A 55,412-nucleotide genomic window follows, 5' to 3' on the forward strand; every position below is an offset into this window, starting at 1 on the left:
GAGCACCCTGTTCACCAAGGTGGTGCTGGCCCTGCTCACCGGTCGCAACGCGGCCGACCTGCTGGACACCCAGCGCAGCGAACACCTCAAGCAGATGCGGGAGCTGACCACCCGCAAACTCCACGGCGATCTCGCCGACCAGTTGATCTGCGATCACGCCCTGTTCCACCTGGAAGCCGATCTGCGCTGGCTGGAGCTGACCGCGGCCCGGCTGGACCAACTCAGCGAGCGCGTGAGGAGCGACGCCGGATGATCGAGCCAAGTCCGGACACACCACTGCTGACCGCCGAGAACGTCACGAAACGCTTCGGCGCCACGCCCGCCTTGGACGGGGCCTCACTGCGGGTGCACGCGGGAGAGGTGCTGGCCCTGATGGGGCCCTCCGGCTCCGGCAAGTCCACCCTGCTGCACTGCCTGGCCGGCATCGTCACCCCGGACTCCGGCCGGGTGACCTACACCGGCACCGATCTCGCGACCATGTCCGACGCCCGGCGCAGCGCGCTGCGCCGTACCGACTTCGGCTTCGTCTTCCAGTTCGGTCAGCTGGTGCCGGAACTGACCTGCCTGGAGAACGTGGTCCTGCCGCTCCGGCTCGGCGGTGTCCGCCCGCGTGAGGCCAACCGGCGGGCCGCGACCCTGCTGGAACGCCTCGAGGTGGCCGAGGTGGCGAGCAAGCGGCCCGGTGAGGCCTCCGGCGGTCAGGCGCAGCGGGTGGCCGTCGCCCGCGCCCTGATCACCCGTCCGCGGGTCATCTTCGCCGACGAGCCCACCGGCGCGCTGGACTCCCTCAACGGCGAACGCGTCATGCAGCTGTTCATCACCGCTGCCCGGGAGAGCGGCGCCGCTGTCGTGCTGGTCACCCACGACGTCCGGGTCGCGTCCTACTCCGACCGCGAGGCAGTGGTCCGCGACGGCCGGGTCCGTGCGCCGGAGTACATCGCGTGACCCCGCCGGACACCATGCCACGCGGGCCCGCGCTCTGGATACGAGACCTGCTGCTCGGCGTCCGGCTGAGCGTCGCGGCGGGCCGGACCGGCTGGACCCGCCTGACGATGATCTCCGTCGGGATCGGGCTGGGGGTGGCGATGCTGCTCGCCGCCGCGGCACTGCCCAGCATCGGTGCGGCCCGCTCCGAGCGCGCTGTGGCGCAACAGCCGGGCCCCGAGGTCGCCGCTCCCGGCCCCGACACACTTCTGATCGCCGACGCCCGAACCGAGTTCCGGGACCGGACCATCGCCGGGCACCTGGTGCGGCCCGAGGGAGAGCGGGCCCCCGTGCCGCCCGGCGTGGGACGCCTTCCGGCGTCCGGAGAGATGGTCGTGTCGCCGGCCCTGGCGGAGCTGCTCGAGTCCCCCGAGGGCGAACTGCTCCGTGACCGATGGAACGCCCGTGTGGTCGGCACCATCGGGCCGGCCGGACTCACCGGCCCTCGCGATCACGTGTTCTACCTCGGCGACGACCAGCTCGCCGCCGGGGACGACGGGTACGCCCAGCGGGTCCGGTCCTTCGGCGACGACGAACGGGAGGCCGACTCGCTGGCGCCCCTGCTGGTGATCCTCGCCGTGGTCGGCCTCGTCGTCCTGCTGGTACCGGTCATGGTGTTCGTCACCACCGCGGTGCGCTTCGGCGGCGAAGCACGTGACCGGCAGCTGGCGGCCATCCGGCTGGTCGGCGCCGACACCGGCATGACCCGGCGCATCGCCGCCGGGGAGACGCTGACCGGCGCCGTGCTCGGGCTGCTGCTGGGCGGACTGGTCTTCGCCGTCGGAGGCCGGCTGGTGCTCGATCTCGTACCGCCGGAGTTCAGCTTCTTCGCCTCCGACCTGCGCCCGGTACCGGCCCTGGTGGCCGCGCTGATCGTGCTGGTTCCCGCGGCTGCCGTGCTGGTCACGCTCTCCGCCCTGCGCCGGGTCGTGATCGAGCCGCTCGGCGTGGTCCGGCACACCGCGGAACGCCGGCGCCGGCTGTGGTGGCGGCTCATTCCCACCGCGCTCGGCGCCGCCCTGCTGTCACTGCTGTTCGGCGGCGAGGGCGAGCCCGACACGATGACGCAGGTCCTCGTCGCCGCCGGTGTGACCCTGCTGCTGATCGGCGTCGTGCTTCTGCTGCCGTGGGTGGTCCAGGCGACAGTGCGCCGGCTCGGTGGCAGCCAGGTGTCGTGGCAGCTCGCCATCCGCCGGCTGCAACTGGACAGCGGCACCGCGGTACGCGCGGTCTCCGGCATCGCCGTCTCGGTCGCGGGCGTCATCGCGATGCAGGGGCTGGTCGCCGCGTTCGAGGCGGAGTTCACCAGTGGCGAGGCGCCCGGCGACCGGTTCCAGGCGACCGTCTACACCTCCGGCCCCGCCGATGGTGACGAGCGGCCGTGGGTGCCGCTCCTGACGGCCGTTCCCGGGGTCACCGGTGTCAGCGGTGTCACGACGCTGGAGACCAGGGCCACGCCCGGCACTGCCGACGAGATCACCGTACGGGTGGCGGACTGTGCCGCCCTCCAGCAGTACGCGAAACTCGACGCCTGCGCCGACGGGGACAGCTTCTACATCGGCGAGCGCCTGCCGGAGGGGGCGGCTCCCGGCGCGACCTTGAGCCTGCCCGGGGAGACCAGCCCGGCGACCCGCTGGACGGTGCCCGGCGATGTCCGCACCGCCGCGCCGGCATCCGACACCTATGGCCGGAGCGTCTTCCTGTCCACCCCGGCGGCGTTCGGTACCGCCGTACCCGCGCCCGACACCCTGCTGGTGGCGTTGGACCGCGCCGACCCGGACGCGATCGAACGGCTGCGCAACGCGAGTTCCCGGGCTGACCCGTTCGCCGCCGTCCAGGAACTGTCGGCACGCCAGATCAGTGGCACCCTGGCCCAGGTCCAGCAGGGCCTGCTCGTCGGCGCCACCGCCCTGCTGCTCATCATCGGGGCGAGCATGCTGGTCAACGTTTTGGAACAGCTGCGCGAACGGCGGCGCCTGCTGGCCGTGCTCGTGGCGTTCGGAGTCCGGCGTACGACGCTGTCGGGTTCGGTGCTGTACCAGGTCGCGATTCCGGTGGTGCTCGGCCTGCTGCTGGCCATGGCCACCGGCACCGGACTGTCGGCCCTGCTCGCGGCCGCCACCGACATCCCGGTCCGCTTCGACTGGGCCGCCATCAGCGGCGTGTCCGGTGCGGCCGCCGCCACGGTGCTCGCCGTCGCCGTCGCCAGCCTGCCCCTGCTGTGGAGACTGACCAAACCCGAGGGTTTGCGCAGCGAGTGAGCGCCCGGCATCGGGCCGGCGGCCATCCGATCTCCCCATCGGTGGCGCCGGCCCGCAGGTCCGCGGCGAACCAGGCGAACAACGGGAACACCCGATGCGGCGCTCGTCACTCGCCGACGCCGGCGACCTGCTTTTCGGGTTCACAGCAACAGCCGAAACCGGTCGGTTCGACCATATATCGGCTCCGGATGCCGCCTGGTCGCTCACTGTCCGCCCGGGTCCGGTGAACCCGCGGGGATCGCCCCGAACCGGCTTCCGGCGAGCCCCGTCAGAGAGATCGTGAAAGACATGCTCGGACTCGACGACGCGGCCCTGTTACGCCGTGCCGCACGAGGCGACGAAGCCGCGTTCGGCGTGCTGTACGACCGGCTCGCGCCGATGGTGCTGATCCGGCTCCGCCGCCGATGCGCCGACGCCGAGATGGTCGCCGACGTGCTACAGGACACCTTCACCGCGGCCTGGCAGGCGGCTCGCCAGTGGGACGGACGCGGTGAGGTCGCCGGCTGGATCTGGACGATCGCGGCCCGGCGGCTGGTCGACGCCTACCGGCACCGGACGGTGCGGACGTCGGCGACCACCCGCCACGCGGCCATGACCACGGAACAGGCCACCCCGTCGGCCGAGGCCGTGGTACTCGACGAGCTCCTCAGCGGCGGTCTGGAGGCCGCGCTCGACCGGCTCTCACCCGAGCTGCGCGCGGTGCTCCAGGCCACGGTGCTCGACGGGCTCAGCACCAGGGAGACCGCCGTTCTGCTCGGCGTACCCGAAGGAACGGTCAAAGCGCGGGCCTTCCGAGCCCGCACGACGCTGAGGCAGGCACTCGCATGAACGCAGCACACCCCACCGGAGCCGAATCCGCGCGCTGGCACGCGTCACCGGCACTGCTCACGGCGTACGCCGAAGGCCGCGCCCCGGAAGCCGACGCCTGGTCGGTGGAGGCACACCTGGTCGCCTGCGCGGCCTGCCGGGCCGAGCTGGCCGCCGTGATGGCTCCCCCGGACCTGCGGCTGCTCCACGACGTCCGCGACGCCGTGCTGTCCCGGCCACCGCAGCCGTTGCCCGCACCGGCACGCCAGCGGGTGCGCTGGCTGCGGTGGGCCACCCAGCCCGGGGCGCTTCTGACGGTCGTGCTGGCCGTCGCCGCCACCACCCTGCTCGACCTGCTGGCGGGCAACACCGGCGAGTCGGCGGGCAGCCTCCTGTGGCTGCTGGCGCCGGCGATACCGGTCGCCGGAGTCGCGCTGGCCGCCGTCGGCGAGGACGACCCGTGCTGGGAGGCGGTGCTCGCCGCCCCCTCGGCGATGCTGCGACTGACCCTGTGGCGCACGCTTGTCGTGCTGGCGGTCGCCATCCCCCTCACCGTGGTGGCCGGACTCGTGCGGGGTGCCGCCGGCGGCGATGCCGGATGGACCGTGGCCTGGTTGCTGCCCTGTGCGGCGCTGACCACCGCCACCCTCGCCGTGGGCTCCGTGCTCGGCGTCGAGCGCGCCGCCCGTGCCGCGGTGGTGCTGTGGTGCGCCGGCACCCTCGGGCTGCCGCTCCTGCGCAGCGGCGGCGATCTGCTCGCCGCTGCCCGGCTGACCGCGCAACCCCTCGCCGAGAGCATCGCCTTCAACACCACCGCGCAACCGCTGTGGGCGGCGGCCACCGGCCTCGCCGCTCTAGCCCTCTACCTCAACCGCGAGCGCTTCCAGCTCGTCACCGCGAACAATTGGAGCAACCGATGACCTCGCTCAACATGCTGCCCCCGGTGCATGTCAGCGGACTCGGCGTCCGATACGGCCGGCGCCACAAAGCACGTACCGCCCTCGACGGTCTGGATCTGAGCCTGGACACCGGCGTCCACGGCCTGCTCGGGCCCAACGGGGCCGGCAAGACCACGCTGATGCGGGTGCTGTCCACAGTGCTCCCCGCCACTTCCGGGGCAGTGATGCTGCTCGGCCGCGATGTCCGCCAGGAGCGCGACCGCCGGGAGATCCGCCGCCGGCTGGGTTACCTCCCGCAGGCCTTCGGTTCCTATCCCCGTTTCACGGTACGGGAGTTCGTCTCCTACTTCGCCTGGCTCAAGGAGATGCCGGCGTCGCGTTCGGCGGCGGCCGTCGAGCAGGCGATCGCCCGCGTCGGGCTCGCCGATCGCGCCGACACCCGGATGAAGGAACTCTCCGGCGGCATGCTGCGCCGGGCCGGGCTGGCCCAGGCCCTGGTCAACGAACCCGAGCTGCTCCTGCTCGACGAGCCGACGGCGGGACTGGACCCGGAGCAGCGGGTGACCTTCCGCCAGCTGGTTCGCGAGATCGGCCTGGACACCACTGTGCTGATCAGCACCCACATCGTCGAGGACGTCGCGTCGGTCTGCGACCAGATCGTGCTGATGGGCGACGGCCGCATCGTGCTGCGCGGGACGCCGGCCGATCTGGAGAGGCTGGGCGCGACCGTGGCCTCACCGGAACCAGGGACGTCGGCGCTGGAACGCGGTTACACCGCGGCACTGCGCGGCGCCGGCGCGATCGCCGAGGTGCGCTGATGAGTGCGCGGATCATGACGCTGGAATTCCGGCGGGGCACCGGTGCGCTGCTGGCCGCGGTCGTCGCCGTGGGAGGCATCCTGCTGTCCCTGATCACCTGGGCGAATCCGGACTCGACGGGACCCTGGTCGGCTTCCGGACCCGGAATCCTGTCCGGACTCATGACCGCCGGCATCCTGCTGGGGCCGCTGGTCGCCGCGGCCGGCGCCTGGGTGGGCAGCCGGGAACGGCGGTTGCGGGTCGACGAGCTGCTGACCGTCGTGTCCCGGCCCCGCTGGCAGCGTGATCTCACTGCCGTCGCCGCCCTGGTCGTCGCGGTCACGGCCGGCCTGATCCCGGTGCTGGCCGTGATCGCCGCTCCGGTCTTCCCGGCGCTGTCCTACGGTGGTGGCCGCTGGCCCCTTCTCGGGCTGCTGGCCCTGCTCGAGTTCCTCACCTGCCTGTCGATCGGATTCGCGGCGGGCCGCCTGCTGCCCTACCGCTGGACCGCGCCGATCGTCGCCCTGGTCGTCTACGTGGCCGCCGTCGTGCCCGTCTACACCAAGAGCAGCATCGGGCAGCTCGTGCCGATGACCCTGCCCGGCGGAGACGGCCAGCGGCTGCGCCTCACCGTCGGTGTGCAGGCCGCCGTGTGGTTCCTCGCCTGCATCGTGGCGCTCCTGACCCTGGCAGGCGCGCGGCGCCGGGCGTGGGCACTGCTGCCCGCCGTGCTGGCCGTGGCAATGGCGGTCCCGCTGTCCACCCTCCCGTACCGGTTCAACGGCAACAGCTACACCGCGGCGTGGACCGAGCCGGATCCGGTGGCGCTGACCCTGGTGTGCACCGACGACGCGCCGAAGGTGTGCGTCCAGCGGGTCCACGAGGCGCTGCTGCCGGCCGTCACGCAGGTGGTCAGGCCGGTTCTCGCCGAGCTACCCGCCGGAAGCTTCGTCGCCGAGGAATTCATCGTGGACCCCGACGCCGGCCGGCCGCCCTACGTGCCCGGCCGGGCCACGATTCCCTTCCTGGAAGGCCGGACGGCCTCCTTCAGCGCCGACCTCCGCGATCGGGAATGGCTGCGCACCCAGATGGTCGAATACCTCTTCACGGCCTGGTGCACCGCGCAGACGCCGTCGATGGAGCGGGCCTGGAACATCGGCACCACCATCGTGCCGGGCACCGGCCCGGCCACGGATCCGATCGCCACGCGCCTTGCCGCCGACACGCAGGCCCGGCGGGCCTGGATCGCCGCCTACCTGGACGCGGCACGCGACTGCGACCGTCCCGCCTTCGACGAGCTGGTCCGGCAATGAGCGTCGGTCTGCGCCGCCACCTCGAGGCACGTGGCGCGGCGGCGACCCTCCTCGCGGTCTCGGTGGCAGCCCTCGCCATGGCGTACTCCGCCGGGTGGTTCAAGGACGGCGACTTCGCACCCGGCTGGTGGTGGCCCATCGTCACGGCCGGTCCGCTGCTGGCCGTGACGTTCGTGGCCCGCACGCTGGCCGGCGCCGACGTGGCGCTGGAACGGTCGACGGCACGACAGCGGCCGGCGCTCCGGGCGGCGCATGTCGTGGCGGGCCTGCTCGTCGCGGTGGTTCCGCCCGCACTGGCGGGCCTGGCGGCGCTCGGCACCGACGCCACCGTGGTCGTGGTGCGGAACTCGATCGGCCTGCTGGGGCTGGTGCTGCTGGCGTCCGGTGTGATGCGCGCCGGAACGAGCTGGATGCCGGCTCTCGGATACACCGTCTTCGTCCTGGCTTCCCCGCCCCGTCAGGAGCACGGCGCCGCGCTGTGGTGGGGGTGGCCGATGCAACCCGGTGACATCGCCGTCCCGTGGACGATCGCCGTGGTGCTGCTGGTCGCGGGCGCGGCGGCCTACCTACGGCGCGGGCCCGCGCTCTGACCTCGGGCCGGTCAGCCCTTTCCCAGCCCTGGCCACGACGTCATCGCCGCCGACAGCCGTGTCACGGCCCGGCGCACCAGAGTGGACATAGCCGGATAACGATTGGCGTGTTTATTGCCAGTGATGTCTTCCTACGCTCACCCGGCCGGCCTCGGAGGTCGGGATCCCCATGCGTGGAGGTTGATTCATGGTGTTGTCGTCGAGGTCCACACGAGTCGGTGGTGCGCTGATCGCTACGGCAGCGGTTGTCGCGTTCGGTGTCGAAGCCGCTCATGCCGCACCGGTGGTGAGTCCCGAGACGGCGGTAGCGATCGGCGAGCGTCTCGGTGAGCGGTCCGCGGGCGTCTACCAGAACGAATCCGGCGCCATGGTGGTGACCGTCGACAGCGAGGCCTCGGCCCGGCAGGTCCGCGCCTGGGGTGCGGCGCCGAAGGTCGTGGCGCACACCGCCGACGAGTTGGCCGAGGTGAAGAACGCGGTGCGAGCCGCGGCGGTGTCCGGCATGTTGTGGGCTGTCGACGTGCCGAACAACCAGGTCCTGGTCAGCTTGGACAGCACGGTGACCCCAGCCGCCGAGGCCCGGCTGCGGGAGCGGATCAAGGCCTACGGAGATGCCGTGCGAGTGGAACGGTCGAGCAATGAGTTGCGCCTGGCGGCGGCAGGTGGCGACGCCATCTTCACCGTCCGCAACAGCCGCTGTTCGCTGGGGTTCAACGTGCGGCTGTCGGACGGGCAGGCGGCGTTCCTGACCGCGGGTCACTGCACTGGGTCCGGGAAGGCACTCTGGGGGGACGCCAATGGCACCCTTCTCGGCGTACGCCTCAACTCGGTATACGGTCCGGACGACTGGGCGGTGGTCCAGTACGCCAACAACAACGTCGCCCGGCCCGGGTCGGTCAACATGAAGGACGGAACCCTCCGCGACATCGCGAACGCCGGCGACGCCTGGGTCGGCCAAGTGGTCACCCGGGTGGGATCCACCACCGGCAAGCGACAGGGCACGGTGGCGGTCGTGGATGCTGAGATGAAGGTGGGCGGAGTCCTCGTCGACAACCTTGTCGTCACCAACGCCTGCGCGGAACCAGGAGACAGCGGAGGACCGCTGTTCGCCGGCAACACGGCCCTCGGACTGCTGTCCGGCCTGAAGGGTACGTGCTCCGATCCGATCGGACCCGGCCGGTACACGGTCTACCAACCGGTCAAGGAGGCCCTCGCCAAGACCGGCACCACCATCTACTGAACACGGCTCATCGAGCTCGACACGGTCCATCGGCGTTCCGGCGCCGGTGGACCGTTTCGTTGTGGAGCACAGGCTCATCCGGCCGCGTCGGCCGGGTAAGGCCCCGGCTGCGGGTGGACACCGCCGGACAACGCGTCGTCTGGTGGAGGTCATGGCTGCTTTCTAGATTTCTCTCGCCGTCCCCGTACGTCCTGCGGGGACCGAATGGACGCGAGCACAGGAGGCAGCACCTTGCGCAAGATTCTCGTCGTGGGCGCCGGCCAGGCCGGCCTTCAACTCGCCCTGAGCCTGCGGGCCGAGGGCTACCAGGTCACAGTGATGTCGGCGCGCACCTCCGATGAGATCCGCGACGGCTGGGTCACCTCGACCCAGGCGATGTTCGACATGTCGCTCGGGACGGAGCGGGCGTACGGCCTGAATCACTGGGAGGACGAGACACCGGCGCTCCACGGCCTGCGCGTCGCGCTCTCCGCCCCGCCCGGCCGGCTCGCCCTCGCCGTCACCGCGCCGCTGGACAGACCGGCCCGATCGACCGACCAGCGGATCAAGATGGCCCGCTGGTTGCAGGACGCGGAGGAACGAGGCGTCCGGGTCGTCCACCAGGCGGTCACACCCGAGGATCTGGACACGATCACCCGGCTGGGCCACTACGACCTGACCGTGGTCGCGGCCGGCAGAGGTGACCTGGTCTCGCTCTTCGAGCGGGACCGGAGCCGCTCGCCGTACACCGAGGCGCAGCGCGGACTGGCCGTCGCGTACGTGCACGGGCTCGAGCCGGATCCGCAGTGGCCGGTCCCGCACATCGGCTTCCACGCCGTACCCGGCCTCGGTGAATTGTTCGTGATCCCCGGCCTGACCCACACCGGCCCGTGCGACATGCTGTTCTGGGAGGCGGTCCCGGGTGGCCCGCTGGATCGCTGGGCCGGGCACCCCGGCCGGATGTCGCCGGACCAGCACCTCGCACTCACCCTGGAGCTGATCCGCGAGTACGTGCCCTGGGTGCACGAGCGCGCCGGTGACGTGCGGCTCACCGACGCCAGGGCCACCCTGCACGGGCGGTACACCCCGACCGTCCGGCGTCCGGTCGCACACCTGCCCGGCGGAGGCAAGGTTCTCGGGCTCGCCGACGTGGTCGTCACCAACGACCCGATCACCGGTCAGGGCAGCAACACCGCCGCCAAGGCCGCGCACCACTACCTGCGGGCCATCCTGAACCGCGGCGACCAGCCGTTCGACGAGCACTGGATGACCGACACCTTCGAAGGATTCTGGGCCGCGCACGGCCACGCCGTCACCGGCTGGACCAACGCCATGCTCCAGCCGCTGCCACCGCACGTGCAGCAGCTGCTCGGCGCCGCCTCGAGCAACGAGCGGATCGCCCGCCGGTTCGCGGCCGGCTTCAACGACCCCAACGACTTCCTCCACTGGTTCGTCGATGAGGAAAAGGCCGCCGGTTACCTCGCGGAGGTCGGTGCCGCCGGCTAGAGCTAGATCTCCTTCGGTACGGCACAGCGCCCGGCCACCGCGGCCGGGCCGGCCGGAGCCGCCCACGGGATCGGCGGCAACGGGCGCGCCACGACGGCACGGGCGTCCTGCTCCGGCATCCCGAACATGCGCAGCGCATTGACGGCGAGACCGTCGGCGGCCCTCTCGATGTCGAACTCACGCCCATCGGTGAGCCCGAGGTGCAGGACACCGAGCAGCATGCCGGCGACACAGGCGATGTCCAGCTCGGCCTCGCCGACGGCGAGACGTCCGGCCTGCTCGGCGGCCCGCAGGTGACGCAGCAGCACCAGGACCGGTCCGGACGCCGGGGTCAGGTAACGCACACCAGCCCGGTCGATCACGCGCGCGGTCTCCGGCCGCCACCGAAGGAGACGAGCCGTCACCCGGACGACGACCGCGACGGCCTCGGCCGGATCGGCCATCTCGGCGGTGACCTTCTCCAGCATCGCCGCATGCTCCTCGGCCACCTGGTCCAGTGCCGCCGCGAACAGTTGCTGTTTCGATGAGAAGTGGTTGTAGAAGGTACCGAACCCCACGTCGGCCGCGTCGGTGATCTCCTGAACGCTGACCTCCTCCGCGTCGCGGACCACGAGCAGAGTTCGAGCCGCTCCGATCAGCGCCGCCCGGGTCCGGGCCCTCCGCTGGTCGAGGCGAGTGCCGGAGCCACGCCCGGTCATCCGCGGTGGACGGTCATACAGCACGAGGATCTCCCATCTTCCGGCGCCACTATGTGCGGACACGGATGTCCGGGGCCAGATCAGCAGCAGTTCACTGCCGTCCGGACACGGCTGAACAGCGGCAGAACAGCTGGTGGGAGGGCTTCGACACTACCTTCTGTATCACCCCGGCCGGACTTGGAGGACACCGTGGACGCCGCCCGCACGACCGACTTCCATGAGCAGATGTTGCAGGACTACCGGGTCGAGCCGGACCCGGACGGACTCGTCCGGATACCGGGCGGTCTGCTCGGTGCCCTGCTACGCCGGTGGACCCGCCTCGTGCCACGCTCGGAAGCCGCGCTGCTTCACCGGCTGAACCCGATCCGTGCCATGCGCGTCGCCGTGATCTCGCGAGACGCGGCCCGTGAGTGCACCCGCAGGTTCGGCGGCGACGGTTTCTACGACGGCTATCCCGACGCCTTCCGGCACACGTACTGGAACGCCCGCCTGACCCAGCGGTTCGGCGAGGCCTGGACCGAGCAGTTCACCACCGCACACGAGCGAGTGCCGGCCGCCGACCCGGTGACCGTGGCGATGGATCTGCACAACAACAAAGTGGGCCGCCAGATCGGCGCCACACATCGCACCGCCGCCCGTAGCGCCCTGGCATCCGCCGTGGAGGCCGCCGTGCGAGGTGGTCAAACCGTCCACATCGCGGCGGACGGCCGGCTGCGGCGTACCGGGACATGACGACGGAGTGCCCGGCCAGGCACGTCCCCTGGCCGGGCCGGGCGGCTCACCGCCGGCCCGGATCCCGTCTCAAGCAGCCGGCACGACGGTACGAGGCGCCGAGGTGACGTGCCGGGCCGAGTCGAAGGTGCGGCGGCACAGGCTCCGCAGCGAAACGTCCTTCAGCTCGGTGGAGAGCACTTCGACACCCCAGGGCCCGGCATAGCCCATGTCGCTCACCACCTGGGCGTACCCGGCCACGTCGTAGGAGCCGGCGCCGGGGAAGCGCCGGCGCGTGACCGCCTCCAGCAGCAGACCGATCGGGTTCATCGGATCGGGTTCCACGCCGTCGCTGAGCTCCACGTGAGCGATGTACCGCAGCGGCACCCGGCGCAGGTCGTCGGGGGAGACGCCGAGGTGCGTCAGGTCCCAGGTGTCCAGTGCCAGGCCGGCGTTGGGCGTGCCGGCAGCCGCGACGATGCCCACCGCCTCGTCGAGCGTGACGGGTTTGACACCGAACGGCATGGGCTCGTAGGCGAGCACGGCATCGTGGCGCTGGGCTGCCTCGGCGCACAGGGCCGCGTAGCTGTCGGCGAGATGTGCGGCCGAGTAGGGGCGGCCGTACCTGTTGCCGACCTTGATGTGGTGGGCTCCCAGCACGGCGGCGGCCTCGAACAAGAGCTCCTTGCGCTGCTGAGCGGCAGCGTTGCCGGGGATGAACCAGTCGGTGAGGAACTCCAGTTCGAGGAACCGCAGGCCGTGATCGTCGAAGATCTGCTTGATCTCGGTCAGGCTCCGGGTCTCGAGCAGATGCTCGAGGTCACCGTGCTGTATCCCGAGGCCGCTCAGTCCGGCCCGCGAAGCCTCGGCGCAGCGGTCGGCCCACTCGAAGGTGCTCCACTCCCGGTGTCCCAGCCGCACCGGTCCAGCCAGTGTTCCGTAGGTGCCGATGACGTCCATGCTCTCCCCCAATGGTCGAAGACGGCTGATGTTCGCCGCCCGGCTCATGAGGCGAGACTGTCTCTGCGAGGCTGCCATCTGCCAGCTCAAGGGATGTCCATCAGCGTCCGGCCCGGGACAGGGCGTCAGCGGTCACACCACCGCGGCCGGCCGGTCCGGCATCCGGGGACGGCGCCGTAGCTCGGCGCCGATCCACCGGCACAACCCGTCGACAGCGGCGAAGGCCAGTCCCACCGTCACTGCGGTCACCGTGTAGAGCATGTCGGAGTCCGCCGGACTGACCGCCGGATCTCCGGCGAGGGCGGTGACGGGCCGGCCGGCGTCCAGGGTCGCCAGCGTCATCACGAAGGACAGGGCCGGGTAGCCCACCAGGGTCCACAGCATCGGGGCGACGGCCGCTCGCAGCCCGAGTCTCGGGCGGCTGAGAATCGTGACCGCGCCGACGGCGAGCAACGCTCCCGCGAGCAGCGCCACGAAGTGATCGACCACGGCGAGCAGGACGAACGACGACGCGGCGAGCCCCGCGACGACCGGCACCCGCCGGATCCTTGCGGGCGCCACGGCGGCCACCCCTGCGAAGCCGGCGACGAGAAGCAGTCCGACGGCGGCCGTCCGCGTTGCCGCCGGTGCCCAGCCGGTGTCACCGGGCCCTTCCAGCGCCGCGACCGCCGCCGCGCATGTCATGCACACCGTCGCCGCCGCCGTCATCGGCCACCGGCGCGACGCCGACGGCCGCCGGCCCATCACGACGACGACCAGCAGACCGGCGACCGCCACGACGGCGCCCCAGCGCACATCGCGCAACCAGTAGGCGTCGGCATCGGCCATGCCCGTGCCGATATCGGCGCGGCAGCAGACCGCCTCCAACCGCACGGTGTACGCCCAGACAACCGCGGCCGCCACGACGAAGGCGACTGCCGCGGCAGCCCGTGTCGCAGGTCTCATGCCGGGAAGATAAGCCACGCCGGCAAAGCCCGACGAGCTGAGCGCCCGCTGGACAGTGCTGGACTGGTTTTTGACCCTTCGGAGAGCGCAGGGTCGAAACGAGGAGAGGGTTCACGAGGAGGGGACACATGCGCGAGTCTCGGAGTGGCCGGCGGGTTGCGGTGACCGGCGTCGGCGTGCTGGCGTCGTGCGGTGTTGGCGCCGCGGCGTTCTGGCGAGGACTGAGCGAACCGGCGCGGCAGGCCACCGAGCGCCGCGTCGAAGGATTCGATCCGGCCGTGATCGGCCTGTCCCGGGTGGAGCTCCGGCGACTCGACCGCTTCGCCCAGCTCGCCCTGGTCGCCGCCGACGAGGCCATCACCGACGCCGGGCTCGGCGACGCCGACCGGGAGGGCACCGGCGTCCTGATCGGCTCCGGGATCGGCGGCGCCTACTCCTGGGAGGAGCAGGTGCGCACGTTGGACGCCAGGGGCGCGCGGCGCGTCTCGCCGCTGACCATCCCGATGGTCATGCCCAACGCGGCCGCTGGGGCCGTCTCACAACGGTGGGGATTCACCGGGCCGTGCGAAACCGTCTCCACCGCCTGCGCCACCGGCACCCAGTCGATTGCCGGCGCGGCGCGCTGGGTCGCGTCCGGCCGGGCCGACGTCGCGCTCGCCGGCGGCACGGAGTCCTGCCTGACCGGGGTCAACCTGGCCGGCTTCGGGAACATGCGGGCGTTGTCCCCGACCGGATCCAGCCGCCCCTTCGACGCCGAGCGTGACGGCTTCTGCGCGGCTGAGGGCGCCGGCGTTCTGGTCCTGGAGGAGATGTCCCGCGCCCGTGCCCGTGGTGCACGTATCTATGCCGAGATCACCGGGACCGGGTCCACCGCCGACGCCTACCACCTCACCGCACCGGCGCCCGGTGGCCGCGGCGCTGCCGCGGCCATGCGCGAGGCTCTCACCGACGCAGGAGTGGAACCGGCGCAGGTGACACACGTCAACGCGCACGGAACCGGCACGCCTCTCAACGACGCGGCCGAGGCCGAGGCCATCGTCGCGGTCTTCGGACCGGACGGACCCGCTGTCACCTCGATCAAGGGCGTGACCGGCCACTCGCTCGGGGCCGCCGGTGCCATCGAGGCAGCCGCTGTCGCGTTGACCTACCTGCACCGGACTCTGCCGCCGACGATGGGCACGACCGCCGTCGACCCCTCCTTCAAGATCGACCTGGTGACCGAGCCCCGGACCTGGGAACCGGCACCCGTGCTGTCGAACTCGTTCGCCTTCGGCGGGCACAATGCCACGCTGCTCTTCGTTCCCGCCTGAGCGGCGGAATCCCCGATCCGTTCATCGGCGGACCGGCAACCCGTGCCGGCGCTCGCCGAGAACGGCTTCGGTGACTCGCCGCTCCATCGCTGCCGAGAACGGCTCCGCGTCGCCGTCCGCGGGCATCGACACCGCGGACCTGCCGCCGTCCGCGGGCGCCGCCGTGGCGCCGGACCGAGGAGCCACCGGGCCCTCGCCCGCCAGTGAACCGTCATCTTCGCTCATGCCGGCCAGCTTCCCGCCACTTCAGGAGAACAGCAAAGTTCTTTGCTGTTTCCGCAAAATCGGTCAGGGTCGACGGCCGACCAGGCGCGCACGCACCTTCTGCAACGGCGGCAGCAGAACGTAGACCACGATCGGCACCGTGGCGGTGGCCAGGAAGAATGTCCGCAGCAGCATGGGCGCATCGCGCAGGAAGCTGCCGAACAGCAGCTGGAGCGCGGCGAGAGTCGGAAAGACCGCCAGCCAGATCATGACGGCCAGGTGATGCCGCGGCGGCGGCTTGGTATGCACGGTTTCCCCTTTCCCGGATCGGTACGGCGGTCAGCGGGCGGCGGCCTGCTGCAGAGCGGCGAGGTGGGTGTGCACGCCCATGCTCATGGTGGGGACGTGCTCACGCATGAGCCGCTGGAAGTGGGGCGCGGCAGGGCTGCGGTGGTCCACGGTGAACTCGCCGGCGAGGGAGTACCAGGTGATCGGCACGGCCCCGGCCTGGGTCATCCGCTCGATGGCGGTGCGGTGCGTCTCGGGGGTGACGCTGGCCGACGCGTCGACGACGACGTGGACGTCGTAGCCCGCGCGCAGGCCACCGAGGACGGTCTGCAGGACGCACCCCTCGGTGGAGACGCCCGCGATGGCCAGCTTGCGCCGGCCGGTCGCGCGGACCGCCTCGGCGAAGCCCTCGTCGAGGAAGCTGTTGAAGTTGCCGGGCCGTTCGATCACCGGGTGGTCACCGAGGACCTCGCGCAGCTGGGGGTAGAGCGGTCCGGACGGCTTGCTGGGCAGGCCGTTCGTGACGACCAGGCCGCTGTCGTACCAGAGGGCGGTCTTGGCCAGACCGACGACGTTGTTGATGTGGGTGGCGAGATCGTGCGAGCGCAGGACGTTGCCGAAGCCGACGGCGTGGTCGACGAGCACGACGGTGGTGTTCTGCGGGGTGAGGGGCTCGAGGTTCATGACACGTCCTCCTAATGAACGGTTGGTCATTAAGGACTGTAGCGCTTAATGACCACTCGTACACTGAGATGGTCCTCACTGCCGTCCGCACGCCTCTATGCCCAGGGGTAGAGAGAGATCTCCGCCTGCGGCCAGATCCGCGAGAACCCGCCGGCCACCAGAATTCAAGGCATGTCGAAGAACGAAACCCGTCGCGAGTGGATCGTCTACCTGCTGGTTCCGCTGGCCATTCATGTCCTGCTCAGCGCATTGGCGCGGACCGAGCAGTTCGAAGACGGACCGCTGGAGCACTTCTACGTTCGAGTCGGCATCGCCGTCGTGGTCACGGCGGTCGTCGCCGCCATCGCCTCGGTACGCCGCTCCGCGTCCTGACCGCCAGGCCGAGGCGTCCTGACCCTCCGGCCCGAGGTGACGCCGCCACGTCACCTCGGGCGGTCCGTCACTGCGACAACGCCTGGCTCGGGGGTACGCGGGCCGCGCGTCCCGCCGGGTACAGACCTGCCGTCACACCGACCAGCATCGTGGCGGCGACGCCACCGGCCAGCGCCCACACCGGCAGGACCAGTGGCCAGGAGCGATATCCGGCATAGCCGGCGGTGACCAGCGCCCCGGCCAGCACGCCCGCGCCGCCGCCCAGGACCGACAGCAGCAGCGACTCGCACAGGAACTGCGACCGGATCTGTCCGCGGGTCGCGCCCAGCGCCCGGCGCAACCCGATCTCGGCCCGCCGTTCCAGCACAGAGATCACCATGGTGTTGGCCACGCCGATCCCGCCCACGATCAACGCCACCACGCCGAGTCCCAGCAACTGCCCGTTGAGCGCCGTGTCGGTGGCTCGCGCGGCGGCGAGCGCCTCCGACGGACGGGAGACCCGCACCTCGTGGGGCGTCTCGGGGTTGACTGTCGCAGCGAGGACGCTCCTCACCTGTTCCACCGACTCCTCCGCGCAGCGGGTGTAGAGCATGGTCGGTGACCCGTCGAAGGAGAGCAGCCGCTCGGCGGCCGACCAGCCCACCAGCGCCGCGGAGTCGAGCTCGGCGGCCAACGGCACCGGTGCCAGCAGCCCCACCACACTGAACCACTGCTCGCCCAGCCAGACCCGCTGGCCCGGCGCGTCGACGCCGAGGCGTCGTGCCGCGGTGGCGCCGAGGACGACGACCGGCCCGTCGGCGCTGTCGGCGAGCCAGCGCCCCTCGGTCAGCCGGGCGCCGACCGTGCCGAGCAGATCCGGCTGCGCCGCGAGCACCGCGATGCTGCCGTTCTCGCCGGCCGGGATGTGCTCGTTGCGGTAGACCTTCGCCTGCACCGAGCCCGTCGCGGTCACCGATCGGAGTGGCCCGATACGCCGTACCATCGCGATCGACCCCGCGGGGAGCTTCGCGTCCTCGCCGGCCAGGGTCTGTCCCGGCGCGGCGGTCAGGAGGTTCGTGCCGAGTGCGTCGAGGGCCCGGTCCAGATCAGCGCGGCTGGACGCCGAGATCCCCACCACGGCGAGCATGGCGGCGATCCCGATCGCGATACCCAGAGCCGACAACGCGATGCGCAGCGGCCGCGTCCGCAGACCCCCTGCCCCGACCCGCAGCACATCGATCGGGGAGAGGCGCGCGGGAGCCAGCCGTACGGGAGACGGCCGGACCGGCTCGGTTCGGGCCGCATCCTGTGACACGGTCATGACTCGGCCAGCCTGCCGTCGCGCATGTGCAGGCAGCGTGGGAGACCCGCGGCGATCTCCCGATCATGCGTGATGATCACTACGGTGCTGCCCGCGGCGTGCAGGCCGTGCAGGATCTCCATCACCGCGGCCCCGGCCACCGAGTCGAGGTTGCCGGTCGGTTCGTCGGCGAGCAGCACCGCCGGTTCACCCACGATCGCCCGGGCGATGGCCACGCGCTGCCGTTCGCCACCGGACATCTCGTGTGGGCGGTGCCGCAGCCGGTGGTGCAGCCCGACACGCTGCAGGGCGTGTTCGGCGCGCTCCCGCCGATCCCGGCGGCGCAGCCCGCGGTAGAGGAGCCCGTCGGCGACGTTGTCGAGCGCCGACATGCCGGGCGCCAGATGGAACTGCTGAAAAACGAAGCCGATGGTACGGCTACGCAGTGCCGCCAACGACCGGTCGGGCAGAGCGCCCACGTCGTGACCGAGGATGTGCACGGCGCCGGTGGACGGCCGGTCGAGCGCGCCGAGCAGGTGCAACATCGTCGACTTGCCCGATCCCGACGGGCCGACGATGCCGACCAGCTCGCCCGCGTCCACCCGCATGGTCACCGACGTGAGAGCGGCGACACCGCCGGGATAGACCTTGCCGACCTCGCTCATCCGGATCATGCCGGCATCCCCACCACGGTGCCGTCGGCCAGGCCTTCGCCACGGACCTCGGCATGCCCGCCGGCGAACATGCCGACGGTCACCCGTACGTATCGCGAGGTGCCGCCCTCCAGCACCTGCACGCCGTACCCGCCTTCGGCGAGGGCGAGCAGCGCGGCCACCGGAACCGTCAGAACGTTCTCGCGTCGCTCGCCGACATAGGTCACCTCCACCGGCGCCTCGCGCAGCCCGCCGGCGGCCCGCGCGTCACGCAGCTTGATGGTGACCGGCACCGTCGGCTCTTCGTCCTCCTCGGCGCTCACTTTGCCGCCGACGTGGGTGACGACCCCCTCCACCTTCTTGCCCCCGGGCAACTCGACGGACACCTCCGCGCGTGGCCGGGCCCAGTCCGCCGCGCCGACCTCGGCATCGACGGTGACGACCGAATGCGCGCCGGTGTAGGTCAGCACCACGCCGGTCGCCGCGTCGCCGACGCGTACCTTGTGCTCGGCGATCCGGACGGCCCCGTTGGCCACGATCACCCAGCTCGAGTCGATCCTCCCGGTCCGGGGCAGACCGAGCTCCTTCTGCCACCGTCGCACCGCCGCGGCGGTCGCGGTGGTGTACTCGTCGTCGACGGTGAACCCGTCCCATCCCAGCGCCCGCAGGTTGCGCTCGGCCTGTCGCACGTCCGGGCCTTTCATGCCCGGCCGCAGCGTCCGATAGATCGGCAGGACCCCGTCGAGGAGCACCACCCGGCGGTTGTCGGCACGCAGGACGGTACGGCCACGTCCGACGACGCTTCCCTCTTTCGGCAGCCAGGTCACGATGCCCGGCGCGGACGACCTCATCGGTACCGGATCGCCGTAGCCGAGTTCGCCGTCGATGGTCACCGACTGAGCCAGCGTCTGCCGCCGCACCATGGTGCTGGCCGCGGCGCCGTCGCTCGCCGGCGCGGCGGGCGGATCCTCGCCGAGGACCACCGCGGTGGCACCCGCCGCACCGGCGGCCAGCACCGCGGCCGCTACGACAAGGCTTCGAAGCCTCACCCCGTGACCTCGACATTCACGGCCACCCCGGCGCCGAGTTGCTGACATTTATCGGTCACCTTGGACAGGTCGCGGATCTCGTCGGCCTTGTCCGGAGTGATCGCGAAACGGCCGGTGTCCGGATCCGGGTCCGGGAAGTCCGGCACGCCGTTCTCCCGGGCGCACTTGGCGTACTCCCGCATCCGGGACAGGTCCTCGGCCGAGATCGTCGTCGGCTCGCCGCCGTCCGGCATGAACTCGCGGCACTTCTGCAGCGCGGCGTCCGTCTTGTTCATCGCCGCCTCGTCGCCGGCCTTGATCCCCGGCATCGCCACCATTCCGTCCGCACCGGGATCGGGCATGTCGACCCCTTCGGCCCGCATGCACTGTGCGAACTTGCGGCCGAGTTCGCCGCCGTCCGCTGCCGTGCCGGCGTCGCTGCTCGGCGCGACCGCGCCCCCGGCCGAGGCGACCTGCGGTTCGGCCGGGGAGTCCCCACAACCGCTGAGCGCGGCCGCCAGAATCAGCATCGGTACGGCGGTGATCAGCATTCGGTGTCCGTGTGTCATCACGGCTCCTCTCGTGTCGCCGATCACGACACCAGAGCGGCCATTAGACGGTCGTTAGCGTTGGCGCTAACAGCTTTCTAACGGCCCGGCCGGGCACGATAGGCGCCATGCGCATATTGGTGGCCGAGGACGAGGCCGTCCTGGCCGACGCGATCGCGGAAGGCTTGAGGTTGCAGTCCTTCGCGGTCGACGTCGCCTATGACGGCGATGCCGCCTTGCAACGTCTCGCCGTGCACGACTACGACGTCCTGGTGCTCGACCGGGATCTGCCCGCGGTGCATGGCGACGACGTCTGCCGGCACGTGGTCGACTCCGGCGGGCCGGTCCGCGTACTCATGCTCACCGCCTCCGGTGAACTCACCGACCGGGTCGCCGGGCTGTCGCTGGGCGCCGACGACTACCTGCCGAAACCGTTCGCCTTCGTGGAGCTGATCGCCCGGATCCGGGCGCTGGGCCGGCGTTCACGCCCGGCGGCGCCGCCGGTGCTGGAACGCGCCGGCCTGCGCCTCGACACGGCCCGCCGCGAGGTGCGGCGCGACGGGAACCACGTCGCTCTGTCCCGTAAGGAGTTCGCGGTCCTCGAGGAACTCCTGCGCGCGGACGGCGCCGTCGTGAGCAGCGAGCAACTCCTGGAGAAGGCGTGGGACGAGCACACCGACCCGTTCACCGGTGTGGTCCGGGTGACGATCCTGACGTTGCGCCGCAAGCTCGGGCCGCCTCAGGTGATCACCACCGTGACCGGGGTGGGTTACCAGATCCCATGACACGCCGACTGACCGTCCGGGCCCGGCTCACCGCCCTCTACGGCGGCCTCTTCCTGCTGGTCGGCACAGCGCTGCTGGGCATCACGTACCTGCTGCTGGCCCAGGCGCTCAACAACCACACGTTCGGCCGCGAGGCAGTTCTGGCCGTACCCGGCAAGGCGGTCCCCACCCCGCAGGTCGCCTGGAAGCAGGACAGCTCGTCGGCATCGCTCGCCGTTCAGGACACGGAGACCCGGCTCCGCATCGCCGAGGACCTGCGGGCCCAGTTCCGCCGGCAGACCCTGCTGTCGCTGCTGCAGCAGGGCAGCGTCGCCTTGGCGGGTGTCACCGTCGCGGGCGTCTGGCTGGGATGGGTGGTGGCGGGCCGCACCCTGCGCCCACTGCAGAAGATCACCGCGACGGCGCGCCGGGTCGCGGACCGCAACCTGCACGAACGCATCGCCCTTTCCGGCCCCAACGACGAGCTACGGGTCCTGGCCGACACCTTCGACGACATGCTCGCCCGTCTCGACGCCGCGTTCGGCTCACAGCGCCGGTTCGTCGCCAACGCCTCCCACGAGCTACGGACCCCGCTGACGATCAACCGAACCCTGATCGAGGTGGCCCTGAGCCGTCCGGACGCCCCGGCCGAGCTACGCCGGCTCGGCGAGACCCTGCTGACGGTCAACACCCGCCACGAGAAGCTGATCGAAGGACTGCTCGAGCTCGCCAACTCGGAGCAGCGGCTCAGCACCCGTGAACCAGTCGACCTGACGGCCGTGGTGACACGCCTCGTGTCCACGGCCCGGGCCGACGCCTCGACAGCGGGCATCACCCTGCGTCTGTCGGCGGAACCGGCACGGACCTCGGGTGACCCGGTGCTGCTGGAGCGCCTGCTGCAGAACCTGTTGCGCAACGCCATCGCCTACAACCGGCCGGACGGCGAGGTGACCGTCACGTGTTCCGGCCATCGCGTCACGATCAGCAATACCGGACCGGTGATCACCGCCGATGAGATTCCCGGCCTGTTCGAGCCGTTCCGCCGGCTGACCGACCGCGTCGGCTCGGCGCACGGGAACGGCCTGGGCCTGTCCATCGTCCGCTCGATCGTGGTCGCCCACGACGGCACCATCACCGCCGAGCCGCGGCCGGCGGGTGGTCTCATCGTCACCGTCGACCTGCCGGCTTCCGAACACCGGATGACCGGCGACCGGCGTGGTGCCGCGCCGGCGGCAGCGTCAGGGTGAAGCCCCGCGCGACCGGCCCGGAGCGTCGCGGGTTCTCTCGGCGTGGACACCGCTGGACAGCTCGCGGTCTGGTGACCGGGCGATGACCGGGCGAAGCTTTCCTCGACCCACGGAGAGGACAGTGATGGGCGCGCTGCGCAGGGCAATTTCCACCATCAAACACTTCGGGTACGAGTCGTGGTCGTTGGCCCAGGCGTTGCTCTTCTTGCTCATCTGCCACCTCACGCCGTCACGGACCGGCCGCGGTACCGATGGGCCGCGCTCATCCGCAACACCGCCGGAGCCTCTCGCATCGAGCAGGGCTCATGCGGAGGAGCGCGTCTGATCAACACGACTCGGAGCCGGCCAGGACACCGGCCAGCCGCCCGCAGACGTCGGCAGATGAACGGTGAACCGGCTGCCCGTGCCGGGGCGGCTCGCCACGGTGATCTCGCCGTGGTGGGCTTGGGCGAGTTGTCGTGCGATCGCCAGGCCGAGGCCGCTACCGCCGGTCCCCCGCGTCCGTGATGCGTCGGCGCGCCAGAAACGTTCGAAGATGCGGGGCAGATCCTCGGCGGCGATTCCGATTCCGGTGTCCGTGACAGTGACGAGCAAGTGGTTTCCGCTCAGTCCGGCCTCAAGGGTCACCGAGCCTCCCGGTGGGGTGTACCGGACGGCGTTGCCGACCAGATTGCCGAGGAGCTGGCGGAGGCGAACCGGATCGGCGAACAGTTCGATGTCGGAGATTCCCGCGCTGTGCAGCACCACTCCGCCTGCTTCGGCGGCACCCCGGTGCACCTCGGTGACCTGGCGGATGATGTCGGTTAGCCATACCGGTTCCGGATGGATGCGCAAGCGTCCGGCGTCTGCGGCGGCGAGGTCGCGGAGGTCGTCGATGACGTGCTGCAACTGCGCGGCCTCGTCGAGCAGCAGGCTGAGCAGCCGTGCGTCGGCCGGCGCGAGGCCGTCCTGGGCCGCTTCCAGCCAACTGCGGATGTTGGTGAGCGGGCTCCGTAATTCGTGGGCGATGTCGGAAACCATCGCTTTGCGCTGACGCTCGAGCTCCTCCCGTCGCGCGGACAGGTCGTTGAGCGCGGTGGCCAGCCGGCCGATCTCGTCCTGGGTGCGGACGGGAACCCGGAACTGCTCCGCAGCGGATTTGCCGACGGCGTCGGTGAGTTCCTGGAGCGGCCGTACCAGCCTGCGCCCCACCAGCACGGTGGCCAGCACTGCCGCTGCCAGGACGGCGGCGGTCACGGCACAGATCCTCAACACGTTGGCGGTCGACAGGTTGAACGCCGTCTGCGCGACGCCGGCTTCCGGGTCGGTGACGAAGAGCAGTGCCGGCGGGGCGACGTAGGGGGCGAGCTGTTGTTGGCGCGCTTCCAGGACGCAGGCTTCAGCCGCCCGGCGACCCTTCTCGTCCGCGGGCACGGGCCGGATGGTGAAGCCGAGCTGAATCTCGACCCGCTGAGGGTCCCGGTTCAGGCAGGTGGCGGTCAGGGTCGCGAGCCGGTCGAGGTGGGTCTGCTCGGTGCGCGTCGGCGTCAGGAGATCGGCCGAGGGGCACAGCGATGCGGTGTTCTTCGGGTCGAGGGTGACCAACCGTACGACGGGCCGGCCACTGGGGGTCACGACGATCTCCGGTATGAGGCCGTAGCCGCGCAGGCACCGGGCATGTTCCCGAGCGAGTATGTCGAGGGATCGGCGTTCGCCGGCTGGTATCCGGTACGGCCCCACCACGCGGGGATCGATGCGATCGGAGCTCCCGGCGAGGCCGGCGTTGATTCGCAGCGGGTCCACCGTGGCCGATGGCCTGGTGCCTTCCAGCGCGGGGCCGTCCGATGAATCGTGGATCAGGGTGCGGTCCTCCGACATCAGAGTGATCCGCCGGCCGAGCCGGTCGGCGAATTGGTCGATCATGGTGCCGGCCGCGGACCACTCCGAGTGGGTGGCGGCGTACTCGAGCAGAGCGTCGTAGACGCTCGTGTCATCGGCCAGCGACCGGCCCTGCTCCTGTTGGATGGCCCGGGTCGTGGACTGCACGGCGAGCCAGGCGGTGGCGCTGATCGCACACACGGCGATCAGCACGGAGGTGGCCAGCAGCCGCATCACCAGGCTCCGCAGCGGCGGCACCCGCGCGGCGGCCATCAGGGGTGACCGCTGGTGAGCCGGTAACCGACACCGTAGACGGTGACCAGATGCCGGGGCCGCCTGCGGTCCTTCTCGATCTTGCGGCGCAGGCTCATCACGTGCATGTCGACGGTACGGCCGGTCGTTTCGCGGTCGAAACCGTTGGTGTGCTCGAGCAACTGGGCCCGGGTGAAGACGCGATCGGGTTGCGTGGTCATCAGGGCGAGCAGGGCGAACTCTCCGGGTGTGCATTCCACCGGTACACCGTCCACGGTGACCTCGTGCCGTTCGGTGTCGACGCGTATCGGGCCGACGCGGCGTACCGCGCCGGAGGTCCTGGTGTGCGCCCGCCGCAGCAGGGTGCGGACCCGTGCCACCAGTTCCCGCGGGCTGTACGGTTTCGTCAGGTAGTCGTCGGCGCCGATCTCGAGCCCGAGCAGCAGGTCGTCCTCGCCCGAGCGGGCGGTGAGCATCAGCACGGGAATGTCGGATTCCCGGCGCAGCGCCCGGCACAGGTCCATGCCGTCGAGTCGCGGCATCATCACGTCCAGGACGAGCAGGTCCGGCTGAGTCCTCCGTACCTGTTCCAGCGCCGCCAGGCCGTCGTGCGCGACGGTGACCCGGTGGCCCTCCGCGCCCAGGTAACGGCGCAGCACCTCCGCCTGTCTCTCGTCGTCCTCGGCGACCAACACGTATGCGCTCATGACGTGGACTATAGGAAGATCGTGCCGCAGATCTCGCCGTCCGATTCGTTGCCGGAGCCTGACAAGTTCCTGATCATCTCCGGTCAGACTCTGCGCCCATGCAGAACCGTCATCGCGGGGTGATCCTCGCCGCCCTGTTCCTCGTGCTTCCGGTCGCCGGCTGCTCTCAGGACCCCGCGCCGCAATCCTCCTCCGGGGAGGTCGCCACCATCACCGGCACCCAGGCGGCCACCAAACCGTCGGCGGCCGCTCAGCGCGGAACGATGCTGCGCATCGACATGACCGAGGACGAGATCCAGCAGGCGCACCAGGCCTACACCGCCTGCCTGAAGGCGAACGGTGTCGCGGTCGGCCCCAAGGGGCTCGACAGGGAGCCGACGGCACAGGACAAGGCATCGGCGCCGTTCCAGGCATGCCAGGACAAGGAGCCCTACCTCGACCCGCTGATGGACAAGACGAAGAACCCCCGGTATGCCGACCAGACCCGTGCCTGGATGAAGTGCATGAACGAGCGTGATATCCCCGTCAGCGGCAATTGGGACGACGAGTTCTTCACCATTGGCGACGCGCCGGCCGGCATGGACAGCAACGAGTACAAAGAGGTCTACCGGCAGTGCCAGGTGGAGTCCTACAAGTGGTGATCAGCCGGCGCCGGCTGCTCTGGGTGCTACCAGGAGCGGCCGTCACGGCGGGAGCCGCCGTCGCCGGTCTGCGCTGGCGTGGCGGCGCGCCGGCCGGCGGAGCGGCGCCGGCGGCTTCCGCCTCGGTGGCGACCGCGGAGGTGGAGCGGCGTGACCTTGCCGTGTCACAGATCCTCCCGGGCGTCCTGGGACACGGCCCGGCACGTCCGGTCCGTGGGGCCCGGCCCGGCACGGTGACCTGGCTGCCCGAGGCCGGCCGCACGATCGGCCGCGGCGGGCAGGTGTACCGGGTCGACGATCAGCCTGTCGCCCTGTTCTACGGATCATTGCCGTTGTTCCGTCCGCTCGCCGTACGTGACCTCGTCGGCCGGGACGTCCGGGTGGTGGCGGACAATCTCAAGGCGCTGGGCTACCGGATCGGCCGGCAGCCCCGTGCGGGGACTCGGGTGGCGCAGGCCCAGCCGCCCGCCGCGGCACCGGTGACGCCGGCAAGCTCTCCGGCGCCGACAAGCGCGAAGGGGCCCGCCGCTGCCACCGCCGCGCCGGTGACGGTACGTGCGGGCGACGGTGTGTTCACTGCCTCGCTGATCAAGGCGCTACGCCGGTGGCAGCGTGACACCGGCCTGCCGGTCACCGGAGCCATCGGCCCGGGCGACGTCGTCGTGCTGGCCGGTGCGATCCGCGTCGACTCGGTCACCGCCCAGCCCGGTGACGACGCCACCACCGCTTTGCTGACGGTGACCCGTACCGCCAAGGTGATCACCGTTACGGCCGAACCGGAGCAGGCCGCGACAATCAAGCAGGGCGCCGCCGCGGTGGTGTCCCTGCCGGACGCGCGACGGGTGCCCGGCCGCGTCACGGAGATCGGCACTGAGCTTCAGATCCAGGCAGGCGACGGCGCTGACCCGAACGCCAGGCCGAAGTTCGCCGTCACCATCGCCGCGACGGACCCGAAGGTTCTCGATCGGCTCGACTCCGCCGATGTCGAGGTGGAGTTCGCCGGGGAGATCCGCACGGGTGTGCTCGCCGTGCCGGTGGCGGCCCTGGTAGCTCTCAGCGAGGGCGGATATGCCGTCCAGATGGACGACGGCCGGCTCGTCGCCGTCGAGGTGGGCATGTTCGCCAAAGGGTTCGTCGAGGTCAGCGGAGACGGCCTGGAGCCCGGCCGGAAGGTGGTGGCGACATCGTGAGCGTGAGCGCCGCGCCGGTGATCGTGTTGCGCAACGCGAGCCGCGTCTATCCCGGAGCGGTGACCGCTCTGCACGACGTCTCGCTGGACATCAGGCAGGGCGAGCTGCTCGCCATCGTCGGACCCTCCGGTTCCGGCAAGTCGACGCTGCTGAACATCATGGGGACGCTCGACAGGCCGACGTCCGGAAGCGTGACCCTGGGCGGGTACGACGTGGCCGCCCTCTCCGATCGCCGGCTGTCCGCGTTGCGCAGCCGCCTGCTCGGCTTCGTCTTCCAGCAATTCCACCTCTCCGACGGCCTCACCGCTGCCGAGAACGTCGCCACCGGCCTGCTCTACGCCGGGGTGCCGAGGAGGCGGCGGCGTGCGATGGCGGTGGAAGCGCTGGCCCGGGTCGGGCTCGCCCGGCGCGTCGGTCACCGGCCGCGGCAGTTGTCCGGTGGCGAGCGGCAGCGCGTGGCCATCGCGCGGGCTCTGGTCAACGAGCCGGCTCTGGTACTGGCGGACGAACCGACCGGCGCGTTGGACAGCCGTACCGGTCAGACGGTGCTGGAACTGCTGCACCGGCTGCACGAGGAGGGCTCCACCATCGCCATCATCACGCACGACCGGGAGATCGCGGGCTCGCTGCCGCGGCGCATCGAGATCCGCGACGGCCGCCTGGTGGCCGACACCGCCACGGCGGTGGCGCCGTGACCCCGGCGCGCGGTGGCGGAGTCCGGCCGACCCGCCTCACCCCGGGCGATGTGCTGCGGCTGGGCGTACTCGGCCTGCGCGTGCGCCCGCTGCGGGCTGCCCTCTCAGCGCTGGGCATATCGATCGGCATCGCCACCATGCTCGCGGTGATCGGCATCCCCGCGTCCAGCCAGGCCGCGCTGATGCGGGAACTGAGCGCACTCGGCACCAACGTCCTCCAAGTCACCGTCCCGCCCAACGAAGACCCACCGGTATTGCTGCCGAAGGAGTCGGTGGGAATGGCGCAGCGCATCGGGCCGGTCACCGTGGCCAGCGCCGTCGCCAACACCCACCTGGTGGCTCGCCGGTCCGACCGGACCGATCCCCGGGACGGCCTGGGCCTGTCCGTGCTGGCAAGCCGGATCGACCTGCTGCCGGCGGTCAACGCCGGTATGGCCCAAGGGAACTGGTTCACCAGCGCCACCGCCCACTTCCCCACGGTGGTGCTGGGATCAGTGGCGGCCACCCGGCTGGGCTTCACGGAGATGCCGCTGGACGGTCGCGGACACCAGGTGATGATCGGGGATCAGTGGTTCACCGTGATCGGCATCCTGGCGACCACACCACTGTCCCCGGAGATCGACCGCGCCGTACTGGTCGGCTGGGAGGCGGCCGAGAAGGTGCTGCGCTTCGACGGCCATCCCACGGTGATCTATCTGCAGGTGCACGAACCCGCGATCGAGGCGGTCCGGGCCGTGCTGCCCGCCACGGTCTATCCGGAACGTCCGGGCGATGTCCTGGTGACCCGTCCGTCCGAGGCGCTGGCCGCCAAACGTGCCACCGCGAACTCCTTCTCCGCCCTCTTCCTGGGGCTGGCCGCTACGGCCCTGCTCGTCGGCGGCATCGGCGTGGCCAACACGATGGTCATCTCCGTGCTGGAAAGACGATCGGAGATCGGTCTGCGTCGTGCTCTGGGCGCCAACCGGGGCCAGATTCGCGTGCAGTTCCTCACCGAGTCGGTGGTGCTGGCCGGCCTGGGCGGAGTCCTGGGCACGGTGCTCGGGCTGGCCGCCACCGCGGCCTGGGCCGTCTGGCACGGGTGGCCGGTGGTGGTGCCGGTCGCGGCGACCGCGACGGGACTGGGCGGAGCCGGGCTGGTCGGCATGCTCGCCGGGCTGTATCCGTCGATGCGGGCGGCCCGGTTGACTCCGGTGGAAGCCCTCGCCACGGTCTGAGCCGTGACGCCGTCTGGCGGCGGGTATGTGCCCCGGCCGAGCGGGGTTCGCTGGCTGCTCGGACGTCGATCATGCCGGGTTGCGCCGACGTCACCTGATGTCCATTGCCCCTGAGGCGCCAGGCGTACTTATGCGCAGCGGCGAGGACGGCCGGGTCATGACGGTGGGCAGTGGCGGTGACTCAGGGGCAGCCGCTGGTCCGGTAGCATGAGCCTCCGCGCCCTCGTAGCTCAGGGGATAGAGCATCGGTTTCCTAAACCGTGTGTCGTAGGTTCGATTCCTACCGGGGGCACTTTCTTCGTCCGGCGTCGCATACGCCGCCAGGACGACCAGGCGGCAGCGGCCGGGCGCGCCGGGGACGTGGCCTGCCAGGTGGGCGGTAACTCGCCAGATGGCACGCCGAACCCGCCCACTCCACCGTCGCGATCACCTCCGTCGCGGGCTACACCAGTTCCGCACTCACCTCCTTTTCTTGATCCGCTCCAAAGAAGGCGACCCGGCAGTGCCGGAGGAAAGCCGCCAAGGCCGGGCTGCTGCGGTTCTGCCAGACGAGCGCGAGCAGCGCCGGGATCTCGATGCCGTCGATCGGAATCGCGGTCAGATCGGCATATGCGGTGGCCATCGATTCGCTCAGCACGGCAACCCCGAGCCCGCGGCGGGCCAGGCCTGCCACGGTGTCCGGCGAGGTCGCCGCGAGAGCGACCGAAGGATCAACACCCTCCGCTGCGCGGGCTTTGTCGAGCACGTCACGGATGCCGGTGCCCACCGGCAGGCAAATTATCGGGTACGTGGACAGCGCGGTGACCGAGAGACGCGCATGACCAGCTAGTTCACTGTCCGGCGGGATCAGCGCGACGAGCCGCTCACTCGCGATCACGTGGCTCGCGAGGTGTTCGGGAGGCTCGCCTGCCAGCCCGGCCAGCGCCAAATCTAGGTCGCCGGATCGGATGCCGGCGACGAGTTGGTCTGAGTTCGCTTCCACCAGTTCGAGTTCGATGTCGGGGTGTTCCCGGTGGAACGCTGCAAAGGCGTCGAAAAGGGGCGTCACCTCGCACCCGATCACCATGCCGATCACGAGCCGACCCCGGACCAGGCCGTGCACGTCGTCGATCGCGTCCCGGAGGTCGGCTGCGGCGTCGAGCGCCGCGCGAGCGTGCCGGAGTGCCGCCTCCCCCGCGTCGGTGAGCCGGGCGACACGTCCCGCACGGTCGAAGAGCCGGGTGCCGAGCTCGTGCTCCAGGGCTTTGATCTGTGCGCTCACACCGGACTGGGTGATGTGCATGCGCTCGGCGGCGCGGGTGAAGTTGGCCGTCTCGGCGACCGTGACGAAGTACTCGAGCTGACGCAGATCCATGACTAATTCTAATGGTTGCCAGAAGAACTATGCGTTGGACTTGTGGGTGGACCTCCGGAAAACTGAAGCCATGACCGAGCAAGCACACCGCCCTGAGGACCTGACCAGGCTGTTCGTCGAGCGCGCCAACGCGAAGGACGCCGACGGGCTCGCCATGTTGTATGAGGAGGATGCCGTGATGGCTTACCCGCCGGGCAGCCAGACGCGTGGCCGCGAGGCGATCCGCAAACTGTGGGCCGACCTGTTGCCGCACATGCCCGAGTTCGAGCCCGAGCCGCCGCTGCCCACACTGATCAGCGGCGACCTGGCGCTGACTTCGACGCCCCCGAGTGACGGCTCGGGCGCCCGAGCCCAGGTCGCTCGCCGCCAGCCGGACGGCACGTGGCTGCGCGTGCTCGACCAGCCGGAGTTCACACGGCCGGAGTGACCACGCTCCGGGCGCCCCGACCGGGACGCCCGGCGTCTCCACGGGCCGGCTCAGAGCTTGATCCGCTGACCGACGAAAAGGCGGTGCGGGCTGCTGAGGACGTCGTCGTTGAAGCGGTAGAGGGCGCGCCAGCCTCCGGCAACGTGGTGCCGGCTGGCAATGCGCGCGAGGGTGTCCCCTCTCCGGACGACATAGGTCCGCGTGCCAGACCGAGGCGTGGCCGTCGCGCTCTGAAGCACAACGCCCCGCCCAGCAGCGCCCCGCCCAGCAGCGAGCCGACCAGCAGCGGACCGATCAGCAGCGGACCGATCAGCAGCAGCCCGATCGACAGTGGGCCGCACCACACGCGCCGGAGACTTGCGGACCGCTTTGCGGCTCACCTTGACGTTCGCTCGCTTGCCGCAGTGTGGCCAAGCGCCGATTCCCTGTCCCCGCAACACACGCTCGGCCACCCGGATCTGCTCCACTTTCGTGGCGCGGTTCGCGGTTCGGGCGTAACGCGTACCGCCGTAGGCACGCCATGTGCCGCGGCTGAACTGGAGGCCGCCGTAATACCCGTTTCCCGTGTTGATGCGCCAGTTGCCGCCGGACTCGCAGCGGGCGATGGCGTCCCAGTTCACCTCGGACGACACAGCCTGTGCGGGCGCGGCCGGGCCCAGCAGGCCAACGGTGCCGACGAGACCAGCGACGGCTACACCGAACGCGAGATGGACCTGCTTTCGGATTTGCACCATTTCAGTTGTCCTCCACGCCTGCGAGGTCAGCTGTCGGGTTCGGGCAGAGTGGCCCGGCCGCGTGGTGCGGCTTCACCCCAAGACGCGTGAGCGCCGAGGAACTTGTGGGTCCCCCGCTCCATGCCTTCGAGTTGTGATCCGTGGTCGGCGGCAGGATTCGGCGTTCCGGCCACGGTGCCCGCTCAGGCGGGCCACCGACGGAAGTCCACGGACGGATCGGGCGCGCTTACGCCTGGATCCGGGTCCGGTGGAGCTGTTACACCAAATTAACCCTTTGATCCGAGCTTGTATGGATAACTCGGCAGATTTTTTCCGACCCGCCTACCAGGAGGATTGTGGTGTGCTGCGCACTCTCCACGGAGGGTGCACAATCGGCAGCCATGAGCGATCAAGCGCGCGACTTCGATGTGATCGTCTATGGCGCCACCGGTTTCGTCGGTGTCCTCGTCGCACGGCATCTCGCCGGATTCGCGCCGGCCGGCACCCGGATCGCCCTCGCCGGACGGTCACAGCAGAAGCTCGAAGCCGTCCGTTCCCGGCTGAACGTCGACTGGCCACTCGTGGTCGCCGACGCCGCTGACACCACCGCCCTCGGTGCGTTGGCTTCCTCCACCCGAGTGGTCATCACGACCGTCGGTCCTTATGCGAAGTACGGCCGGGTGCTCGCTCACGCGTGCGCCGAAGCAGGCACGGACTATGTCGACCTGACCGGCGAAGTGCTGTTCGCGCGGGACAGCATCGACGAGAACCACGAGCTGGCGCGGCAAACCGGGGCGAGGATCGTGCACTCCTGCGGGTTCGACTCGATCCCGTCCGACATCGGGGTCCACGTGCTGCACTCGCTGGTGCAGGCGGACGGCGCCGGCGAGCTGACCGACACCACGCTGGTGGTGACGAGCATCCGGGCCGGCATCAGCGGCGGCACGATCGACTCGATGCGCAACCAGATCGACGTGATGGCCAAGGATCGCCGGCTGCGGCGGATCGGTGCCAGCCCGTACTCGCTGAGTCCCGACCGTGAGGCCGAGCCGGACCTCGGCCGTCAGGAAGACATGATCACGCTCCCGGCTTCCGAAGTGGATCCGTCGTTGCGCGGGCATCTCGCGCCGTTCGTGATGGCGTCCTACAACACACGCGTGGTGCGGCGCAGCAACGCTCTTCGCGGCTGGGCCTACGGACGGCGTTTCCGCTACCGCGAGGTGATGAGCGTCGGCACGTCGCCGCTGTCACCGGTGCTGGCCCTCGGCACGAAGGTGGCGCTCGGCGGCCTGGTCCTCGGTCTGACGGTGCCCCCGATCCGTTTCGTGCTGGACCGGGTGCTCCCGAAACCCGGTGCCGGCCCGAGCGAGCAGAGTCAGCAGTCGGGGCACTTCACGATCGACATCTTCACCACGACGAGCAGCAGGGCGCGATACACGTCGCGGTTCCGGGCCAAAGGCGATCCAGGTTACGCGGCGACCGCGGTGATGCTCGGCGAGGCGGCGCTGGCCCTGGCGCTGGATCGGGACAAGCTACCGGCATCGGAGGGAGGTGTGCTGACCCCGGCGACTGCCATTGGCGACGCGCTGGTCGACCGTCTGCGAACAGCCGGGATGGAGATCGCCGCGCGCAAATTGTGAGACGGATTCGCCTGACTGAAGATCCGGCAAACGCCACATACTTTCTTGAGCGCTGGTCAAGAGCGGTATCGAGAAGCCGACCAAATATCGATCGCGACTAGCACTAACCGGGTCTTTGTGGGCAGGATTCGGAGGGTGACCGCCGACCCTCTGCCCTATCCGCTGAGGTTGACGGGAACCGGCATCATCCTGCGCGAGTGGCGTCCAGACGATCTGGACGATCTGGTCGCGCTGCTGGACGAGCCGGAAATCGCGCGCTGGACGCCGATGCCGTCACCCTTCGACGCCGAAGCCGGCCGCGCGTACCTCAAGCGTGCCCACCAGGGACGCGCCAACGGCAGCCGGATCCAGCTCGCCATCACCGCCGACGGCGGGCTCCCGGTCGGCGAAGTGCTGCTCTTCGCCGTCGATCCCAACCTGCGCGAGGCCGAGCTCGGCTATCTGGTGGGTCACCCCTACCGCCGGCGCGGGCTCGCGTCGGGGGCGCTCTCACTGCTTTCCGGGTACGCGTGCCACACGCTCCGCCTGCGCCGCCTCCTGCTGCGCATCGATCCAGCGAACGTGGCGAGCACGTCGGTGGCCCGTCGGTGCGGTTACTGGCTGACCGGAGAACCTCCGATCCACCAGGAAGGACCTTACGGACCGAGCCGGCTGGACACCTGGGAGCTCGTCGACGGCCGCGCCGCCACCCGCACCGAACGCCTGAAAAATGTCGCATCCCGGCGGTACGGTCGTCGCACCTAGCCGCCACCCGCTCACCATCAGGGCCACGGGGACGCGACTCACACCCGCATCGCAACCAACGCGGATGGTCCGCTCGGCACCGTCCGCACGAGCCGGAAGTCAGAGCACACGCCGCACGGAGGTGCGCATGATCAACGTGGATCGGGCACAGGTGATGGCCTACCGAGTCACCGCGCTGGGGCTGGCCGAGCGGGTCGACGTGCGCGCGGCCGACCTTCCGGTGCTCGACCTCGGCATCCAGCAGTACACGCCGGATTCCGCCCAGGTCGCGCTCACCGCTCGCAGCAGTGCCGAGCCCGCCGACGACCGGCTGGCCCCGGTGTGGGCCGCCCGCGGCGCGCCGCACCTGCACCGGCGATCCGATCTGGCGGCGCTCACCTCGCAATTGTGGCCGCTCACCGACGCGGACGCCGCCACCCGGATCAACAGCGCTCAGATCCCTGACGCCGGAGCGTTGGGGATGCGTGCGTTCACCGTGACGGCCGAGGCGTTCCGTGAGGTGGTGACCGGTCCGATTGCCCGGGGTGCGGCCAGCACCGAGGTGAGCAAGCGGGTGCCGGGCGAGTTGACGTACCAATGCCGGGGTTGCGGCGCCCGCCACATCGCCGGCAACGTCTGGCAGCAGGCCGGGCTGGCCGGTGGGGTGGAGGTTCTGTCCCGCGGCAAGGACGCGCTGCTCGGCCCGCTTCCGGACGCCCCTGCCCTGCCCGGTGCGAATGCCGGGATCGATCGCCTCATCGCGACCTACCTGCGTTTCCTCGGTCCGGCCGGTCCGGGCGAGGTGGCGAAATACCTGGGTAGCTCCCCCGCCCAGATCCGCAAGGTCTGGCCGTCGGCCGGGCTCACCGAGGTCCACATCGACGGCCGCAAAGCCTGGTTGCCGGACACCGAGGTGCCGGCCCTGCAGTCGGCGCGCACCGCACCCGGGGTTCGCTGGCTGCCCGGCATGGACCCGCTGCTCCAGGCCCGCGACCGGGACGTGCTGATTCCGGAGCGCGCCGCGCAGAAAGAGGTGTGGCGATCGCTCGGCAATCCCGGCGTCCTGCTGGTGGACTCCGAGATCGCCGGTGTGTGGCGTGCCCGGCTCGTGGGGCGCAAGCGTGTCGACCTGACGGTGACCGCGTTCAACGGCCTGTCCGCCGCGCGCCGCAAACAGGCCGACCAGGAGGCGGCGCAGGTGGCACGGGCGCGAGGCGTCCCCGAGGCCACGGTGACCTACGAATGACACCGATCAATGACACCCGGGCCGAGCAGTGACGGGAAGGGACGCGAGGGCGCTGGCACGGTGGCCCGTGGATGAAGCTCTGGGAGACTCGGGCGATGCCGACCATCGGATTCCTGCACACGGCGGACGTGCACGTCGAGACGTTCGAGCGGCTCACCGCGGAACTCGCGCCGGGTTGGGTGACACGCCACCTGGTCGACGAGTCGCTGCTCGCCGACGCCCGGGTCGGCGGGGTCACGCCCGAGATCACCGAGCGGGTGCGGAAGCGTCTGGCGGAGCTGGAATCCGCCGGCACCGACGTGATCCTCTGCACTTGCTCAACGATCGGTGAAGCCGCCGAAAAAGCCGGCAACGCCAGAACGGCCGGCACAGCCGGCGGAGAAACCCGCATGACCGCCGAAAAAGCCGGCGAAGACGGTAAAGCCCGGAAAGTCCTGCGCGTCGACCGTCCCATGGCCGAGGCCGCTGTCGCCGCCGGCCCCCGGATCGCCGTCGTCGCCGCCGTAGCATCCACGATGGAACCGACAATGGCCCTGCTCAGGGAGAGCGCCGCCCGCTCCGGCACCGCCATCACCCTCATCCCCGAGCCCTGCCTCTCCGCCTGGCAGCACTTCGAGTCCGGCGATCACGACCGCTACTTCGACGAGATCGCCGACCACGTCCGCGCGATCGCCGGCAAAGCCGATGTCGTCGTGCTGGCCCAGGCGAGCATGAGCCCGGCCGCCGACCGGCTCATCGGCCTACCCGTGCTGACCAGCCCGAGGACAGCCGTCGCCAGGGCCACCGCCGGCTGACGAACACCAAAGCCCGAAGCCGCAGACTCATGGACGCTTGGCGGCCCGCTCCACCACGACCGTCGTCGACTTGATGACCGCGACCGCTACCGAACCCACCTGCAGGTCCAGCTCGTCGACAGCTTCCCGGCTCATCAGCGACACCACCCGGAACGGCCCGGCCTGGATGTCGACCTGCGCCATCACGGTGTCCTTGACCACGGCGGTGACGATCCCGCGCAACCGGTTGCGAGCCGACGACTCCTCGGAACGCTCATCCGGGCCGGCACCCTGACCCCTGACGAAGGCGGCCAGGTCCACCCCTTCGATGACCCGGCGTCCTTGCTGGTCACGGTGTGCGGAGAGCCGGCCCGCGTCGACCCACCGGCGGACCGTGTCGGAGCTGACGCCGAGCAGCTCGGCCGCCTCACCGATCTGAAATGTCGTCACCCGATCACCCTAGGGCCCGTTTCGTAAAGGATGGCTGGGCTGCGGCGTGGCCCAGCCGCCGTCTGGCCGCACGTCGCGAACACCCAGATACAACCCCGGTATCCGGGCGCCCGCGCCGCACACCCAGACGACACCTGGACCTCGCCTCGCTCCTGCCCCCTTTACGAAACGGGCCCTAGTTGCCGACTCGTTAGCGATATATCGTTACGGCGTCGGCGAGCCGGTGACGGCAGGCCCGCGACAGCCAGCGAAGGATCAAGGGAGCACCGATGACCACCCAGCACACCGCCACCGCCTCCGTGGCCACCACCGCCGCGCCGCGCTACGCCAAGCAGCTCGCCTCCCACCTGGGCCGCCGCAGCGAGATCCGCTACCTGGGCCACAGCGAAAACGAGCACGCCAGCCAAACCGGGCACGCCAGCGAAAACGAGCACGCCGGCCAAACCGGGCACGCCAGCGAAAACGAGCACGCCGGCCAAACCGGCAACGAGAACGACAACAGCGACATCGCCATCGTCCTGACAGTCGGCGAGTGCCGCCTGCACAGCACCCCGGAGTCCCTGGAGCTGACCGCCACAGCGAACAGCGAGGACGACCTCCACACGGTCACCCGGGTGATCGGCTCGCACCTGGAGCGGTTCGGCCAGCGCAACGAACTCACCGTCGACTGGAAGCGTTGAGAAACCGAGCAACCTTCCGGCCGCCGAAATCCACAAGAGGGCATGCCCTCCAAGAAACGGAAGATCCTCGCCGGCGGTCTCGCCACTGTCGCGGTCCTGGCCGGCGCCGGCCTGCTGGGTGTCGGCCAGCCCTGGGCGAGCGCCGCCGCGAACGTCAGCTTCGACACCGGCACCGGCCTGTCGTTCATCGTGAACGGCACGAACGGCAACATGACGTCGCTCAAGCACAACGGCACCGAGCTGACCGCTTCCGGTTATGCGACCGGGCAGTTCGAGTCCGGCTGGTCGTCGGCGACAGTGACCAGCAAGACGTTCAACAACGGCAGCTCGATCCTGGTGAGCGCGGCGAACACGTCGATCGGCGTGACGCAGTACTACTTCGCCCGCAAGAACGACAACACGATCTACATGGCGACGAGCATCACGAAGGCGCTGAACCCGGGTGAGGCCCGGTTCATCGCCCGGTTGAAGCCGTCGCTGCTGACGACGTCACCCGCGGCCGCGAAGACAGCGAACGCCCCGACCACCGTCGAGGGGTCGGATGTGTTCGCGTTCGCGAACGGGCAGACCGCGTCGAAGTTCTACAGCTCGCAGCGGCTGATTGCGCAGCAGCCGTTCGGGGCGAGCGGCAACGGTCACGGCGCGTACATCATCCCGGCGTACACCGACATGACGTCCGGCGGCCCGTTCTTCCGGGACATCGAGGTCAACGACACCGGCAGCGCCGTCAACATCACCCACTACATGTTCAGCGGGCACCAGCAGACCGAGGCGCTGCGGCTGGGCCTGCACGGCCCGTATGCGCTCGCGATCACCGACGGCGCCGCGCCGGCCGCCCGGAGCATGGACTTCCTCGCGTCCTTCATCCCCGGGATGCTCTCCAACGCGCAGCGCGGCGGCGTGAGCGGCACCGCGTCCGGCACCTGGAACGGCCTGAAGGCGACGGTTGGGCTGTCCGGCACGAACGGCCAGTACTGGGGCCAGGTCAAGTCCGGCAGATTCGTCATCGGTCACGTCAAGCCGGGCACCTACAAGGCCACCCTCTACGCCGGTGAGCTGGAGCTGAAAACCACCACGATCACCGTGACGGCCGGCGCGACGACCAGTCTCGCGATCACCGGCAGCGTCCCGGCGGCCGGCACGCTCTTCCAGCTCGGCACGTTCGACGGCACCCCGGCCGGCTTCCTGAACGCCGACAAGATCGAGACGATGCACCCGTCGGACGAGCGGATGGCAGCCTGGACCGGCAGCAAGACCGTTTCCAATCAGAAGAGCTTCCCGATGGCCGCGGTCAAGTCGGTGAACTCGCCGATCGCGCTCGGCTTCAACCTCGCCGCCGTCCCGGCGAACGGCGCGAAGCTGCGGATCGCGACCACGTCGAGCTTCGCCGGCGGCCGTCCCGCGGTCTCGATCGGCGGCTGGACCTCGCCCTCGTCGGCATCCCCGACACCGGCGAACCTGAACTCGCGCAACGTCACCCGCGGCACCTGGCGCGGCATCAACACCACCTACACGTTCACGATCCCGGCGAGCGCCCTGCGGACCGGCACCAACACGCTGTCCATCTCGGTACTTAGCGGCAGCAGCGGCGCCACGTTCCTCAGTCCGAATTTCATCTTCGACGGCCTCGCCCTCGACCCCGCCTGACCCCGGATCACAATCAACCCCTCGCTCGGGTACGGGGCTCAACCCGTACCCGGGCAGGGGTTTTTTGTGGCAGTGGATGGGCATGCCCGGCGGCATGGCCGTTCAGCTGGACCCACCGCTTCCCGCCCACCTGCAGGTGGAGGTCACGTCGGCGTGCAATCTGCGCTGCACGATGTGCCTGGTCCGCTACCGCCCGCCGGTCAACAAGCTGGCCGGCGCGATGCCACCGGAGCTGTTCCACCGGCTGGTCGAGGACGTGCCGCTGCGGCAGGTCACGTTGCAGGGGCTGGGTGAGCCGCTGCTCTCGCCCTACCTGCCGGAGATGATCGAGGCAGCGGTCCGGCGGAAGATCCGGGTCGGGTTCAACACCAACGCGACGCTGCTGAACCGCAAGCGCGCCGACGAACTGGTGGCGAGCCGGGTGGACTGGCTGCACGTGTCGCTGGACGGTGCGACAGCGGAGTCCTACGAGGCGATCCGGGACGGCGCGCGGTTCGACACCGTGATCAGCAACCTGGCCGGCCTGGTGCGGGCGAAACGGGAGGCGGGCAGCGACACCCCGTGGATCCGGGTGGTCTTCGTCTCGATGCGTGACAACGTCGCTGAGCTGCCCGAACTCGTCCGGCTGCTGGGCCGGATCGGGGTCGACGAGCTGCGCGTGCAGAACCTCTCGCACAGCTTCGACGACACCGACCCGGCCGGGCGCTACGAGGAGATCCGCACGTTCACCGCCGAGCAGGCACTCTGGACCGGCGCGGACCGCGAGCGGTCCGGCGCCGCTTTCGCCGAGGCCCGGCGGGTGGCGGCCGAGACCGGGGTACGGCTACGGCTGCCCCGATTCGACGAGGCTGCCGGCGGCGGCTGCACCTGGCCGTGGGACGCCGCCTACGTGACGAGCGCCGGCGTGGTCCAGCCGTGCTGCATGGTGATGGGCGACGACCGGGTGTCACTGGGCGACCTGACCGAGGCCGGCTTCCCGGAGATCTGGCACGGCGAGGCGTACCGGGAGTTCCGGCGGCGCCTGGCGAGCGAGGAGCCGCCGGACGTGTGCCGGGGCTGCTCGCTCTACCGGCACACGTTCTGACCAGCGGTTACTTGGTGAACCTGAAGTACTTCCAGGAACCGTACGTGGTGTAGTTCGCGCTGTCTCCGGCCGTGCCGGTCGTGTAGACGGCCCGCACCCGGTACTTCACGCCGGTCTTGTGGGTGCCGGTCAGCGTGTAGGTGTACGTGCCGGCCGACGACAACGTGAAGGTGCCGGACTTCCACGCCTTCCACTTACCGCCGGAGTACTGCTCGAAGACGAGCGTCTGCTTGCGCTTCGGGTACGCGGTCATCGCCGTGGTGAACTTAGGGTTCTTCGCCTTGCGCACGTAGTAGTACGAGCTGGCGACCTTGTAGTGCTTGGTGACCGCGGTGGAGACGGCGACCTTGGTCTTCAGCGCCGAGGTGACGGTCCGCGCGGCGTACCGGGTGTCGCCGGTGAAGACCGCGCTGAACGTGGTGTTGCGGGTCAGCCGGTGGTTCACGCTCAGGGTGCCGGCGCTGGTCACCACGCCCTTCTTGATCAGGCGGCGGGGCTGGTCGGAGCCGTACGGGTCGGCCCAGATCTCCACCGTCCGGTTCTTGTAGGTGGCGCCGAGCTTCGCGGTCATGCTCACGGTCGCGCCGTACGCGTTGACGCTCCCGTTCCGGTTCAGCGTCAGCACCGGCGTGGTCTTCGAGACGGTCACCGAGACCTTCGCGGACGACGGCTTGTGCGTGGCGTCCCCGGCGTAGGTCACCGTGTAGGTGACCGTGCCACCCGCGGGCGGGTAGTCCAGGAACGTGAAGTCACCCTCCCAGGTCGAGTTGACGGAAGGCACCGCGACGCCGGACGGTGACTCCGCGTCGGTGCGGGTGACCTTGAGTTTCGCGTCCATCGGGCCGGTGCCGTTGAGCCTGCCGGAGATGGCGACCGCGGAGCCGCGGGTCGTGCTCACCGGGCCCTTCAGCGTGATCGAGGTCGGGGTGCTGCTCGCCGGCGGAGTCGGCGTCACCGTGGGATTCTCGATCGTCCAAAGGCTCTGCGCGCCGGCCGGATCGGTGGTGATCGCGAAGAGCCGGTCGGCACTCAGGTCCCACTCGATGCCGGTGAGGCTGGGTGTGGCACCGGAGATCGGGAAGTCGAACTCCCGGGCCGTCGCGCTCTCGGCCGGCTTGTACAGGCGCAGGTCGGTGCTGTCCGCGCTGGGCTCCAGACCGGCCGCGATCCACCCGCCCGAGGCGGCCTCCACGTCAACGGCCCGGCTCGCCGGGATGACCCGGCCCTGCGTCGGCGCCAGGTCGTCGGCCCAGGTGTAGTAGACGCCGCCGACACCGGCCACATAGATCATGCTGCCGTCGGCGGTGTACGCGAGGGCACTGTGCCCATAGGTGAGGCCGGTCTGCGACTCGGCGATCAGCTCGGGCTTCGCGCCGCTGACGTCGTAGAGGAACAGGTCTCCGCGGGTGTCCGCGTCGGTCACCGCCAGCCGGTTCGGATCGGTGGGGCTGGCCGCGATCAGCGGCTGCCGGGCCGACCCCGACGTGTTGGTCCCCGCGCCGATGACGCTCCCGGTGATCTCGCCGGTGGCCGGGTCAAGCGAGGCGAAGTAGTTCTTGGAGTAGGTGAACCAGACCTTGTTGGCGGCGAGCGTGAGGTGGCCGAGGTCGGAGGCGGTGACCGGGTAACGCTGGTTCTCCTCGAGCGTGTCCGCGTTCCAGGAGATGATCAGGTGGGCGTCGGGGACGATCGCCCAGAGCGTGAAGGAGTCCGCGGAAAGCCGCAGGTCACTGGCGTTGGCGCCGTCCGGAAGGGCCACCTCGTCCACGACCGTGCCGTCGTAGGAGACCGCGAGGATGCGGTGCGTCACGTCGTCCGCGATGTACAGACGCTGATGGCGGGCACCGTCGGCCACCACGCGGTCGACGTGATAGCCGGTGAGGAGGTGACGTTGCTGCTCGGTCAACACGGTCGGCGCCGTCGCGGCGTAGGCCGGATCGGTGGCGAGATCGACGAAGAAGACCGAGGTCGCGGCGAGAACGCTCGCCGCGAGAACGGTCCGGAAAGTGCGCATGAGCGGCGAGCCTAGCCGGAAGATCGACTTTCCGATACGACGGTACGGTTACGGCCTGACGACGCTGCGGCCAACATCGCTTCGAGTATCTCGGCGGCCCGGATCGCGTCCGCGAGGCCGGGCCCCTGCGGCACCCCGGTGACGATCGAGCGGAGGAAGAGGGATGCCTCGATCACCTTGAGGTCGTCGTAGCTCATCGCGATCGCGGCGCCCGGCTGGAACGCGGCGAACTCACCGTCGCCCGGACCGGCGAAGACCGTCGCGTCGCGGAGGCGGAGCTCGCCCATCCGGCGGAAGTCCCAGGCCAGGAGGCCCCGGGTTCCGTAGATCGTGAAGCCGTAGTGGTTCGGGTCCCCGTACGCGACCCGGCTGGCCTCGCACGTCACACGGGCGCCGGACTCCAGCCGGAGCAGTGCGGCGAACCAGTCCTCGTTCTCCACGGGGCCGGGCTCACCCGTACCCCGCTGATGGCCGGATGTGGCGCCCAGCGCTCGCCGCCGCTGCGGAATGAGGATCGCGGTGTCCGCGGAGACCTCGACGATCTCGCCGAGCAGGTGCCGGATCAGGTCGACGGCGTGCGAGCCCAGGTCGCCGAGCACCCCGCTGCCTCCGCGTTCGCGCTCGAACCGCCAGGTCAGAGCGTCGTCCGGGGAGGCCGCGTAGTCACTGCAGAAGCTGAACCGGGCATGCGTCACAGCGCCGATCTCACCGGTCCGGATCAGCTCCCGCGCCTTCGCGACGGCCGGGGCGTGCCGGTAGTTGAAGCCGACCGTCACCTGGCCGGGACCGGTGATCGCGCGGGCGTCGGCGGCGCTCAGCCCGACCGGCTTCTCGATCCACAGGTGCTTGCCGGCGGCGGCGAACGCGACGCCCATCTCGCGGTGCAGGAAGTTCGGCGCGGTGACGCTGACTGCCTGGATCCGCGGATCGTCGAGCAGCTCGTGCCAGTCCGAGACGGACGCGGCGAACCCGAACTGCTCCGCGGCGGAGGCAGCCCGCCCGGGCACGTCGTCGGCGACCGCGATCAGCTCCGGCGTCGGGAGGTCCGGATAGTGCTGGTGGACCCGCGCGTAGGCCCGGGTGTGCACCCGGCCCATCCAGCCCATGCCGATCACGGCGACACCAAGAGCCATCGCGCACCTCCAGTGCGTACCTGTGAGCTTCCTGGGTAACACGTGGTCAATGTCACTCGATATGGAGGGGCGTCCATGACATCAGAAACTGATCAGGGCACGATACGCAGCCTGATCCCCGCTCGCATCGACCGGCTCAGCTGGTCACCGTTCCACACCCGCATCATTCTCGCGCTCGGCACGGCCTGGGTCCTCGATGGACTTGAGATCACCGTGGCGAGCGCCGTCGGCCCGGTCCTGGCCGAGCAGGAGACTCTCGCGCTCTCCAGCACACAGGTTGGCTTGATCGCGACGGTCTACCTGCTCGGCGAGGTCTTCGGCGCGCTCTTCTTCGGCCGGCTCTCCGATGCGCTCGGCCGCAAGAACCTCTTCATCGTCACCCTCGCCGTCTACCTCGGCGGTAACGCGCTTACCGCATTGACCTGGGGTAACGGCCCTGCCGCACTGGTCTTCCTGTATCTCACGAGATTCATCGCCGGAGCCGGCATCGGCGGCGAGTACGCCGCGATCAACTCCGCGATCGACGAGATGATGCCGGCGAAGTACCGGGGCCGGGTGGACATCGGCGTCAACGGCACGTACTGGGGCGGCGCGATCATCGGCACGCTCGGCACGTACATCCTTCTCAACAATGTGGACCTGAACTGGGCGTGGCGGATCGCGTTCCTGATCGGCCCGGTCATCGGCGTCGCCATCTGGGGCCTGCGGCGGCACCTGCCGGAGAGCCCGCGCTGGCTGGTCATGCACGGCCGCGAGGACGAGGCGGAGGAGAACATCGCCCGGATCGAGCGGGCCGCCGAGGCGTCCGGCCAGACGCTGCCCCCGCTGGACGACTCGAAGGCGATCGACATCCGGCCGACCCGGCCGCACGGCTACCTGTCGCTGCTGCGGGTCCTGTTCAAGCTCTATCCGGCGCGGTCGACGCTCGGCGCCACGCTGATGATCACGCAGTCGTTCCTCTACAACGCGATCTTCTTCACCTACACGCTGGTGCTCACGAAGTTCTACGGTGTCTCGGAGAAGGCCGCGCCGCTCTACCTGGTGGCGTTCGCGCTCGGCAACCTGATCGGCCCGCTCACCATCGGGCGGCTCTTCGACACGATCGGCCGGCGCAAGATGATCTCCGGGACCTACCTGCTGTCCGGGGTGCTGCTGGCGATCACCGCGTTCCTCTTCGACGCCGGCGCGCTCAACGTGGTGACGCAGACGATCGCCTGGAGCGTGATCTTCTTCTTCGCGTCGGCGGGCGCGAGCTCGGCCTACCTGACGGTCAGCGAGATCTTCCCGCTGGAGATCCGGGCACAGGCGATCGCGGTCTTCTTCGCGATCGCCCAGTGCTTCGGGGCGATCGGCCCGGTCTTCTACGGCGCGCTCATCGGCGAGGGCGACGACCCGAGCAAGCTCTTCATCGGGTATCTGATCGGCGCCGCGGTGATGGCGGTGGGCGGCCTGGTCGAGGCGTTCATCGGCATCGACGCCGAGGGCAAGTCGCTGGAGGACGTCGCCACGCCGCTGTCGGCGGTGACGACGCGTCCGCGCGCCACCGGCTGAGCGTCACAGCAGGCCTGCACTGCCGGCCAGCGCCGCCGCCTCGGTCCTGCTGGCGACCTTCAACTTCCGCAGGAGCGAGGCGGTCAGGCGCTTCACGGTACGTTCGGAAACGTGCAGCAGTCCGGCGATCTCGCTGGTCGACGAGCCACCCGCGATCAGCCGCAGCAGGCGGCGGTCATCGGTGTCCAGCTGGGTGATCGCCGGATGCGGCGGCCGCGGGCGGGCCTGCTCGACAAGCGCGGCGAGCAGCCCCGGCGGCACGACCGACCAGCCCTCCAGCGCCGCGATCAGGGGCTGCCGGAGATCGGCGGCCTCCGCGGTGCGGCGCAGCAGCCCGGCCGCACCGGCGTGCAGCGCCTCGACGGCCACGGCCAGGTCGGTGTCGTCGGCGACCGCGACGATCCGCGCCTGCGGCGCCGACTCGTGCACCATCGCCACCGGGTTGCGACCGGCCGGCTGCGGCAGGGTGGGATCGACGAGCACCAGGTCCGGTACGGCGGCACGCATCACGCTCGCCACCTTCCCCGCTTCACCGGTGGTCGCCACCACTGTCGCGCGACCGCTGCTGATCTCGGGGATCAGCGCTTCCAGGACGCGGACGAAGGTGGTGTTGCCGTCCACCACCACTACCCTGATCCCGTTCTGCATGCAGGCGGGATGCCCCGAACGGCCGAAACCATTCCTGCGAAAAGCCCTGGCCTCAGCGCGGGTTCGCCGCCACGAACTTCGCGATGTACTCGTCGAGGCTGCGTTCCGGGTGCCAGCCCAGCGACGCCGCCTTGGTGATGTCCGCCTGGCCGCGGGTGCGCTCGCCGGGCAGGGCCGGGATCAGCTTGTAGTCGACGCCGAACATCTTGGCGACGTCCAGCAGCGGCCACTCGTGACCGGCACCGAGCAGGTAGCCGTCGCCCTCGCCGTCGCGCGCCACCATCAGCAGGCCGCGAACGATATCGTCGATATGCGTGAAGTCACGGGTCTGCGTGCCGGGCGACACCACGGTGAGCGGCTCGCCGGCGAGGTACTGCCGCTCGAAGATGCCGATGACCGTCGCGTACTTGCCCGCGCTGATCTGTCCCGGTCCGTACACGTTGTAGAAGTACGTGATCGCGTAGTCCAGGCCGAACCAGTTCGAGTAGTTCCGGATGTACTCGATGTTCTTCGCCTTGGTCCACGCGTACGGGTTGAGGTTCTCGTCCTGCCCGTCGTTGCCGAACTTCGAGCTGGACCCCGCGTAGATCAGCTTGGCCCGGTGATTGGCGGTGAACTTGACCACCTCACGGGTGCCGAGGAGGTTGAAGTCCCAGGTCAGGTCGTGGTCTTCGAACGACTGCACGATGCGCGAGTACTCGCCCATGTGGAAGACCAGCTCGGGCGAGGAGAACCCGCCCTCGAACCACAGCCGGGCGATGTCGACCGTCGAGCCGTCGATGTAGGTGACCCGGGGGTCGTCGACGTGGCTCTCCCGGGAACCGGTGAAGTAGTTGTCGAGCGACACGATCACCGCGTCCGGGTACTCGGTCAGCAGCGACTTGATCAGTGCCGCGCCGACGAATCCGGCGCCGCCGGTGACCAGCAGTGTTCGACTCAACGTGTTTCCCATCTCCCGGTGCTCGAAGCGCCGACCAGGCTACCAAGACCACAGTCCAATTCTGGATTCCCCGCCGTTTACCTCGCATACATTCATGGGCTTCACTGTTAAGTCATGACGAGTCACGGCCATTCACATCACCCGATGAGCCGGCGCGCCCTGCTGGCGGGCAGCGGCGGACTACTGATGCTCGCCGCCGCCCCGGACAGCGCCTGGGCACGCACCGCCGGCGTCGCCACCAGCGCCGATCCGGTACGCGCGACGGGCGCCACCCGCGCCTCGCGGATCAGCCAGGGCACCACGCTCTTCCACGGCGACCTGCACAACCACACGCTCATGTCGGACGGGGACGGAGACCCGGCCCTGGCCTACGAGTCGATGCGCTCGGCCGGCCTCGACATCGCCGCGCTCACCGACCACACCACCCTGCTCTCCATCGAAGGGCTGAGCCGCTCCGAGTGGAACCGCACCGGGCAGCTCGCCGACGCGGCCAACACACCGGGCGCCTACACCGCGCTGCGCGGGTTCGAGTGGTCGCACCCTCTGCTCGGGCACGTCAACGTCTGGTACACCGGCAACTTCACCGACCTGGGCAGCTCCAGCAGCATGTCCCGGCTCTACAACTGGATCACCGCGTCCGGCGGGATCAGCGGGTTCAACCACCCCGGTCGGGAGCTGCTGCGGTTCAACGACTTCACGTACAACGCGGCGATGCGGGACCAGATGGTCGGGCTGGAGATGTTCAACCGCGGCGACGACTACCTCTTCGACGGCTGGGCGGACGGGCAGAGCTCACCGCTGAACGCCTGCCTCAACGCGGGCTGGCGCACCGGGCTGACCGGGGTGACCGACGAGCACGGAACCGAGTGGGGATATCCGGAGGGCAAGGGCCGGACCGGCATCTGGGCCGTCGAGAACACCCGCAACGGGGTGCTCGCCGCGATGCGGGACAGGCGGTTCTTCGCCACCCGGGTGAGCGGCCTGCGCCTCGACGCCACGGCCGCGGGGGTACGGATGGGCGGCGTCCTCCCGTTCACCAGCGGTGACGTCCGCTTCGTCGTCGACCTCGACCGCGGCCCCGACTGGGCCGGCAAGCCCCTGAGGATCCAGGTGCTGCGACCCGGCAGCCGGGCGCCCGAGGTGGCCGACGTGATCGACACGACGGCCGGGACGGTCACCGAGTTCACCGTGCCGCTGGACCTCGCCGACGGCTCCTGGGTGGTGCTGCGGATCTCCGACCCGGCACAGGCGAACGCCTCCCCCGGCCCGGCCGGGCACCCGTGCAACGACTGGGGCGTGGCGTACTCCAGCCCTTGGTGGCTGTCCACCTGATCGCCCTTCCCCGTCCACGCCGCCGCTGTGTGCGAACAGCGGTCAGAATTCGGCCGGCGGCACGTTGAACGGCGTGATCACCTGCACCGCGGAGGGACGCGAACGGATCGGCCCCGGCAGCGTCCCCTGCGACCGCAGAATCGCGAGGCAGGCGTGCCGCAGGTCGGCCCGCAGGTCCTGGTGCAGCACCGCGGAGATCCGGTGCGCCCGCAGCAGAGCCACGTTCTCCTCGTCCAGGCCGTGCGCCACGAACACGTCGTAGTTGCGCCGCTCCTGGGCGAACGCGGCGATGATGCCGGCGTTCCCGCCGGTGCCGGCGGAGTAGACGGCCCGGATCGACGGGTTGCCGGCGAGGATCTCCCGCAGCGATCCGGCGTCCTCGGCATCGGCGGTGACGAGCCGCCGCGACGGCAGCACGGAACGGAAGCCGGCCTCCCGCTCACCCCGCCCGTTGATCACCAGCATGTCGCCGGCCCGGTCCGCGAGCAGCCGCTCGACCAGGTAACCGGCGGTCGCCCCGGCGTCGAAGTCGTCCACGCCGACATGGGCGATCCGCTTGCCGGCCGGCAGGTCGGCGTTGAGCGTCACCACCGGCACGCCGAGCCGGGCCACCGCGTCGGCGACCTCCGGCGCCGGCGGGGCCAGCACGATCAACCCGTGCGAGCGTGACCGGCCGACCCGGTCGAGGGCCTGCACCGGGTCGTCGGCCTGATGCAGCCGCGGGCGGACCGCCACCGGGATCTCGGCGATCTCGGCGTCCAGGGCGGCACGGACCGCTGCGGCGTATCGGCGGGACGTCCGCAGCACCACGTCGATCACGAAGGTGCGGCCGGTCTGCGCCTGCTGGCGATCCAGCTCGGCGATCGCCTGATGCACCTGGCGGACGGTGCTCTCCCGGACGCCGCCGCGGTTGTGCAGCACGCGATCCACGGTTGCCTGGCTGAGGCCGGATGCCGTGGCTATCTCGCGGATGCGGTACGGGTGCTTCACGCGTACAGAATGATGGGTTTTTGATGTCTTATGGAAGGTCCTTGATGTTTTCTCGCTCCTTCGCGTGACGCTTTGAACTCCTCGCTACGCTCAGGTGGTGCGCATGATCTCCCGCTTGACGGAGCAGGGTGTCAAGATCTTCGACGAGCACCTCGAGCTCGTGGAGACCATCGCGGTGCCGCAGGATCCGCCGCCCGCGACATACACGGTGAGCTCGACCGGTGATCGGCTGGTCTACACCACGGGTGAGGCGGCGATCTGCCTCGGACCCGACCGCCGGGAGGCGTGGCGTTTCGACTTCCCGCCGGGCACCGCTGTCGTGCCGGTGGACTGCGCGTTCTGCCACGACGACACGCTTGTCTGGTTCTACCTGCCCAACGTCGCCCGCGGCAGCTCCGACCCGGACGTGTGGGCCGCTCTCGACGCCGTCACCGGGGAGATCATGGTCTGCCACGACCTGGAGACCGCCGGGCTCGGCGGGCACCAGATCGCGTTTCCCTACGGCACTCAGATGATGCTCGACGTCAGCGAGGGCGAGGCCGGCAGCCGGACGTTCGACGCGGGGGACGAGGGCCGGCTGCGGACGTATCCGTGGAACGACAGGTGTGCGATCGCGATCGCGCCGGACGCCAGCGGCTTCATGACCGTCGCGCACGGCCAGGAGGACGTGGCGTTCCACAGTTTCGCGCTGGAGGACGAACGGAACACCCTCAAGATCTCGGACTTTCCGGTGGACCCGGACCGCACGGTGATCGAGTGGGCCGGCGGCTTCCTCGACGACGAGACCGCGATCGTGGTGCTCTCCGGCGAGGACGACGACGAACAGCCCTGGTGGCGGCATTACCGGGTGGACGCGCACTTCGGCGAGGTGATCGGCGACCTCGGCGTGGAGACCATCGACGAGTACGACTTGGAGCCGCTCGGCGATGGGACATATGTCATCACTGACACCGATGGGACACTGCGCCGGATGTGATCATGCGATTGGTCGGCTAAAGTTGGATCGCCCGCCCGAGAGGCGCTGCAACGGACGTCTCACGTCCGCCACGCTCGGCCGGGTTCCATGACGCAAGGGCGCCTCCTGAGAGGGAGGAGCCCTCTTTCCATGAGCGACAAACTTCAATCTGTGAACGGTCTCGACTTCGCCGTGGCCGACCTGAGCCTGGCCGAGGCCGGCCGTCACCAGCTGCGCCTCGCCGAGCACGAGATGCCCGGCCTGATGTCGCTGCGCACCGAGTTCGGTGACTCGAAGCCGCTGGCCGGCGCTCGCATCGCCGGTTCGCTGCACATGACCGTGCAGACCGCCGTGCTGATCGAGACCCTTGTCGCGCTCGGCGCCGAGGTCCGCTGGGTGTCCTGCAACATCTTCTCCACTCAGGACGAGGCCGCCGCCGCGGTCGTCGTCGGCCCGACCGGCACTGTCGACGCGCCGGCCGGCGTGCCGGTCTTCGCCTGGAAGGGCGAGACCCTGGAGGAGTACTGGTGGGCGACCATGCAGCTCTTCGACTTCGGCAACGGCCAGGGCCCGAACATGATCCTGGACGACGGCGGCGACGCCACCCTGCTCGTGCACAAGGGTGTCGAGTTCGAGGGCGCGGGCGCTGTTCCGGCGACCACGGCGGACGACAACCACGAGTACTCGATCATCCTTGAGACGCTGCGCAACAGCCTCGCGTCCGACGGGCAGCGCTTCACCCGCATCGCCGCGGAGATCAAGGGCGTCACCGAGGAGACCACCACCGGTGTGGCGCGTCTCTACAAGCTCGCCAAGGAGGGCACCCTGCTCTTCCCGGCGATCAACGTCAACGACGCGGTCACCAAGAGCAAGTTCGACAACAAGTACGGCATCCGCCACTCGCTCGTCGACGGCCTGAACCGGGCCACCGACGTGATGCTCGGCGGCAAGCTCGCCGTCGTCTGCGGTTACGGCGACGTCGGCAAGGGTTCCGCCGAGACGCTGCGCGGCCAGGGCGCCCGCGTCGTGGTGACCGAGGTCGACCCGATCTGCGCGCTGCAGGCCGCCATGGACGGCATGCAGGTCGTCCGCCTCGAGGACGTGGTCGGCGAGGCCGACATCTTCATCACCACGACCGGCGGCACCGACATCATCACGGTCGAGCACCTCTCCGCGATGAAGCACAACGCGATCGTCGGCAACGTCGGCCACTTCGACGACGAGATCGACATGGCCGGGCTCGCCAAGGTCCCGGGCATCGAAAAGATCGAGATCAAGCCGCAGGTCCACGAGTGGCGCTTCCCGGACGGCCACTCGGTGATCGTCCTCTCCGAGGGCCGGCTGATGAACCTGGGTAACGCCACCGGCCACCCCAGCTTCGTCATGTCGAACTCGTTCACCAACCAGGTGATGGCCCAGATCGAGCTCTGGACCAAGCCGGGCGAGTACGAGAAGCAGGTCTACGTGCTGCCGAAGCACCTGGACGAGAAGGTGGCCCGGCTGCACCTGGACGCGCTCGGCGTCCGGCTGACCACCCTCACCAAGAAGCAGGCGGAGTACCTGGGCGTCGACGTCGAGGGTCCGTTCAAGCCGGAGCACTACCGGTACTGATCGGTTGCGACACGAACGGGCGGGCCGTAACGGTCCGCCCGTTTCCGTACCGTCAATGCGGTTTAGCCTGGCTTTATGCGCTTATTTGCCGTTTTTAGTGCCGCTGTCATGCTCGCCGTTGCCGCGGTCAGCCCGGCCCAGGCGCGTCCGGTCAGCGCCGACGCCGACTTCCTGATCGCCGCCCACCAGGGGAACCTCGCCGAGATGGCCGCCGGCAAGATCGCCAAACGCCAGGGTGCCACCGAACCGGTCCGCGACCTCGGCCGGGAACTCGCCGCCTATCACCGCAAGCTCGACGTGACGGTACGCAAGACCGCCGCCCGCCTCGACATCGAACTCCCCGCCGAACCCAACTCGGAGCAGCAGGCGCTCGTCGAGCAGTACCAGGCCACGTCCGGCGCCGACTTCGACGCGCTCTTTCTCGGCAGCCAGCTGCTCGCGCACGAACGAGCGATCAAACTGGCCCAGGTCGTGATCGACACCGGCACCGAACCGGCAGTGGAAAAGCTCGCCGGCAAAGCACTCCCGGTGATCCGGCGTCACCAGCAGAGCATCGCCGCGGCGCAGCAGAAGTTGACGCAGCGTTAAAGGCCGACCTCGCCGGATAACGTGAGCGGCCAGCAGGAACAATGATCGAATGAATCTCGAGGAGATCCTGCTTTTCGGCCTGATCGCGGTGGCGGTTATCGTCGCGGTGCGTTGGGTCACCGAGAAGACCGGCCTCCCCGCCGCGGTCCTGCTCACCCTGATCGGTATTGCCTACGCATACATGCCGGGTCCCAATCTCGAACTGGAACCCGAGCTCGTTCTGACCTTCATCCTGCCGCCGTTGCTCTACAACGCCGCGCTCGATTCATCATTGCTCGACATCCGGCGCAACATGCGCACGGTGATCAGCCTTTCCGTCGCGCTGGTGCTGGTCACCGCGCTCCTGATCGGCCTCGGCTTCTCACTCTGGGTAGCCGGGGCCACCCTCGCGGCCGGTGTCGCCCTCGGCGCGGCCGTCGCGCCGCCCGACCCGGTCGCCGCGCTCGCCGTCGGGCGCAAGGCCGGGCTGCCCAGCAAGATGGTCACGCTGATCTCCGGTGAGGGCCTGCTCAACGACGCCACCGCACTGACCATCCTGACGGTCGCGGTGACCGCGCACGCGCACGGCGACTTCAACTTCGACAACGCGGTCGGCCAGTTCGTGATCTCCGCGGCCGGCGGTGTGCTCGTCGGCATCGCGGTCGCCTACGCCGTACGGCTGCTCAAGCCGTTCACCGCCGACCCGCTCAACGCCAACGCGGTCTCCCTGATCACGCCGCTCGCCGCGTACCTGATCTGTGAGAACGCGTTCGTCCACCACTACGTCACGATCTCCGGCGTGCTCGCCGTGGTGGTGGCCGGCCTGATCGTCGGCCACGACACCCCGCGCTACACCAGCGGGGCCACCCGGCTGCAGACCAGCGCCGTCTGGCGGCTGATCGACTTCCTGCTGGAGGGCGTGGTCTTCCTCCTCATCGGCCAGCAGGTGCCGAAGGTGATCGACGGCCTCGCCAAGTACGACACCAGCACGATCATCATCGCCCTGGTGATCACGCTCGGTGTGGTCCTGCTGCTCCGCCCGCTCTGGCTGGTCGTCACCCAGTGGCTGCCGCGCTCGCTGCACACCCGCCTCGGCGGGCACACCGAGGAGGACACCGGCGACGCCCGCGAGGTCCCGCTCACCGGCCGGGAAATCACGATCATGAGCTGGGCCGGCACCCGCGGCGTCATCACCCTCGCGGCGATCTTCACCCTGCCGGCCGGCTTCCCGGACCGCGAGCTGCTGCACTTCTGCGCCATCGCGGTCGTGCTCGTCACCCTCGTCGGCCAGGGCCTCACCTTCGCCCCGCTGGTGCACAGGCTGGGTCTGCGGGCCAACCAGACCGACCGCGCCCGGGAACGCAACGAGGCCCGCTCGGCCGCCGTCCGCGCCGCCCTGGACCGCCTCGACGACATCCAGGAACAGCAGCACGACAACGTCGAGGACGAGGCCATCGAGACGATGCGCCGCCAGCTGCAGGTCCGCCTGGACCGCTACCGCCGGCGCCTCGACATGCTGGAACAGTCGGAATCCGCCGACGTCCCGATCTCACCGCAGTACGAGGCAGCCCTGATGGTCCGCCAGGCGGTCATCGACGCCGAACGCGACGAACTGCTCCGCTGGCGGGATGCGGGCCACCTCAACGACGACAGCCTGCGCGTCCTCAACCGCGAACTGGACCACGAGGAACTGATCCTCCCCAAACGCAACGCAAGCCACTGACCGTCGGGGCCGGCCCTCAAAGCCGGCCCCGAACCACGCTGGGCGGCTCTCCGTCGTGGATGGGGGACACACCGAGGCGTCCGCCAACGGAACGGCAGCACACCGAAGCGTCCCCCAGCGCGACGGCGGCGCACCGAAGCGTCCCCCAGCGCGACGGCAGCACACCGGACCGCCCACCAGCGGAGACGGCGGCACACCGAAGCCCGTGTCGGCAGCGATGAGACCACACGGAAGCAGTGCGGGTGGCCTCATCGCTGCCCTGGCAACGATGAGAGTTCACAACGACGTTGTGTGTGCCCTGATCCACGCTGACCACCAGCGACAGCCGGCAGCGCCCCTTACATCGATCCCACGTCCCGCCGACGAAGAGCGACCAGCCCCGCCACGCCCAACACCGCAGCGATCCCGGTGAGCATGACCAGCGGCAGAGGGCCGGCAGCGCCACCGGGAAGATGCGGCACATGGGTGAAGGGCGACAGATCCAGCACCCACTGATCGAACTCCAGCAGCGGCCCGGCGAGCAACAGCAGCAGGCACAGAGCGATCACGGCCCACGCGACCGAAGCCAGCCTCGGCAGCGCGCCGATCAGGAGCATGGTGACCCCTGCCAGGACCCACACCGCGGGCAGCTGGGCCAATGCGGCGCCCAGCACCGGGCCGGGCGCGCCATGGACGACGCCGGCGAGCACTCCCTCGGCGAGCAGGGCAGCGGCCGGGCCGAGCAGGGCGAAGAGCAGGTGCGATGCGGCCCAGGCGAGACGGCCCACGGACGTGCTCAGGACCGCCTCGGCATGACCGCTCTGCTCCTCGTCGCGCATGCGGAGAGCAGCCTGGACCGCGTAGCAGGCGGCGATCAGACCGCACATTGCCGCGGTGGTCGCGAAGTAGGCGTCGGTGACCGCCCCGCCGCCACCGATCCTGGTGAACATCTCGTCGACGCCCGCGGAGTCGGACGCCAGCTCCACCATGCTGCTGCCGACAGCGCCGAAGATCAGGCCGAGGGCGGCGAAACCGGCGGTCCAGCCGAGCAGCAGGCCGCGGTGCAGGCGCCAGGCGAGCGCGAGCGGCGAGCTCAGGGACGCGGCCGCGGCACGTGGTCCGAGCCGTGCGGCGACCAGGCCCGCGCCCATGTCGCGGTGGGCCATCAGGTACGCCGAGACGCCCACCGTGACGATCGCGAAAACCAGTGCCAGCACCCCGGGCCTCCAGTCGTTCCCCGAAAGAGAGCCACCCTCGACAAGAAAGTCGCCCCCAACAAGAGAGCCACCGTCAACAAGAGAGCCACCCTCAACAAGAGAACCGCCCCCGAGAAGAGAACCGCCCCCATAAGGAAAGACGCGGTGAACCCAGCCGATCGGTGACACCCACGCCAAAAACTCCGCGCTGTCCGAGATGTCACCCACGAGCCGCAGCAGGTAAGCCCCGCCGAGCACCAGCACCGCGATCGACCGGGCGCTGCGCGCGCTGCCGGTCAGCTGCGCGGCGACCGCCCCGACGCCGGCGAACATCCAGCCGCTGAGCGTGAAGACCGCGCCGAAGGCGAGCGAACCGGCGACCGGCAACCCGGCGCCGATCGTCGTGACGGCCACGATCGCACCTGTCAGGAGCGCCGCGCCGCAGGTGACGATCAGCGCGGCGGCGAGCTGGGCGAACCGGCCGGTCACGGTGGCCCGGATCAGCTCGGTGCGGCCGGCCTCCTCGTCGGCGCGGGTGTGCCTGATGACGGTGAGCAGCGCGGCCAGGCCGACCATGACCGGCACGAAACCGCCCCGCCAGACGACCAGCTCACCGAGGCTGTCGCCGCGCAGCGGCCCGTAGAGCGCCACGAACCCCGCGTTGCCGGCGCTGATCCGGGCGTAGTCGACGCGTTCCGCGGCGGTGGTGAAGAGCGTCTGGAACGAGGTGGCATAGACGTACGGCAGGAGGCCGAGCCCGAGGACCCAGAGGGGCATGATCACCCGGTCGCGGCGCAGGGCGAGGCGCAGAAGGCGCGGTGTGCCGGTCATCGGGAGTCCCGGGTGTAGTGCCGCAGGAACAGCTCCTCCAGCGACGGCGGCTGGCTGATCAGGCTACGCACGCCGGCCGCGACGAGGCTCCGCAGTGCCGGCTCCAGCGCCTCCGCGTCGACGTCGAAGGCGACCCGCCCGTCCTCGCTGGTCAGGTCGTGCACGCCGGCGAGGCCGGCCAGACCGTTGACCGGGCCGGTCAGCTCGGCGCGGATCGTGGTGCGGGCGAGATGCCGCAGGTCGTCGAGGGTGCCGGTCTCCACGGCCCGGCCGGCTCGGATGATCGTGAGCCGGTCGCAGAGCGCCTCGACCTCGGAGAGGATGTGGCTGGAGAGCAGGACGGTACGGTCGCCGCGCCGCTTCTCCTCCAGGATCACCTCACGGAACACCTCTTCCATGAGCGGGTCGAGCCCGGACGTCGGCTCGTCGAGCAGCAGCAGCTCCACGTCGGAGGAGAGCGCGGCGACGAGCGCCACCTTCTGCCGGTTGCCCTTGGAGTAGGCGCGTCCCTTCTTGCGCGGGTCCAGCTCGAACCGCTCGATCAGGTCGTCGCGGCGTTTCGGGTCGAGCCCGCCGCGCAGC

General features: G+C 70.1%; 55 protein-coding genes, 1 tRNA gene and 2 riboswitches (2 of these 58 cut by a window edge). Of the genes, 34 read left to right on the forward strand and 22 right to left on the reverse strand.

The genetic code is table 11. The features are described from left to right. From AB0F72_RS27690 to AB0F72_RS27735, 10 genes are all read left to right on the forward strand, one after another. Window positions 1-253 carry the 3' portion of a PadR family transcriptional regulator gene (locus AB0F72_RS27690; RefSeq protein WP_360436643.1) on the forward strand. It extends 278 nt beyond the left edge of the window, so only the last 253 of its 531 coding nucleotides appear in the window; its start codon lies off the left edge, out of view; the stop codon is at window positions 251-253. After that, window positions 250-945 (forward strand): ABC transporter ATP-binding protein, encoded by a 696-nt coding sequence (locus AB0F72_RS27695; RefSeq protein WP_360436645.1) that lies wholly within the window; start codon window positions 250-252, stop codon window positions 943-945. Before AB0F72_RS27690 ends, AB0F72_RS27695 begins: the two co-directional genes overlap by 4 nt. After that, window positions 942-3,245: an ABC transporter permease gene (locus AB0F72_RS27700; RefSeq protein WP_360436647.1), complete on the forward strand. Its 2,304-nt coding sequence runs from the start codon at window positions 942-944 to the stop codon at window positions 3,243-3,245. The genes AB0F72_RS27695 and AB0F72_RS27700 overlap by 4 nt, the downstream gene beginning before the upstream one ends. Window positions 3,246-3,533: 288 nt before the next feature. After that, the gene (locus AB0F72_RS27705) at window positions 3,534-4,073 is read left to right on the forward strand and encodes an RNA polymerase sigma factor (protein WP_360436649.1); all 540 of its coding nucleotides are present in this window, start codon (window positions 3,534-3,536) and stop codon (window positions 4,071-4,073) included. Further along, window positions 4,070-4,972, forward strand: a complete 903-nt coding sequence (locus tag AB0F72_RS27710; protein ID WP_360436651.1) for a zf-HC2 domain-containing protein — start codon at window positions 4,070-4,072, stop codon at window positions 4,970-4,972. The genes AB0F72_RS27705 and AB0F72_RS27710 overlap by 4 nt, the downstream gene beginning before the upstream one ends. A gap of 14 nt (window positions 4,973-4,986) precedes the next feature. Then, window positions 4,987-5,769 (forward strand): ABC transporter ATP-binding protein, encoded by a 783-nt coding sequence (locus AB0F72_RS27715; RefSeq protein ID WP_360436787.1) that lies wholly within the window; start codon window positions 4,987-4,989, stop codon window positions 5,767-5,769. Then, window positions 5,769-7,061: a hypothetical protein gene (locus AB0F72_RS27720; protein WP_360436653.1), complete on the forward strand. Its 1,293-nt coding sequence runs from the start codon at window positions 5,769-5,771 to the stop codon at window positions 7,059-7,061. The genes AB0F72_RS27715 and AB0F72_RS27720 overlap by 1 nt, the downstream gene beginning before the upstream one ends. Continuing rightward, window positions 7,058-7,651, forward strand: a complete 594-nt coding sequence (locus AB0F72_RS27725; RefSeq protein ID WP_360436655.1) for a hypothetical protein — start codon at window positions 7,058-7,060, stop codon at window positions 7,649-7,651. The genes AB0F72_RS27720 and AB0F72_RS27725 overlap by 4 nt, the downstream gene beginning before the upstream one ends. Window positions 7,652-7,934: 283 nt before the next feature. After that, window positions 7,935-8,891 carry a S1 family peptidase gene (locus AB0F72_RS27730; RefSeq protein WP_360436657.1) on the forward strand — a complete coding sequence of 319 codons (957 nt, stop codon included), beginning with the start codon at window positions 7,935-7,937 and terminating at the stop codon, window positions 8,889-8,891. Window positions 8,892-9,122: 231 nt separating this feature from the next. Beyond that, complete coding sequence (locus AB0F72_RS27735) at window positions 9,123-10,376, forward strand: styrene monooxygenase/indole monooxygenase family protein (RefSeq protein WP_360436659.1); 1,254 nt, start codon at window positions 9,123-9,125, stop codon at window positions 10,374-10,376. Window positions 10,377-10,378: 2 nt separating this feature from the next. Here AB0F72_RS27735 and AB0F72_RS27740 read toward each other — a convergent pair whose 3' ends face one another. Then, window positions 10,379-11,098 (reverse strand): helix-turn-helix domain-containing protein, encoded by a 720-nt coding sequence (locus AB0F72_RS27740; protein WP_360436660.1) that lies wholly within the window; start codon window positions 11,096-11,098, stop codon window positions 10,379-10,381. Window positions 11,099-11,263: 165 nt separating this feature from the next. Here AB0F72_RS27740 and AB0F72_RS27745 point away from each other — a divergent pair, with 165 nt between their 5' ends. Beyond that, window positions 11,264-11,806: a hypothetical protein gene (locus AB0F72_RS27745; RefSeq protein ID WP_360436662.1), complete on the forward strand. Its 543-nt coding sequence runs from the start codon at window positions 11,264-11,266 to the stop codon at window positions 11,804-11,806. Between the two features lie 69 nt (window positions 11,807-11,875). On the opposite strand, the gene AB0F72_RS27750 is transcribed toward AB0F72_RS27745, so the two are convergent. Together AB0F72_RS27750 and AB0F72_RS27755 are read right to left on the reverse strand one after the other, a co-directional pair. Then, window positions 11,876-12,745 carry a sugar phosphate isomerase/epimerase family protein gene (locus AB0F72_RS27750; protein ID WP_360436664.1) on the reverse strand — a complete coding sequence of 290 codons (870 nt, stop codon included), beginning with the start codon at window positions 12,743-12,745 and terminating at the stop codon, window positions 11,876-11,878. 132 nt (window positions 12,746-12,877) lie between these two features. Beyond that, window positions 12,878-13,690 carry a hypothetical protein gene (locus AB0F72_RS27755; RefSeq protein WP_360436666.1) on the reverse strand — a complete coding sequence of 271 codons (813 nt, stop codon included), beginning with the start codon at window positions 13,688-13,690 and terminating at the stop codon, window positions 12,878-12,880. A gap of 128 nt (window positions 13,691-13,818) precedes the next feature. On the opposite strand from AB0F72_RS27755, the gene AB0F72_RS27760 reads away from it, so the two are divergent. After that, window positions 13,819-15,000, forward strand: coding sequence for a beta-ketoacyl-[acyl-carrier-protein] synthase family protein (locus tag AB0F72_RS27760; protein ID WP_360436668.1), 1,182 nt, complete (start codon window positions 13,819-13,821; stop codon window positions 14,998-15,000). Between the two features lie 21 nt (window positions 15,001-15,021). Here the strand turns inward: AB0F72_RS27760 and AB0F72_RS27765 are convergent, their stop codons facing one another. The 3 genes from AB0F72_RS27765 to AB0F72_RS27775 all read right to left on the reverse strand — a co-directional run bounded on the left by AB0F72_RS27765 (window position 15,022) and on the right by AB0F72_RS27775 (window position 16,176). Continuing rightward, on the reverse strand, window positions 15,022-15,225 hold the full coding sequence (locus tag AB0F72_RS27765) for a hypothetical protein (RefSeq protein WP_360436670.1): 204 nt from the start codon (window positions 15,223-15,225) through the stop codon (window positions 15,022-15,024). A 63-nt stretch (window positions 15,226-15,288) separates the two neighbouring features. Further along, window positions 15,289-15,513 (reverse strand): hypothetical protein, encoded by a 225-nt coding sequence (locus tag AB0F72_RS27770; protein WP_360436672.1) that lies wholly within the window; start codon window positions 15,511-15,513, stop codon window positions 15,289-15,291. 30 nt (window positions 15,514-15,543) lie between these two features. Then, on the reverse strand, window positions 15,544-16,176 hold the full coding sequence (locus tag AB0F72_RS27775; protein WP_360436674.1) for an isochorismatase family protein: 633 nt from the start codon (window positions 16,174-16,176) through the stop codon (window positions 15,544-15,546). Between the two features lie 171 nt (window positions 16,177-16,347). On the opposite strand from AB0F72_RS27775, the gene AB0F72_RS27780 reads away from it, so the two are divergent. After that, complete coding sequence (locus AB0F72_RS27780) at window positions 16,348-16,548, forward strand: hypothetical protein (protein WP_360436675.1); 201 nt, start codon at window positions 16,348-16,350, stop codon at window positions 16,546-16,548. 67 nt (window positions 16,549-16,615) lie between these two features. Here AB0F72_RS27780 and AB0F72_RS27785 read toward each other — a convergent pair whose 3' ends face one another. The 4 genes from AB0F72_RS27785 to AB0F72_RS27800 are packed head-to-tail and all read right to left on the reverse strand — an operon-like array spanning window position 16,616 to window position 20,077. After that, on the reverse strand, window positions 16,616-17,848 hold the full coding sequence (locus AB0F72_RS27785; protein ID WP_360436677.1) for an ABC transporter permease: 1,233 nt from the start codon (window positions 17,846-17,848) through the stop codon (window positions 16,616-16,618). Continuing rightward, entirely contained in the window at window positions 17,845-18,501 is a 657-nt protein-coding gene (locus AB0F72_RS27790) for an ABC transporter ATP-binding protein (protein ID WP_360436679.1), read from the reverse strand. The genes AB0F72_RS27785 and AB0F72_RS27790 overlap by 4 nt, the downstream gene beginning before the upstream one ends. Next, window positions 18,498-19,529: a peptidoglycan-binding domain-containing protein gene (locus AB0F72_RS27795; RefSeq protein ID WP_360436681.1), complete on the reverse strand. Its 1,032-nt coding sequence runs from the start codon at window positions 19,527-19,529 to the stop codon at window positions 18,498-18,500. Before AB0F72_RS27795 ends, AB0F72_RS27790 begins: the two co-directional genes overlap by 4 nt. Beyond that, complete coding sequence (locus AB0F72_RS27800) at window positions 19,526-20,077, reverse strand: hypothetical protein (protein ID WP_360436683.1); 552 nt, start codon at window positions 20,075-20,077, stop codon at window positions 19,526-19,528. Before AB0F72_RS27800 ends, AB0F72_RS27795 begins: the two co-directional genes overlap by 4 nt. A gap of 107 nt (window positions 20,078-20,184) precedes the next feature. Between AB0F72_RS27800 and AB0F72_RS27805 the strand changes: the two genes are divergently transcribed. Together AB0F72_RS27805 and AB0F72_RS27810 are read left to right on the forward strand one after the other, a co-directional pair. After that, a complete protein-coding gene (locus tag AB0F72_RS27805; RefSeq protein WP_360436685.1) occupies window positions 20,185-20,841 on the forward strand; it encodes a response regulator transcription factor in 657 nt (218 codons plus the stop codon). After that, a complete protein-coding gene (locus tag AB0F72_RS27810; protein ID WP_360436687.1) occupies window positions 20,838-22,067 on the forward strand; it encodes a HAMP domain-containing sensor histidine kinase in 1,230 nt (409 codons plus the stop codon). Before AB0F72_RS27805 ends, AB0F72_RS27810 begins: the two co-directional genes overlap by 4 nt. Window positions 22,068-22,370: 303 nt before the next feature. On the opposite strand, the gene AB0F72_RS27815 is transcribed toward AB0F72_RS27810, so the two are convergent. Continuing rightward, entirely contained in the window at window positions 22,371-23,969 is a 1,599-nt protein-coding gene (locus AB0F72_RS27815) for a HAMP domain-containing sensor histidine kinase (protein ID WP_360436689.1), read from the reverse strand. Between the two features lie 227 nt (window positions 23,970-24,196). Next, a complete protein-coding gene (locus AB0F72_RS27820; protein WP_360436691.1) occupies window positions 24,197-24,883 on the reverse strand; it encodes a response regulator transcription factor in 687 nt (228 codons plus the stop codon). A 98-nt stretch (window positions 24,884-24,981) separates the two neighbouring features. Between AB0F72_RS27820 and AB0F72_RS27825 the strand changes: the two genes are divergently transcribed. The 5 genes from AB0F72_RS27825 (at window position 24,982) to AB0F72_RS27845 (ending at window position 28,915) form a co-directional block, all read left to right on the forward strand. Further along, the gene (locus AB0F72_RS27825) at window positions 24,982-25,524 is read left to right on the forward strand and encodes a hypothetical protein (protein WP_360436693.1); all 543 of its coding nucleotides are present in this window, start codon (window positions 24,982-24,984) and stop codon (window positions 25,522-25,524) included. Continuing rightward, entirely contained in the window at window positions 25,518-26,714 is a 1,197-nt protein-coding gene (locus tag AB0F72_RS27830; protein WP_360436695.1) for a peptidoglycan-binding domain-containing protein, read from the forward strand. The genes AB0F72_RS27825 and AB0F72_RS27830 overlap by 7 nt, the downstream gene beginning before the upstream one ends. A 17-nt stretch (window positions 26,715-26,731) precedes the next feature. Further along, window positions 26,732-27,409, forward strand: a complete 678-nt coding sequence (locus AB0F72_RS27835; RefSeq protein ID WP_360436790.1) for an ABC transporter ATP-binding protein — start codon at window positions 26,732-26,734, stop codon at window positions 27,407-27,409. Continuing rightward, on the forward strand, window positions 27,406-28,623 hold the full coding sequence (locus tag AB0F72_RS27840; RefSeq protein WP_360436697.1) for an ABC transporter permease: 1,218 nt from the start codon (window positions 27,406-27,408) through the stop codon (window positions 28,621-28,623). Before AB0F72_RS27835 ends, AB0F72_RS27840 begins: the two co-directional genes overlap by 4 nt. A 219-nt stretch (window positions 28,624-28,842) precedes the next feature. After that, window positions 28,843-28,915: transfer RNA gene (locus AB0F72_RS27845), tRNA-Arg, on the forward strand. Window positions 28,916-29,065: 150 nt separating this feature from the next. On the opposite strand, the gene AB0F72_RS27850 is transcribed toward AB0F72_RS27845, so the two are convergent. Continuing rightward, a complete protein-coding gene (locus AB0F72_RS27850; protein ID WP_360436699.1) occupies window positions 29,066-29,977 on the reverse strand; it encodes a LysR family transcriptional regulator in 912 nt (303 codons plus the stop codon). A gap of 70 nt (window positions 29,978-30,047) precedes the next feature. Here AB0F72_RS27850 and AB0F72_RS27855 point away from each other — a divergent pair, with 70 nt between their 5' ends. Beyond that, window positions 30,048-30,404 carry a nuclear transport factor 2 family protein gene (locus AB0F72_RS27855; protein WP_360436701.1) on the forward strand — a complete coding sequence of 119 codons (357 nt, stop codon included), beginning with the start codon at window positions 30,048-30,050 and terminating at the stop codon, window positions 30,402-30,404. Between the two features lie 50 nt (window positions 30,405-30,454). On the opposite strand, the gene AB0F72_RS27860 is transcribed toward AB0F72_RS27855, so the two are convergent. After that, the gene (locus AB0F72_RS27860; protein WP_360436703.1) at window positions 30,455-31,138 is read right to left on the reverse strand and encodes a transglycosylase family protein; all 684 of its coding nucleotides are present in this window, start codon (window positions 31,136-31,138) and stop codon (window positions 30,455-30,457) included. Continuing rightward, window positions 31,139-31,311, reverse strand: a riboswitch (cyclic di-AMP (ydaO/yuaA leader). It abuts the gene before it with no gap. 207 nt (window positions 31,312-31,518) lie between these two features. On the opposite strand from AB0F72_RS27860, the gene AB0F72_RS27865 reads away from it, so the two are divergent. From AB0F72_RS27865 to AB0F72_RS27880, 4 genes are all read left to right on the forward strand, one after another. Continuing rightward, window positions 31,519-32,757: a saccharopine dehydrogenase NADP-binding domain-containing protein gene (locus AB0F72_RS27865; RefSeq protein ID WP_360436705.1), complete on the forward strand. Its 1,239-nt coding sequence runs from the start codon at window positions 31,519-31,521 to the stop codon at window positions 32,755-32,757. Between the two features lie 135 nt (window positions 32,758-32,892). Continuing rightward, on the forward strand, window positions 32,893-33,501 hold the full coding sequence (locus AB0F72_RS27870; RefSeq protein WP_360436707.1) for a GNAT family N-acetyltransferase: 609 nt from the start codon (window positions 32,893-32,895) through the stop codon (window positions 33,499-33,501). 127 nt (window positions 33,502-33,628) lie between these two features. Beyond that, on the forward strand, window positions 33,629-34,726 hold the full coding sequence (locus AB0F72_RS27875; protein WP_360436709.1) for a crosslink repair DNA glycosylase YcaQ family protein: 1,098 nt from the start codon (window positions 33,629-33,631) through the stop codon (window positions 34,724-34,726). A gap of 95 nt (window positions 34,727-34,821) precedes the next feature. Then, window positions 34,822-35,520, forward strand: a complete 699-nt coding sequence (locus AB0F72_RS27880; protein ID WP_360436711.1) for a hypothetical protein — start codon at window positions 34,822-34,824, stop codon at window positions 35,518-35,520. Window positions 35,521-35,547: 27 nt separating this feature from the next. Here AB0F72_RS27880 and AB0F72_RS27885 read toward each other — a convergent pair whose 3' ends face one another. After that, window positions 35,548-35,949 (reverse strand): helix-turn-helix domain-containing protein, encoded by a 402-nt coding sequence (locus AB0F72_RS27885; RefSeq protein WP_360436713.1) that lies wholly within the window; start codon window positions 35,947-35,949, stop codon window positions 35,548-35,550. 269 nt (window positions 35,950-36,218) lie between these two features. Here AB0F72_RS27885 and AB0F72_RS27890 point away from each other — a divergent pair, with 269 nt between their 5' ends. The 3 genes from AB0F72_RS27890 to AB0F72_RS27900 all read left to right on the forward strand — a co-directional run bounded on the left by AB0F72_RS27890 (window position 36,219) and on the right by AB0F72_RS27900 (window position 39,360). Further along, window positions 36,219-36,629 (forward strand): DUF2218 domain-containing protein, encoded by a 411-nt coding sequence (locus tag AB0F72_RS27890; RefSeq protein ID WP_360436715.1) that lies wholly within the window; start codon window positions 36,219-36,221, stop codon window positions 36,627-36,629. Window positions 36,630-36,671: 42 nt separating this feature from the next. Then, on the forward strand, window positions 36,672-38,276 hold the full coding sequence (locus tag AB0F72_RS27895; protein WP_360436717.1) for a rhamnogalacturonan lyase B N-terminal domain-containing protein: 1,605 nt from the start codon (window positions 36,672-36,674) through the stop codon (window positions 38,274-38,276). A 94-nt stretch (window positions 38,277-38,370) separates the two neighbouring features. Beyond that, window positions 38,371-39,360: a radical SAM protein gene (locus tag AB0F72_RS27900; protein WP_360436719.1), complete on the forward strand. Its 990-nt coding sequence runs from the start codon at window positions 38,371-38,373 to the stop codon at window positions 39,358-39,360. Between the two features lie 7 nt (window positions 39,361-39,367). Here AB0F72_RS27900 and AB0F72_RS27905 read toward each other — a convergent pair whose 3' ends face one another. Together AB0F72_RS27905 and AB0F72_RS27910 are read right to left on the reverse strand one after the other, a co-directional pair. After that, on the reverse strand, window positions 39,368-41,374 hold the full coding sequence (locus tag AB0F72_RS27905; RefSeq protein ID WP_360436721.1) for a hypothetical protein: 2,007 nt from the start codon (window positions 41,372-41,374) through the stop codon (window positions 39,368-39,370). Between the two features lie 11 nt (window positions 41,375-41,385). Then, the gene (locus AB0F72_RS27910; protein WP_360436723.1) at window positions 41,386-42,507 is read right to left on the reverse strand and encodes a Gfo/Idh/MocA family oxidoreductase; all 1,122 of its coding nucleotides are present in this window, start codon (window positions 42,505-42,507) and stop codon (window positions 41,386-41,388) included. A gap of 75 nt (window positions 42,508-42,582) precedes the next feature. Between AB0F72_RS27910 and AB0F72_RS27915 the strand changes: the two genes are divergently transcribed. Next, a complete protein-coding gene (locus AB0F72_RS27915) occupies window positions 42,583-44,058 on the forward strand; it encodes an MFS transporter (RefSeq protein ID WP_360436725.1) in 1,476 nt (491 codons plus the stop codon). Window positions 44,059-44,061: 3 nt separating this feature from the next. Here the strand turns inward: AB0F72_RS27915 and AB0F72_RS27920 are convergent, their stop codons facing one another. Together AB0F72_RS27920 and AB0F72_RS27925 are read right to left on the reverse strand one after the other, a co-directional pair. Continuing rightward, a complete protein-coding gene (locus tag AB0F72_RS27920; protein ID WP_360436727.1) occupies window positions 44,062-44,706 on the reverse strand; it encodes a response regulator transcription factor in 645 nt (214 codons plus the stop codon). Between the two features lie 52 nt (window positions 44,707-44,758). After that, entirely contained in the window at window positions 44,759-45,646 is an 888-nt protein-coding gene (locus AB0F72_RS27925; RefSeq protein ID WP_360436729.1) for an NAD-dependent epimerase/dehydratase family protein, read from the reverse strand. 144 nt (window positions 45,647-45,790) lie between these two features. Here AB0F72_RS27925 and AB0F72_RS27930 point away from each other — a divergent pair, with 144 nt between their 5' ends. Then, a complete protein-coding gene (locus AB0F72_RS27930; RefSeq protein WP_360436731.1) occupies window positions 45,791-46,978 on the forward strand; it encodes a CehA/McbA family metallohydrolase in 1,188 nt (395 codons plus the stop codon). A gap of 42 nt (window positions 46,979-47,020) precedes the next feature. Here the strand turns inward: AB0F72_RS27930 and AB0F72_RS27935 are convergent, their stop codons facing one another. Further along, window positions 47,021-47,968 (reverse strand): LacI family DNA-binding transcriptional regulator, encoded by a 948-nt coding sequence (locus AB0F72_RS27935; RefSeq protein ID WP_360436733.1) that lies wholly within the window; start codon window positions 47,966-47,968, stop codon window positions 47,021-47,023. A gap of 103 nt (window positions 47,969-48,071) precedes the next feature. Here AB0F72_RS27935 and AB0F72_RS27940 point away from each other — a divergent pair, with 103 nt between their 5' ends. The 4 genes from AB0F72_RS27940 to AB0F72_RS27955 all read left to right on the forward strand — a co-directional run bounded on the left by AB0F72_RS27940 (window position 48,072) and on the right by AB0F72_RS27955 (window position 52,824). Then, window positions 48,072-48,944 carry a hypothetical protein gene (locus AB0F72_RS27940; protein WP_360436735.1) on the forward strand — a complete coding sequence of 291 codons (873 nt, stop codon included), beginning with the start codon at window positions 48,072-48,074 and terminating at the stop codon, window positions 48,942-48,944. 31 nt (window positions 48,945-48,975) lie between these two features. Further along, window positions 48,976-49,055: riboswitch (S-adenosyl-L-homocysteine riboswitch) on the forward strand. Window positions 49,056-49,073: 18 nt separating this feature from the next. After that, complete coding sequence (gene ahcY / locus AB0F72_RS27945) at window positions 49,074-50,534, forward strand: adenosylhomocysteinase (RefSeq protein WP_360436737.1); 1,461 nt, start codon at window positions 49,074-49,076, stop codon at window positions 50,532-50,534. Between the two features lie 108 nt (window positions 50,535-50,642). Beyond that, window positions 50,643-51,122 carry a DUF4142 domain-containing protein gene (locus AB0F72_RS27950; protein WP_360436739.1) on the forward strand — a complete coding sequence of 160 codons (480 nt, stop codon included), beginning with the start codon at window positions 50,643-50,645 and terminating at the stop codon, window positions 51,120-51,122. Window positions 51,123-51,171: 49 nt separating this feature from the next. After that, window positions 51,172-52,824 (forward strand): Na+/H+ antiporter, encoded by a 1,653-nt coding sequence (locus AB0F72_RS27955; RefSeq protein WP_360436742.1) that lies wholly within the window; start codon window positions 51,172-51,174, stop codon window positions 52,822-52,824. A gap of 338 nt (window positions 52,825-53,162) precedes the next feature. Here the strand turns inward: AB0F72_RS27955 and AB0F72_RS27960 are convergent, their stop codons facing one another. Together AB0F72_RS27960 and AB0F72_RS27965 are read right to left on the reverse strand one after the other, a co-directional pair. Next, window positions 53,163-54,830, reverse strand: a complete 1,668-nt coding sequence (locus AB0F72_RS27960; protein ID WP_360436745.1) for an ABC transporter permease — start codon at window positions 54,828-54,830, stop codon at window positions 53,163-53,165. Further along, window positions 54,827-55,412 carry the 3' portion of an ABC transporter ATP-binding protein gene (locus AB0F72_RS27965; protein WP_360436748.1) on the reverse strand. The gene runs 302 nt beyond the window's last position, so the window shows 586 of its 888 coding nt (coding positions 303-888); its start codon lies off the right edge, out of view; it ends in the stop codon at window positions 54,827-54,829. The genes AB0F72_RS27960 and AB0F72_RS27965 overlap by 4 nt, the downstream gene beginning before the upstream one ends.

The organism is Actinoplanes sp. NPDC023936 (assembly GCF_040639325.1).
GTDB lineage: Bacteria > Actinomycetota > Actinomycetes > Mycobacteriales > Micromonosporaceae > Actinoplanes.

What these genes read in the sequence shown, in the direction of transcription:
- AB0F72_RS27765 (WP_360436670.1), bottom strand. Translation starts at nt 15,225, where the DNA reads ATGAGCGAAGATGACGGTTCACTGGCGGGCGAGGGCCCGGTGGCTCCT.
- AB0F72_RS27815 (WP_360436689.1), bottom strand. Translation starts at nt 23,969, where the DNA reads ATGATCGACCAATTCGCCGACCGGCTCGGCCGGCGGATCACTCTGATG.
- AB0F72_RS27785 (WP_360436677.1), bottom strand. Translation starts at nt 17,848, where the DNA reads ATGACCGTGTCACAGGATGCGGCCCGAACCGAGCCGGTCCGGCCGTCT.
- AB0F72_RS27950 (WP_360436739.1), top strand. Translation starts at nt 50,643, where the DNA reads ATGCTCGCCGTTGCCGCGGTCAGCCCGGCCCAGGCGCGTCCGGTCAGC.
- AB0F72_RS27865 (WP_360436705.1), top strand. Translation starts at nt 31,519, where the DNA reads ATGAGCGATCAAGCGCGCGACTTCGATGTGATCGTCTATGGCGCCACC.
- AB0F72_RS27875 (WP_360436709.1), top strand. Translation starts at nt 33,629, where the DNA reads ATGATCAACGTGGATCGGGCACAGGTGATGGCCTACCGAGTCACCGCG.
- AB0F72_RS27955 (WP_360436742.1), top strand. Translation starts at nt 51,172, where the DNA reads ATGAATCTCGAGGAGATCCTGCTTTTCGGCCTGATCGCGGTGGCGGTT.
- AB0F72_RS27820 (WP_360436691.1), bottom strand. Translation starts at nt 24,883, where the DNA reads ATGAGCGCATACGTGTTGGTCGCCGAGGACGACGAGAGACAGGCGGAG.
- AB0F72_RS27805 (WP_360436685.1), top strand. Translation starts at nt 20,185, where the DNA reads ATGCGCATATTGGTGGCCGAGGACGAGGCCGTCCTGGCCGACGCGATC.
- AB0F72_RS27960 (WP_360436745.1), bottom strand. Translation starts at nt 54,830, where the DNA reads ATGACCGGCACACCGCGCCTTCTGCGCCTCGCCCTGCGCCGCGACCGG.
- AB0F72_RS27780 (WP_360436675.1), top strand. Translation starts at nt 16,348, where the DNA reads ATGTCGAAGAACGAAACCCGTCGCGAGTGGATCGTCTACCTGCTGGTT.
- AB0F72_RS27800 (WP_360436683.1), bottom strand. Translation starts at nt 20,077, where the DNA reads ATGACACACGGACACCGAATGCTGATCACCGCCGTACCGATGCTGATT.
- AB0F72_RS27850 (WP_360436699.1), bottom strand. Translation starts at nt 29,977, where the DNA reads ATGGATCTGCGTCAGCTCGAGTACTTCGTCACGGTCGCCGAGACGGCC.
- AB0F72_RS27890 (WP_360436715.1), top strand. Translation starts at nt 36,219, where the DNA reads ATGACCACCCAGCACACCGCCACCGCCTCCGTGGCCACCACCGCCGCG.
- AB0F72_RS27905 (WP_360436721.1), bottom strand. Translation starts at nt 41,374, where the DNA reads ATGCGCACTTTCCGGACCGTTCTCGCGGCGAGCGTTCTCGCCGCGACC.
- AB0F72_RS27930 (WP_360436731.1), top strand. Translation starts at nt 45,791, where the DNA reads ATGAGCCGGCGCGCCCTGCTGGCGGGCAGCGGCGGACTACTGATGCTC.
- AB0F72_RS27855 (WP_360436701.1), top strand. Translation starts at nt 30,048, where the DNA reads ATGACCGAGCAAGCACACCGCCCTGAGGACCTGACCAGGCTGTTCGTC.
- ahcY (WP_360436737.1), top strand. Translation starts at nt 49,074, where the DNA reads ATGAGCGACAAACTTCAATCTGTGAACGGTCTCGACTTCGCCGTGGCC.
- AB0F72_RS27860 (WP_360436703.1), bottom strand. Translation starts at nt 31,138, where the DNA reads ATGGTGCAAATCCGAAAGCAGGTCCATCTCGCGTTCGGTGTAGCCGTC.
- AB0F72_RS27825 (WP_360436693.1), top strand. Translation starts at nt 24,982, where the DNA reads ATGCAGAACCGTCATCGCGGGGTGATCCTCGCCGCCCTGTTCCTCGTG.
- AB0F72_RS27720 (WP_360436653.1), top strand. Translation starts at nt 5,769, where the DNA reads ATGAGTGCGCGGATCATGACGCTGGAATTCCGGCGGGGCACCGGTGCG.
- AB0F72_RS27710 (WP_360436651.1), top strand. Translation starts at nt 4,070, where the DNA reads ATGAACGCAGCACACCCCACCGGAGCCGAATCCGCGCGCTGGCACGCG.
- AB0F72_RS27910 (WP_360436723.1), bottom strand. Translation starts at nt 42,507, where the DNA reads ATGGCTCTTGGTGTCGCCGTGATCGGCATGGGCTGGATGGGCCGGGTG.
- AB0F72_RS27940 (WP_360436735.1), top strand. Translation starts at nt 48,072, where the DNA reads ATGATCTCCCGCTTGACGGAGCAGGGTGTCAAGATCTTCGACGAGCAC.
- AB0F72_RS27705 (WP_360436649.1), top strand. Translation starts at nt 3,534, where the DNA reads ATGCTCGGACTCGACGACGCGGCCCTGTTACGCCGTGCCGCACGAGGC.
- AB0F72_RS27760 (WP_360436668.1), top strand. Translation starts at nt 13,819, where the DNA reads ATGCGCGAGTCTCGGAGTGGCCGGCGGGTTGCGGTGACCGGCGTCGGC.
- AB0F72_RS27755 (WP_360436666.1), bottom strand. Translation starts at nt 13,690, where the DNA reads ATGAGACCTGCGACACGGGCTGCCGCGGCAGTCGCCTTCGTCGTGGCG.
- AB0F72_RS27880 (WP_360436711.1), top strand. Translation starts at nt 34,822, where the DNA reads ATGCCGACCATCGGATTCCTGCACACGGCGGACGTGCACGTCGAGACG.
- AB0F72_RS27810 (WP_360436687.1), top strand. Translation starts at nt 20,838, where the DNA reads ATGACACGCCGACTGACCGTCCGGGCCCGGCTCACCGCCCTCTACGGC.
- AB0F72_RS27725 (WP_360436655.1), top strand. Translation starts at nt 7,058, where the DNA reads ATGAGCGTCGGTCTGCGCCGCCACCTCGAGGCACGTGGCGCGGCGGCG.
- AB0F72_RS27895 (WP_360436717.1), top strand. Translation starts at nt 36,672, where the DNA reads ATGCCCTCCAAGAAACGGAAGATCCTCGCCGGCGGTCTCGCCACTGTC.
- AB0F72_RS27900 (WP_360436719.1), top strand. Translation starts at nt 38,371, where the DNA reads ATGGCCGTTCAGCTGGACCCACCGCTTCCCGCCCACCTGCAGGTGGAG.
- AB0F72_RS27695 (WP_360436645.1), top strand. Translation starts at nt 250, where the DNA reads ATGATCGAGCCAAGTCCGGACACACCACTGCTGACCGCCGAGAACGTC.
- AB0F72_RS27775 (WP_360436674.1), bottom strand. Translation starts at nt 16,176, where the DNA reads ATGAACCTCGAGCCCCTCACCCCGCAGAACACCACCGTCGTGCTCGTC.
- AB0F72_RS27920 (WP_360436727.1), bottom strand. Translation starts at nt 44,706, where the DNA reads ATGCAGAACGGGATCAGGGTAGTGGTGGTGGACGGCAACACCACCTTC.
- AB0F72_RS27750 (WP_360436664.1), bottom strand. Translation starts at nt 12,745, where the DNA reads ATGGACGTCATCGGCACCTACGGAACACTGGCTGGACCGGTGCGGCTG.
- AB0F72_RS27790 (WP_360436679.1), bottom strand. Translation starts at nt 18,501, where the DNA reads ATGATCCGGATGAGCGAGGTCGGCAAGGTCTATCCCGGCGGTGTCGCC.
- AB0F72_RS27915 (WP_360436725.1), top strand. Translation starts at nt 42,583, where the DNA reads ATGACATCAGAAACTGATCAGGGCACGATACGCAGCCTGATCCCCGCT.